Annotated in this window: 56 protein-coding genes and 2 pseudogenes (2 of these 58 cut by a window edge); 31 read left to right on the top strand and 27 right to left on the bottom strand. The window is 66.9% G+C overall.

The features are described from left to right. Positions 1-647, bottom strand: partial view of an esterase/lipase family protein gene (locus tag WKW79_RS13125; protein ID WP_340335585.1) — the beginning only. The gene continues 943 nt to the left of window position 1, outside the view; only the first 647 of its 1,590 coding nucleotides appear in the window; it begins with the start codon at positions 645-647; the stop codon falls past the left edge of the window. A 259-nt stretch (positions 648-906) separates the two neighbouring features. Between WKW79_RS13125 and WKW79_RS13120 the strand changes: the two genes are divergently transcribed. Together WKW79_RS13120 and WKW79_RS13115 are read left to right on the top strand one after the other, a co-directional pair. Beyond that, on the top strand, positions 907-1,668 hold the full coding sequence (locus WKW79_RS13120) for a PIG-L deacetylase family protein (RefSeq protein ID WP_340335584.1): 762 nt from the start codon (positions 907-909) through the stop codon (positions 1,666-1,668). 104 nt (positions 1,669-1,772) lie between these two features. Further along, a complete protein-coding gene (locus WKW79_RS13115; protein WP_340335583.1) occupies positions 1,773-2,849 on the top strand; it encodes an MBL fold metallo-hydrolase in 1,077 nt (358 codons plus the stop codon). Positions 2,850-2,858: 9 nt separating this feature from the next. Here the strand turns inward: WKW79_RS13115 and WKW79_RS13110 are convergent, their stop codons facing one another. From WKW79_RS13110 to WKW79_RS13090, 5 genes are all read right to left on the bottom strand, one after another. Then, a complete protein-coding gene (locus WKW79_RS13110; protein ID WP_340335582.1) occupies positions 2,859-3,038 on the bottom strand; it encodes a hypothetical protein in 180 nt (59 codons plus the stop codon). A 42-nt stretch (positions 3,039-3,080) separates the two neighbouring features. Beyond that, positions 3,081-5,474: a DNA topoisomerase IV subunit A gene (gene parC / locus WKW79_RS13105; RefSeq protein WP_340335581.1), complete on the bottom strand. Its 2,394-nt coding sequence runs from the start codon at positions 5,472-5,474 to the stop codon at positions 3,081-3,083. A gap of 54 nt (positions 5,475-5,528) precedes the next feature. After that, positions 5,529-6,635, bottom strand: a complete 1,107-nt coding sequence (locus tag WKW79_RS13100; RefSeq protein WP_340335580.1) for a Kelch repeat-containing protein — start codon at positions 6,633-6,635, stop codon at positions 5,529-5,531. Positions 6,636-6,669: 34 nt separating this feature from the next. Beyond that, a complete protein-coding gene (locus WKW79_RS13095) occupies positions 6,670-7,512 on the bottom strand; it encodes a lytic transglycosylase domain-containing protein (RefSeq protein ID WP_340335654.1) in 843 nt (280 codons plus the stop codon). Between the two features lie 75 nt (positions 7,513-7,587). Continuing rightward, a complete protein-coding gene (locus WKW79_RS13090; RefSeq protein WP_340335579.1) occupies positions 7,588-9,573 on the bottom strand; it encodes a DNA topoisomerase IV subunit B in 1,986 nt (661 codons plus the stop codon). Between the two features lie 303 nt (positions 9,574-9,876). Between WKW79_RS13090 and WKW79_RS13085 the strand changes: the two genes are divergently transcribed. From WKW79_RS13085 to WKW79_RS13060, 6 genes are all read left to right on the top strand, one after another. Further along, positions 9,877-11,094, top strand: a complete 1,218-nt coding sequence (locus WKW79_RS13085; RefSeq protein WP_340335578.1) for an MFS transporter — start codon at positions 9,877-9,879, stop codon at positions 11,092-11,094. A gap of 4 nt (positions 11,095-11,098) precedes the next feature. After that, positions 11,099-11,239 carry a hypothetical protein gene (locus tag WKW79_RS13080; protein ID WP_340335577.1) on the top strand — a complete coding sequence of 47 codons (141 nt, stop codon included), beginning with the start codon at positions 11,099-11,101 and terminating at the stop codon, positions 11,237-11,239. 14 nt (positions 11,240-11,253) lie between these two features. After that, on the top strand, positions 11,254-11,793 hold the full coding sequence (locus WKW79_RS13075) for a class I SAM-dependent methyltransferase (protein WP_340335653.1): 540 nt from the start codon (positions 11,254-11,256) through the stop codon (positions 11,791-11,793). A gap of 142 nt (positions 11,794-11,935) precedes the next feature. Continuing rightward, the gene (gene dapA / locus WKW79_RS13070; protein WP_340335576.1) at positions 11,936-12,823 is read left to right on the top strand and encodes a 4-hydroxy-tetrahydrodipicolinate synthase; all 888 of its coding nucleotides are present in this window, start codon (positions 11,936-11,938) and stop codon (positions 12,821-12,823) included. Positions 12,824-12,936: 113 nt separating this feature from the next. Then, positions 12,937-14,019: an outer membrane protein assembly factor BamC gene (gene bamC / locus WKW79_RS13065; RefSeq protein ID WP_340335575.1), complete on the top strand. Its 1,083-nt coding sequence runs from the start codon at positions 12,937-12,939 to the stop codon at positions 14,017-14,019. Positions 14,020-14,047: 28 nt separating this feature from the next. Continuing rightward, the gene (locus tag WKW79_RS13060) at positions 14,048-14,824 is read left to right on the top strand and encodes an MBL fold metallo-hydrolase (protein WP_340335574.1); all 777 of its coding nucleotides are present in this window, start codon (positions 14,048-14,050) and stop codon (positions 14,822-14,824) included. Positions 14,825-14,892: 68 nt separating this feature from the next. On the opposite strand, the gene WKW79_RS13055 is transcribed toward WKW79_RS13060, so the two are convergent. From WKW79_RS13055 to WKW79_RS13045, 3 genes are all read right to left on the bottom strand, one after another. After that, on the bottom strand, positions 14,893-15,195 hold the full coding sequence (locus tag WKW79_RS13055) for a hypothetical protein (protein ID WP_340335573.1): 303 nt from the start codon (positions 15,193-15,195) through the stop codon (positions 14,893-14,895). Between the two features lie 133 nt (positions 15,196-15,328). Then, positions 15,329-15,838 (bottom strand): hypothetical protein, encoded by a 510-nt coding sequence (locus tag WKW79_RS13050; protein ID WP_340335572.1) that lies wholly within the window; start codon positions 15,836-15,838, stop codon positions 15,329-15,331. Further along, entirely contained in the window at positions 15,825-16,970 is a 1,146-nt protein-coding gene (locus tag WKW79_RS13045) for a JmjC domain-containing protein (protein ID WP_340335571.1), read from the bottom strand. Before WKW79_RS13045 ends, WKW79_RS13050 begins: the two co-directional genes overlap by 14 nt. Before the next feature lie 15 nt (positions 16,971-16,985). Here WKW79_RS13045 and WKW79_RS13040 point away from each other — a divergent pair, with 15 nt between their 5' ends. Further along, positions 16,986-17,510: an FKBP-type peptidyl-prolyl cis-trans isomerase gene (locus WKW79_RS13040; RefSeq protein ID WP_340335570.1), complete on the top strand. Its 525-nt coding sequence runs from the start codon at positions 16,986-16,988 to the stop codon at positions 17,508-17,510. A gap of 7 nt (positions 17,511-17,517) precedes the next feature. Here WKW79_RS13040 and WKW79_RS13035 read toward each other — a convergent pair whose 3' ends face one another. From WKW79_RS13035 to coaBC, 4 genes are all read right to left on the bottom strand, one after another. Further along, a complete protein-coding gene (locus tag WKW79_RS13035; RefSeq protein ID WP_340335569.1) occupies positions 17,518-18,018 on the bottom strand; it encodes an outer membrane lipoprotein in 501 nt (166 codons plus the stop codon). A 182-nt stretch (positions 18,019-18,200) separates the two neighbouring features. Further along, positions 18,201-18,647: a dUTP diphosphatase gene (gene dut / locus WKW79_RS13030; protein ID WP_340335568.1), complete on the bottom strand. Its 447-nt coding sequence runs from the start codon at positions 18,645-18,647 to the stop codon at positions 18,201-18,203. Then, complete coding sequence (locus tag WKW79_RS13025; RefSeq protein ID WP_340335567.1) at positions 18,644-19,084, bottom strand: hypothetical protein; 441 nt, start codon at positions 19,082-19,084, stop codon at positions 18,644-18,646. The genes dut and WKW79_RS13025 overlap by 4 nt, the downstream gene beginning before the upstream one ends. After that, a complete protein-coding gene (coaBC, locus tag WKW79_RS13020) occupies positions 19,081-20,307 on the bottom strand; it encodes a bifunctional phosphopantothenoylcysteine decarboxylase/phosphopantothenate--cysteine ligase CoaBC (RefSeq protein ID WP_340335566.1) in 1,227 nt (408 codons plus the stop codon). Before coaBC ends, WKW79_RS13025 begins: the two co-directional genes overlap by 4 nt. A gap of 103 nt (positions 20,308-20,410) precedes the next feature. On the opposite strand from coaBC, the gene WKW79_RS13015 reads away from it, so the two are divergent. Genes WKW79_RS13015 through WKW79_RS12995 form a run of 5 tightly spaced genes read left to right on the top strand, consistent with a single transcriptional unit; the run spans position 20,411 to position 24,700 of the window. Next, positions 20,411-22,090: a CTP synthase gene (locus tag WKW79_RS13015; RefSeq protein ID WP_340335565.1), complete on the top strand. Its 1,680-nt coding sequence runs from the start codon at positions 20,411-20,413 to the stop codon at positions 22,088-22,090. 45 nt (positions 22,091-22,135) lie between these two features. Further along, entirely contained in the window at positions 22,136-22,426 is a 291-nt protein-coding gene (locus tag WKW79_RS13010; protein WP_340335564.1) for a DUF1330 domain-containing protein, read from the top strand. Between the two features lie 29 nt (positions 22,427-22,455). Beyond that, positions 22,456-23,739, top strand: a complete 1,284-nt coding sequence (gene eno, locus WKW79_RS13005) for a phosphopyruvate hydratase (protein ID WP_340335563.1) — start codon at positions 22,456-22,458, stop codon at positions 23,737-23,739. A 9-nt stretch (positions 23,740-23,748) separates the two neighbouring features. Then, the gene (gene ftsB / locus WKW79_RS13000; protein WP_340335562.1) at positions 23,749-24,027 is read left to right on the top strand and encodes a cell division protein FtsB; all 279 of its coding nucleotides are present in this window, start codon (positions 23,749-23,751) and stop codon (positions 24,025-24,027) included. 1 nt (position 24,028) lies between these two features. Next, positions 24,029-24,700, top strand: coding sequence for an AAA family ATPase (locus tag WKW79_RS12995; protein ID WP_340335561.1), 672 nt, complete (start codon positions 24,029-24,031; stop codon positions 24,698-24,700). Between the two features lie 115 nt (positions 24,701-24,815). On the opposite strand, the gene hslO is transcribed toward WKW79_RS12995, so the two are convergent. Together hslO and WKW79_RS12985 are read right to left on the bottom strand one after the other, a co-directional pair. Beyond that, the gene (gene hslO, locus WKW79_RS12990; RefSeq protein ID WP_340335560.1) at positions 24,816-25,805 is read right to left on the bottom strand and encodes an Hsp33 family molecular chaperone HslO; all 990 of its coding nucleotides are present in this window, start codon (positions 25,803-25,805) and stop codon (positions 24,816-24,818) included. A 25-nt stretch (positions 25,806-25,830) separates the two neighbouring features. Then, positions 25,831-26,355, bottom strand: a complete 525-nt coding sequence (locus tag WKW79_RS12985) for a gamma carbonic anhydrase family protein (RefSeq protein WP_340335559.1) — start codon at positions 26,353-26,355, stop codon at positions 25,831-25,833. Positions 26,356-26,394: 39 nt separating this feature from the next. Here WKW79_RS12985 and WKW79_RS12980 point away from each other — a divergent pair, with 39 nt between their 5' ends. Beyond that, positions 26,395-27,201, top strand: a complete 807-nt coding sequence (locus tag WKW79_RS12980) for a ferritin-like domain-containing protein (RefSeq protein WP_340335558.1) — start codon at positions 26,395-26,397, stop codon at positions 27,199-27,201. A 26-nt stretch (positions 27,202-27,227) separates the two neighbouring features. Here WKW79_RS12980 and WKW79_RS12975 read toward each other — a convergent pair whose 3' ends face one another. The 4 genes from WKW79_RS12975 to WKW79_RS12960 form a co-directional block, all read right to left on the bottom strand. Continuing rightward, complete coding sequence (locus WKW79_RS12975; protein ID WP_340335557.1) at positions 27,228-27,677, bottom strand: MaoC family dehydratase; 450 nt, start codon at positions 27,675-27,677, stop codon at positions 27,228-27,230. Positions 27,678-27,706: 29 nt separating this feature from the next. Beyond that, entirely contained in the window at positions 27,707-28,690 is a 984-nt protein-coding gene (locus WKW79_RS12970; protein WP_340335556.1) for a Bug family tripartite tricarboxylate transporter substrate binding protein, read from the bottom strand. A gap of 16 nt (positions 28,691-28,706) precedes the next feature. Beyond that, a complete protein-coding gene (gene xerD, locus WKW79_RS12965) occupies positions 28,707-29,615 on the bottom strand; it encodes a site-specific tyrosine recombinase XerD (protein ID WP_340335555.1) in 909 nt (302 codons plus the stop codon). Between the two features lie 65 nt (positions 29,616-29,680). After that, positions 29,681-30,655, bottom strand: a complete 975-nt coding sequence (locus WKW79_RS12960) for a tripartite tricarboxylate transporter substrate binding protein BugE (protein ID WP_340335652.1) — start codon at positions 30,653-30,655, stop codon at positions 29,681-29,683. Positions 30,656-30,807: 152 nt separating this feature from the next. Here WKW79_RS12960 and WKW79_RS12955 point away from each other — a divergent pair, with 152 nt between their 5' ends. Next, positions 30,808-31,713 carry an AEC family transporter gene (locus tag WKW79_RS12955; RefSeq protein ID WP_340335554.1) on the top strand — a complete coding sequence of 302 codons (906 nt, stop codon included), beginning with the start codon at positions 30,808-30,810 and terminating at the stop codon, positions 31,711-31,713. Here WKW79_RS12955 and queG read toward each other — a convergent pair. Beyond that, positions 31,623-32,783, bottom strand: coding sequence for a tRNA epoxyqueuosine(34) reductase QueG (queG, locus tag WKW79_RS12950; protein WP_340335651.1), 1,161 nt, complete (start codon positions 32,781-32,783; stop codon positions 31,623-31,625). The two genes, WKW79_RS12955 and queG, sit on opposite strands and share 91 nt — an antisense overlap. On the opposite strand from queG, the gene tsaE reads away from it, so the two are divergent. The 3 genes from tsaE to WKW79_RS12935 all read left to right on the top strand — a co-directional run bounded on the left by tsaE (position 32,769) and on the right by WKW79_RS12935 (position 35,237). Beyond that, positions 32,769-33,269 carry a tRNA (adenosine(37)-N6)-threonylcarbamoyltransferase complex ATPase subunit type 1 TsaE gene (gene tsaE / locus WKW79_RS12945; protein ID WP_340335553.1) on the top strand — a complete coding sequence of 167 codons (501 nt, stop codon included), beginning with the start codon at positions 32,769-32,771 and terminating at the stop codon, positions 33,267-33,269. The genes queG and tsaE overlap by 15 nt on opposite strands. Next, positions 33,266-34,804 carry an N-acetylmuramoyl-L-alanine amidase gene (locus tag WKW79_RS12940; protein WP_340335552.1) on the top strand — a complete coding sequence of 513 codons (1,539 nt, stop codon included), beginning with the start codon at positions 33,266-33,268 and terminating at the stop codon, positions 34,802-34,804. Before tsaE ends, WKW79_RS12940 begins: the two co-directional genes overlap by 4 nt. A 154-nt stretch (positions 34,805-34,958) precedes the next feature. Continuing rightward, entirely contained in the window at positions 34,959-35,237 is a 279-nt protein-coding gene (locus WKW79_RS12935; protein WP_340335551.1) for a glycine zipper domain-containing protein, read from the top strand. Between the two features lie 92 nt (positions 35,238-35,329). Here WKW79_RS12935 and WKW79_RS12930 read toward each other — a convergent pair whose 3' ends face one another. Both WKW79_RS12930 and WKW79_RS12925 read right to left on the bottom strand, forming a co-directional pair. Next, the gene (locus WKW79_RS12930; protein WP_340335550.1) at positions 35,330-35,512 is read right to left on the bottom strand and encodes a hypothetical protein; all 183 of its coding nucleotides are present in this window, start codon (positions 35,510-35,512) and stop codon (positions 35,330-35,332) included. Between the two features lie 115 nt (positions 35,513-35,627). Further along, positions 35,628-36,296: a DedA family protein gene (locus WKW79_RS12925; RefSeq protein ID WP_340335549.1), complete on the bottom strand. Its 669-nt coding sequence runs from the start codon at positions 36,294-36,296 to the stop codon at positions 35,628-35,630. Between the two features lie 126 nt (positions 36,297-36,422). Here WKW79_RS12925 and mutL point away from each other — a divergent pair, with 126 nt between their 5' ends. From mutL to WKW79_RS12900, 5 genes are all read left to right on the top strand, one after another. Further along, positions 36,423-38,306, top strand: coding sequence for a DNA mismatch repair endonuclease MutL (gene mutL / locus WKW79_RS12920; RefSeq protein WP_340335548.1), 1,884 nt, complete (start codon positions 36,423-36,425; stop codon positions 38,304-38,306). A 115-nt stretch (positions 38,307-38,421) separates the two neighbouring features. Continuing rightward, entirely contained in the window at positions 38,422-39,366 is a 945-nt protein-coding gene (locus tag WKW79_RS12915; protein WP_340335547.1) for an alpha/beta hydrolase, read from the top strand. Between the two features lie 61 nt (positions 39,367-39,427). Then, on the top strand, positions 39,428-40,432 hold the full coding sequence (miaA, locus tag WKW79_RS12910; protein WP_340335546.1) for a tRNA (adenosine(37)-N6)-dimethylallyltransferase MiaA: 1,005 nt from the start codon (positions 39,428-39,430) through the stop codon (positions 40,430-40,432). Between the two features lie 25 nt (positions 40,433-40,457). Then, positions 40,458-41,105 carry an ABC transporter ATP-binding protein gene (locus tag WKW79_RS12905; protein ID WP_340335545.1) on the top strand — a complete coding sequence of 216 codons (648 nt, stop codon included), beginning with the start codon at positions 40,458-40,460 and terminating at the stop codon, positions 41,103-41,105. A gap of 219 nt (positions 41,106-41,324) precedes the next feature. After that, entirely contained in the window at positions 41,325-41,744 is a 420-nt protein-coding gene (locus tag WKW79_RS12900) for a hypothetical protein (RefSeq protein ID WP_340335544.1), read from the top strand. Positions 41,745-41,751: 7 nt separating this feature from the next. Here WKW79_RS12900 and WKW79_RS12895 read toward each other — a convergent pair whose 3' ends face one another. Next, positions 41,752-42,396, bottom strand: coding sequence for a flavin reductase family protein (locus WKW79_RS12895; protein WP_340335543.1), 645 nt, complete (start codon positions 42,394-42,396; stop codon positions 41,752-41,754). 97 nt (positions 42,397-42,493) lie between these two features. On the opposite strand from WKW79_RS12895, the gene WKW79_RS12890 reads away from it, so the two are divergent. Beyond that, on the top strand, positions 42,494-42,850 hold the full coding sequence (locus WKW79_RS12890) for a YciI family protein (RefSeq protein ID WP_340335542.1): 357 nt from the start codon (positions 42,494-42,496) through the stop codon (positions 42,848-42,850). Beyond that, positions 42,775-44,076 (top strand): RNA polymerase sigma factor, encoded by a 1,302-nt coding sequence (locus tag WKW79_RS12885; protein WP_422823884.1) that lies wholly within the window; start codon positions 42,775-42,777, stop codon positions 44,074-44,076. Before WKW79_RS12890 ends, WKW79_RS12885 begins: the two co-directional genes overlap by 76 nt. Here the strand turns inward: WKW79_RS12885 and WKW79_RS12880 are convergent. Then, positions 44,018-44,299, bottom strand: coding sequence for a hypothetical protein (locus WKW79_RS12880; RefSeq protein ID WP_340335541.1), 282 nt, complete (start codon positions 44,297-44,299; stop codon positions 44,018-44,020). The genes WKW79_RS12885 and WKW79_RS12880 overlap by 59 nt on opposite strands. A 116-nt stretch (positions 44,300-44,415) precedes the next feature. On the opposite strand from WKW79_RS12880, the gene WKW79_RS12875 reads away from it, so the two are divergent. The 3 genes and pseudogenes from WKW79_RS12875 to WKW79_RS12870 all read left to right on the top strand — a co-directional run bounded on the left by WKW79_RS12875 (position 44,416) and on the right by WKW79_RS12870 (position 50,350). Continuing rightward, positions 44,416-46,977, top strand: a complete 2,562-nt coding sequence (locus tag WKW79_RS12875; protein WP_340335540.1) for an FtsX-like permease family protein — start codon at positions 44,416-44,418, stop codon at positions 46,975-46,977. Between the two features lie 52 nt (positions 46,978-47,029). Beyond that, a pseudogene (locus WKW79_RS37030) lies at positions 47,030-47,155 on the top strand (double zinc ribbon domain-containing protein); the annotation flags it as partial. 105 nt (positions 47,156-47,260) lie between these two features. Next, a complete protein-coding gene (locus tag WKW79_RS12870; RefSeq protein ID WP_340335539.1) occupies positions 47,261-50,350 on the top strand; it encodes an adenylate/guanylate cyclase domain-containing protein in 3,090 nt (1,029 codons plus the stop codon). A gap of 115 nt (positions 50,351-50,465) precedes the next feature. Here the strand turns inward: WKW79_RS12870 and WKW79_RS12865 are convergent, their stop codons facing one another. The 3 genes and pseudogenes from WKW79_RS12865 to WKW79_RS12855 all read right to left on the bottom strand — a co-directional run bounded on the left by WKW79_RS12865 (position 50,466) and on the right by WKW79_RS12855 (position 52,874). Continuing rightward, positions 50,466-51,680 carry an alkane 1-monooxygenase gene (locus WKW79_RS12865; RefSeq protein WP_340335538.1) on the bottom strand — a complete coding sequence of 405 codons (1,215 nt, stop codon included), beginning with the start codon at positions 51,678-51,680 and terminating at the stop codon, positions 50,466-50,468. 261 nt (positions 51,681-51,941) lie between these two features. Beyond that, positions 51,942-52,289, bottom strand: a pseudogene (locus WKW79_RS12860) (sulfonate ABC transporter substrate-binding protein); the annotation flags it as partial. A 207-nt stretch (positions 52,290-52,496) separates the two neighbouring features. After that, positions 52,497-52,874, bottom strand: coding sequence for a DoxX family protein (locus WKW79_RS12855; RefSeq protein ID WP_340335537.1), 378 nt, complete (start codon positions 52,872-52,874; stop codon positions 52,497-52,499). Between the two features lie 30 nt (positions 52,875-52,904). Here WKW79_RS12855 and WKW79_RS12850 point away from each other — a divergent pair, with 30 nt between their 5' ends. Together WKW79_RS12850 and WKW79_RS12845 are read left to right on the top strand one after the other, a co-directional pair. Continuing rightward, on the top strand, positions 52,905-54,233 hold the full coding sequence (locus tag WKW79_RS12850) for an LLM class flavin-dependent oxidoreductase (RefSeq protein WP_340335536.1): 1,329 nt from the start codon (positions 52,905-52,907) through the stop codon (positions 54,231-54,233). A gap of 189 nt (positions 54,234-54,422) precedes the next feature. Further along, on the top strand, positions 54,423-54,971 hold the 5' portion of the coding sequence (locus WKW79_RS12845) for a PLP-dependent cysteine synthase family protein (protein WP_340335535.1). 516 nt of this gene lie beyond the right edge of the window; 549 of the gene's 1,065 nt are visible here — the first part of the coding sequence; its start codon is at positions 54,423-54,425; its stop codon lies off the right edge, out of view.

The following is a 54,971-nucleotide window of genomic DNA, read 5'->3' as shown; positions in this document are numbered from 1 at the left end:
AAGGTGTTGATCTCGTTGACCGTCAGCCAGCTCGGCACGTTGATGCCGCCGATGTCGATGCCGTTGTGCGGCGTTGCATAGGTGAAGAACTTGTCGACGCACTTGCGTGCCACTTCATCGCCGAGCGCCGGGTTCTGCAGGAAGGCGCGACACACCAGCCCGCCCATCGAATGCGCCACCAGGTAACAGCGGAAGCCATCCGCCGCGGCCGGCCCTTCGCGCTTTGCCACCAGGTCCCGCACGCGCAGGATGAGGTCGTTCAGCCCCTTCGCGTAGGCCGTGATGTCGCGCGCCTTGCCGTCGCCGAGCAGGTCGGAGCCCGTCTCGTAGTAGCGGTAGATGATGACCGAGGCCGACGGAATGCCCTCGACGTCCGCGCCGGTCTGGTCCGGCGGCGGCTTCCAGTCCTCGTCCAGGATGTCGAGCCCGTTCTGGTAGACGCTCATGTACTGGAAGTCGGCCAGCAGCCGCACCACCGGCGACTCGAACACGAACTTCTGCGCCGCCGCCTTCTTGTCCACCGTGGCCCGGTACACCGTCGAGCCCACGTTGAATCCGCAGAACGGATCGGCCGTGGTCTCGTCGCGCTCGTTGGTCGTCATCGCGTAACCGCGCACATAGATGATGGGATAGCGCTTGTCCGTCATGGCAAAGACCTCCTGTTGCGCGCCGTGGCGAGGATTTGCAACGCCGCAGTGGTGCGAGGCGCGCGTGCATGGCGCGCGGGGCCTCGTCCAGCATCGCCCCCGACTGTGACGCCGCCCCTTGGCCGCCGCCATAGCGCGCATGGCGTAGAGCAAGCGGCCAGCTTCCGCGGCTACCGCCAGCGGCGCAACGCGCATACGATGACCGTCCCGCCGGTCGCAGAGCACGACCGCCTGACAGACGAGAGAGGCAAGAACCCCCATGCTGACCGCTGCCCTGCGTGACGACCCTCCGACCGAAGAATCCGTCGTGGCCGACTGGCTGGACTGGCCCGGCCTGACCGACCTTCCCTCGACCACGCTCGACGAACTCTTGCCCTCCGGCGCACGCGCAGTCATCGTCGCGCCGCACGCGGACGACGAGGTTCTCGCCCTGGGAGGCCTGCTCGCGCAACTGGCCGCGCAGGCGCGCGAGACCTGCATCATTGCCGTGACAGACGGCATCGCGCGCCCGGCCGATGCACGGCACTGGCCGCCCGACCCGCGCGCCCGCATGGACTCCATCGAGAGTCGCCGCGCCCTGCACCGCCTGGGCGTCACCGACGACCCGGTGCGCCTCGGCTTCCCGGACGGCAGCCTGCACATCCTGCGCCGCATGCTGGCCGAGCGCCTGCAGCCCTTGCTGCGCGCCGACGACGTGGTGTTCACCACATGGCGCATGGACGGCCCGCCCGACCACGAGGCCACCGGCCATGCCTGCGCCTTCGCCGCCGCCCTGTGCGGCGCCCGACTGGTGGAGACGCCGGTACGCGCCTGGCATTGGGCCAAGCCCGGCGACGTACGCCTGCCCTGGCGCCGCGCGCGCCGGCTCTTGCTCGACACCGACGCGCAGGATCGCAAGCGCAAGGCGCAAGACGCCCTCGAGGCCCGCTTGCGCTGCGTCCCGTCGCTCATCGGCGACCCGGACCTGTGCCACAGCGCCATCACGCGCGCGGGCTGGCCGTTCGAGTTGCTGTTCGCCTGAATCTTGCGAAGGACTTGCGAGAGCGGGCGATCGCCACGGGCGGGCCGCTCGAGCGACGACGCGATGTCATCGAAGGTCGGGGCGCTTCAACTATCCTCTCGCGGATGACCGCCACCCGCCTTTTGCTCGCCGTCGCCCTCGTCTTCGTCGCCGCCTGCAAGAACTCCGGCGCCTGCGAGTCCCCCTATTCCGCGTCACCGCAATTCAAGGACTGCGGCTTTGTGAATGCCCCAAACCCAGATGCCAAGCCCACGGCCAACGCGGCCCGGATCTGGTGGCGTTTCCTGGTCGGCACCAAGGTCGACACCGTGCCGGTCGATACCATCCCGGTGCGGCCGCTGACCACGGCGCAACTCGAAGCGCTCGACCCGCAGGCCAACCACGTCATGCGCCTCGGCCACGCCTCCACGCTGCTCAAGCTGCGCGGCAAGTTCTGGCTCACCGACCCGATGTTCAGCGATCGCGCGTCACCCTTCGGCTTCATGGGCCCGAAGCGCTTTCATGCGCCGCCCATCGCGTTGCAGCAGTTGCCCGCCATCGAAGGCGTGATCATCTCGCACGACCACTACGACCACCTGGACGCGCCCACCATCGAATACCTGGCGCAGCGCGCACAACGCTTCTTCGTGCCGCTGGCCGTGGGCAAGCGCCTGCGATCGATGGGCGTGCCCGCCGACCGCATCACCGAACTCGACTGGTGGCAGTCCGCGAAGCAGGGCGAGGTGCAAGTGACCGCCACGCCCTCGCAGCATTTCTCCGGCCGCACCCTGGCCGACCGCAGCGAGACGTTGTGGGCCTCATGGGTGATCCAGAGCGGGCCGCAACGCATCTTCTACAGCGGCGACTCGGGCTACTCCAACGCCTTCAAGCAGATCGGCGAGCGCATCGGCGGCTTCGACCTGGCGATGATCGAGAACGGCCAGTACGACGAATGGTGGCCCTCGGTGCACATGACGCCGGAGGAAGACATCCAGGCCTTCGAGGACCTGCGCGCGAAGGTGCTGCTCCCCGTGCACAACAGCACCTTCGACCTCGCCTTCCACACCTGGCACACGCCGCTCGATCGCATCACCGACCTGGCGGCAGCGAAGAAGATCGACATCGCTACGCCCGAGATCGGTGAAGTGGTCACCGTGGGTCAGCCGCGGACCAACGTGCGCTGGTGGGTTGGGTTGAAGTAGGCGCCCGGGTCAGCGCTGCTCACGCCGCTCACGGGCTCGTCGCACCTGCCGGCTCTCGTTCGATTTAGCGACCGCCACCTCCTTTTGCACCTTCTTCTCCTTGCGGTTGCGCGAAAGCTTGCGGGCGATGAAAAAGCACGCGGTGCCGCTGACGACGGCGAGTCCGGTGGCGATGGCTCCGACTTCCATGATGAATCTGTCTCCGAATAGGTTTTCTTGTGGGGTGCCCGACTATTGCACGCGCACGATGCTGGCCGGCTTGAAGCCCAGGTCGGCCGCCTTGCCTTTCCGAGCGCGTGTGCCGCGCGCGTTGTTCAAGGTGCGGATTTCCAGCGTCTCGTCGCGTTCCTTGCCGCCGCGCCCGATACCGTCGATCCGCACGCTGCGCGTGTAGGCCGCCGCACCCGCGAGCGTGTCCTTGGCCTCCAGGTCGATCAGCGTGAGCCCGCGGCCGCCCTTGGGCAACACCTTCAGTTCCGCAATGTCGAAGGTCAGGATGCGCCCGCCCGTCGACGCGCAGGCCACATGCGTCGCGGCCGGCATCGGCTCGGCGCCACTCGCCCCGCCCACCAGCGAAGGCCGGCACAGTTGTTCGCCCTCGCCCACGTCGACGAAGGCCTTGCCACCACGCTGGCGCGAGGTCATGTTCTCGACCGTCGCGATGAAGCCGTAGCCCCCCGTGTTCGACAGCAGCAGGCTCGCGCCCAGCGGCCCGGCGAAGTAATGCGCCACGTGCGTGCCGCTCTCAAGGTCGAGCAGGGTCGTCACGGGCTGCCCGTCACCACGCCCACCCGGCAGCGAAGCCACCGGCACGGTATAGACACGCACCGTCTTGTCCTTGGCCGTGCCGAACACCAGCAGCGTATCCACCGAGCGGCATTCGAACGCGCCATACAAGGCATCGCCCGACTTGAAGCTGTACTCGGCCGGCGCACCATTGCCGCCCGCGGCCTTCTCGCTCGCCCATCCCTTCTGCGCGCGCACCCAGCCCTTCTGCGAGACGATCACCGTCACCGGCTCGTCGACCACCTTGACCTCGGCCACGGCACGCTTCTCCGCCTGGATCAGCGTGCGGCGCGGGTCCTCGAAGGTCTTGGCGTCCTGCTCGATTTCCTTCACCAGCAAGCGGCGCAAGGCGGCCGGGCTGCCGAGGATGTCTTCCAGCTTCTTCTGTTCCTCGCGCAGGCCTTTCAACTCCTGCTCGATCTTGATCGCCTCCAGCCGCGCCAACTGGCGCAGGCGGATTTCCAGGATGTCCTCGGCCTGCCGCTCGCTGAGGTTGAAGCGCGCGATCAGCGCCGCCTTCGGATCTTCCGCCGCGCGGATGATCGCGATCACCTCGTCGATGTTGAGCAGCACCAGCTGCCGCCCCTCGAGGATGTGGATGCGGTCCAGCACCTTGTCGAGCCGATGCCGTGAGCGCTTCTCGACCGTGATCTCGCGGAACGCGATCCACTCGTTGAGCATCTGCCGCAGCGACTTCTGCGTCGGCTTGCCGTCAATGCCGACCATCGTCAGGTTGATTGGCGAAGAGGTCTCCAGCGAGGTCTGCGCCAGCAGCGTGGTGATGAACTCCTCCTGGCTGATGCGCGAGGTCTTCGGCTCGAACACCAGGCGCACCGCCGCGTCCTTGCTCGACTCGTCGCGCACCACGTCCAGCACGGACAGCATCGCCGCCTTGAGTTGCGTCTGCTCGGTGCTCAGCGCCTTCTTGCCGGTCTTGATCTTCGGGTTGGTGATCTCCTCGATCTCCTCCAGCACCTTCTGCGTGCTCACGCCCGGCGGCAGTTCGTTGACCACCAGCTGCCACTGTCCGCGCGCCAGTTCCTCGATCTTCCAGCGCGCACGCACCTTGAGCGAGCCGCGCCCCGTGCGGTACGCGTCGGCAATGTCCGTCGGGCTGCTGATGATCTGCGCCCCGCCCGGATAGTCCGGGCCGGGCACGATCGCAAACAGCTCTTCCTCGCTCAGCTTGCCGTTGGTCTTGATCAACGCGACACAGGCATCGGCGATCTCGCGCAGGTTGTGGCTCGGGATTTCCGTCGCCAGGCCCACCGCGATGCCGCTCGCGCCGTTGAGCAGCGTGAACGGCAGGCGCGCCGGCAGCAATCGCGGCTCCTCGGTCGAGCCGTCGTAGTTGGGCACGAAGTCCACCGTGCCTTCGTCGATCTCGTCGAGCAGCAGGCTGGTAATGCGCGCGAGCCGCGCTTCCGTGTAGCGCATCGCCGCGGCACCGTCGCCATCGCGGCTGCCGAAGTTGCCCTGGCCATCGACCAGCGGATAGCGCTGCGAGAAGTCCTGCGCCATGCGCACCAGCGCGTCGTAGGCGGCCTGGTCGCTGTGCGGATGGAAGCGGCCGAGCACGTCGCCGACCACGCGCGCACTCTTCACCGGCTTGGCCCCGACGGTGCCGTTGGCCCCGCCGAAGCCGAGCCCCATGCGCGACATCGAATAGAGGATGCGCCGCTGCACCGGCTTCTGGCCGTCGCACACGTCGGGCAGCGCCCGGCCCTTGACCACGCTCAGCGCGTATTCGAGGTAGGCCTGTTGCGCGTAGTCGGCCAGCGTGATGCCATTGCCGTCATCTTCGGGTGGCAAGAGATCGAGCGTCGGTTCGGAGTCCATGAGCAGAAAGTTTCGAGAGAAAAATGAAATGCAAAAAGGATGCGCCGCGCGGCGTCATCCCAATGTGAAAGCCTCGTGCACGGCCGACTGCACCGATCCGCCGAGCACCGCACCGCCGCCCGCGACGTAAATCCAGTCGCCGATCAGCGCCGCGCCCACCGCATGGCGCGGCGTCGGCATCGGCGCGTGCTGCTGCCAAGTGTCGGACGTGGGATCGTAGCTCTCCATCTGGCCGAACACCTTGGCCTGGCGCGGAATGCCACCGGGCAGCAGCACGCCACCCTCGCCGCCCATCGCGTAGAAGCGACCACGATAGACGACCAGGCCATGGCCCGATCGCGCCGTGGGCAGCGGCGAACGCAACTCCCAGGTGTCGCGCGCCGGCAGGTAGACGTGATGCAGATCCGTGTTGTATTCGAAGGTGTTGAAGCGCCCGCCGATCACATGGATCTGGCTGTTGTGCGCCACGCAGCCGACATGGTCGCGCGCGCCGGGCAGCGCCTTGCGCGTGGTCCACTTGTCGGCCTTGGGGTCGTAGACCTCGTGCCAGCCGACACTCGCCCGCTCTGCCGCAGGCTCCGAGGCACCGCCGATCAGGTGCAGCGATCCATCGAGCACCACGGCCGCCGCGGCGCCGCGTGGGCGCGGCAAGGGCGCGATCGCTGTCCACCGATTGGCCGCGATCTCGTAGACATAGGCATTGGTATCGGAGCGCCGGTTCTGCTCGACGAACCCGCCCAGCGCATAGACCCTGCCACCATCAGCCGCCACGGCGACGTGATTGGCCCCGCGCGGCAACGGCGCACCGTCCAGCCAGCGATCCGCCGCCGGGTCGTAGATGTGGTGGTAGTCGCGATTCACCGCGCCCTCGCCATAGCCGCCCACCACATGCATGCGCCCTTGTGCCGCCGTGGCCCAGGCCATCTCGCTGCGCGGGATCGGCAAGGCCGCGCGCGTCACCCAACGGCCGGCGGGGCCCTTGGGCGCAGGGCTGTCGACGACGCGCTGCGACTCCTGCTCCGGCGTCATGTGGTGCGGTACGCCACCCTGCAACTTTGCGAAAGGCTCCATCGCCGACGGCGCAGCGGGCAACGACTGAGCGCGCGACGCCCCGGTCATCGCACACGTCGTGGCGGCGAGCAGCAGGGATCGACGTTGCATGGCGTTTCCTAGGATGGTGGAAGGGCAGTCGCGCTCAGGACGCAGGCGCTTCGAGCGGCTTGGCAGGCACCGCGGATGGCTCGGGCAAGGCCGGCATCGCAGGCACATTGCGCGGGTCCGGCGGCATGTTGCCACGGCCCAGCGCCCCGCCCTTCGGCACCACCATCTCCATGCGCACGCGTCCCGGCGTCTTGCCGCCGCGCCCGGTACCGGCACCCGGCTTCAGGTAGGCATAGAGCTGCAACACCGTCTGCACATAGTCCTGCGTCTCGCGGTAGTTCGGGATCTTGTTGCCGGCGCGCTGTACCGCGCCCTCGCCGGCGTTGTAGGCCGCCAGTGCCAGCTCGATCTGTCCCGGGAACATCGCGATCAAGTCGCGCAGGTAGCGCGAACCGGTCGCGATGTTGATACGCGGGTCGTACAACTTTTCCTCGATGGTGCGGCGCTTGTCGCCCTGCACGCCATAGCGCTCGGCCGTGGCCGGCATCACCTGCATCAGCCCCATCGCGCCCTTGGGCGACAGCGCCTGCGCATCGAAACCCGACTCGGTCGCGACGAGCGCCTGCAACAACTCATAGTCGATCGCATGTCGCTTCGAAGCGTCCTGCAACGCCGTCTTGGCAACCTTGTAGTTCGGCGATTTCTCGAACATCGCGACCAGCGACTGCGACACCGCCGGCACCTTGCCATCGCCGCGTCGCCCCGGTGCGCCGATGCCATCGGCCGTGTCGAAGCTCTGCCCGCCCTTGAAGAACAACTGGTAGCGCCCATCGAGCTTCTCCGATGCGAAGTGCGCCATGCCCTTCTCGTCGACGTAACCGTAGATGTCGGCCGCGAACGCGCCGTGCTGTGCGATCAGCAACAGCACCGCCGCCATCCATCGACGAACAAGGCCCAATGGATTCACCTCGCGATTCGCAAGCCCGGCGTCCCCGCCCCGCGGGCGAAGACGCTAGACATCGATCTCCACATCATCGCCACGCAACTCCATCAGGTCGCGCCGCGCGGCCGCCTCACCCTTGCCCATGAGCTTGGTGATTTCTCCCTGCGTTTGCGTGAAATCCAGCCGGCCGAGTTGCACTTGCAACAGGCGCCGCGTGTCCGGGTTCAGCGTGGTCTCCCACAACTGTTCCGCGCTCATCTCTCCCAGGCCCTTGAACCGGCTGATGCTCCAGGCACCTTCCTTCACGCCGTCCTTGCGCAGCTTGTCCAGCGTGGCCGTGAGTTCGCCTTCGTCCAGTGCATAGACCTTGGACGCCGGCTTCTTGCCACGCGCAGGTGCATCGACCCGGAACAATGGCGGCTTGGCGACGAACACATTCCCTGCCTCGATCAGCTTCGGAAAGTGCCGGAAGAACAGCGTCAGCAGCAGCACCTGGATGTGCGAGCCGTCCACGTCGGCATCGCTCAGGATGCAGATCTTGCCGTAGCGCAGGCCGCTCATGTCAGGCGTGTCGGCGGGCCCATGCGGGTCCACGCCGATGGCCACCGAGATGTCGTGGATTTCGGTGTTGGCAAAGAGCCGGTCGCGCTCCACCTCCCAGGTGTTCAGCACCTTGCCGCGCAACGGAAGAATGGCCTGCGACTCCTTGTCGCGGCCCATCTTGGCGCTGCCGCCGGCCGAGTCACCCTCGACCAGGAACACTTCGTTGTGCGCCGTGTCCTTGCTCTCGCAGTCGGTCAGCTTGCCGGGCAGCACCGCCACGCCGGAGCCCTTGCGCTTCTCCACCTTCTGGCCGGCCTTCTGCCGCGTCTGCGCGGCCTTGATGGCCAACTCGGCCAGTTTCCTGCCGTAGTCGACGTGCTGGTTCAGCCACAGCTCCAGCGCCGGCCGGACGAAGCTCGACACCAGCCGCACCGCATCGCGCGAATTCAGCCGTTCCTTGATCTGCCCCTGGAACTGCGGGTCCAGCACCTTGGCGCTCAGCACATAGGAGGCCCGCGCGAACACGTCTTCCGGCAACAGCTTCACGCCCTTGGGCAGCAGCGAATGCAGTTCGACGAAACCCTTGACCGCATTGAACAGGCCGTCGCGCAGCCCGCTTTCATGGGTGCCGCCGGCGCTGGTCGGGATCAAGTTGACGTAGCTCTCGCGCACCGGCTGCCCTTCCTCGGTGAAGGCCACGCACCAGTCGGCGCCCTCGCCTTCTGCGAAGTTGTCGGCGTTCTTGTCGGCGTGGCCCGCGCCTTCGAAGAGCGGGATCACCGGCTCGCCGTTGAGCGTCTGCATCAGGTAGTCGCGCAGGCCGCCCTTGTAGAGCCACTGCTGCGTTTCCTTGGTCTTCTCGACCACCAGCGTGACCGTCACGCCCGGCATCAGCACGGCCTTGCTGCGCAACAGGTGCGTCAGTTCATGCACCGGCAATGTGGCCGTCTCGAAATACTTCGCGTCGGGCCAGGCCCGCACCGTGGTGCCCTGCTTGCGATCGCCATTACCACTGACCTGCTCGCGGATCTGCAGCGGCTCGATCACGTCGCCGGCCGAAAACGCCAGTTGCGCCACCGAACCCTCGCGGTACGACACGACTTCCAGCCGCTTCGACAACGCATTGGTCACCGACACGCCCACGCCATGCAGCCCGCCCGAGAAGCTGTACGCCCCGCCCGAACCCTTGTCGAACTTGCCGCCCGCATGCAGCCGCGTGAACACCAGTTCCACGACCGGCGCCTGCTCCTCCGGATGCAGCCCGAACGGAATGCCGCGCCCATCGTCCTCGACGCTCACCGAGCCGTCGAGGTGCATCGTCACCTTGATCTTCTTGCCATAGCCCGCGAGCGCCTCGTCGGCCGCGTTGTCGAGCACTTCCTGGATGATGTGCAGCGGGTTGTCGGTGCGGGTGTACATGCCCGGCCGCTGCTTGACCGGCTCGAGACCCTTGAGAACACGGATCGAACCTTCGGAATACGCCGGGGGAATTGTCTTGCTGGGGGTTGCCATGGGGGCGGATTGTAGTGAGCCCGACCGCCAAAAACTGGATGCCCATACAGGCAACTTTCATGCCCGGGAGCGCGGCGATGGCGGCCGTTTCGCCGCGCCATCCGAAAGAGCCACACTAATTGAGTAACAAGTATTCAAAAATCGGTCGGGGCCTCGACGCGCCCTGGATGTCCGGCGAAGTGGCCTGACCGTCCTGCCGCGCCGCAAAGATGCGCGCGGCGCATCAATGGCCGGTAGATATTTCAAGAATCTGGAATGGCCGGGCACGGGACCGGCCCATGGCTTTTGGGTACATTGACCGGGATGCGCCCCGCCTCCACCCAGCCCCTCAGCCTGAAGCAGGTGCTGCTTTGCGGCGCCATGATCGTCACCCTCTCGATGGGCATCCGCCACGGCTTCGGGCTGTGGCTGCAGCCGATCACGCAGGCGCAGGACTGGTCGCGCCAGACCTTCTCCTTCGCCATCGCCATCCAGAACCTGTCCTGGGGCGTGATGGGCGTCTTCGCGGGCATGCTGGCCGACAAGCTGGGCGCGTTCCGCGTGCTGCTGATCGGCTGCGCCTGCTACACGCTCGGCCTGGTCGGCATGGCGCTCTCGCCGACACCCACCTTGTTCGCCTTGACCGCGGGCGTGCTGATCGGCGCCGCGCAAGCCGGCACCACCTACGCGGTGGTCTACGGCGTGATCGGCCGCCAGATCCCGGCCGAGAAGCGCTCCTGGGCCATGGGCGTGGCGGCCGCGGCCGGCTCCTTCGGTCAATTCCTCATGGTACCGATCGAAGGCCAGCTCATTGCCAGCCTCGGGTGGCAGACGGCCCTGCTCGCGCTGGCGGCCGTGGTATTGCTTGTGGTCCCGCTCGCCTTCGGCCTGCGCGAGCCGGCGTCCACCACGGGCAGCGGCAGGCGAGATCAGACCATCGTGCAAGCCCTGGCCGAGGCCTTCCGCACGCCCAGCTTCAGCCTGCTGATGGCCGGCTATTTCGTCTGTGGCTTCCAGGTGGTGTTCATCGGCGTGCACATGCCGAGCTACCTGCGCGACAAGGGCCTGTCTCCTGAAGTCGCCAGCTATGCCTTGGCGCTGATCGGCCTGTTCAACGTGTTCGGCACCTACGCCTCCGGCTCGCTCGGGCAGAAATTCGCCAAGCGCAAGATCCTCGCGGCGATCTACTTCGGCCGCGCCGTCGCCATCGCCTTGTTCCTGATCGTGCCGATCTCGCCGCTGTCGGTCTATGTCTTCGCCGCCGCCATCGGCTTCCTGTGGCTCTCGACCGTGCCGGCGACCAATGCGCTGGTCGCGCAGATCTTCGGCGTGGCGCACCTGTCGATGCTCAGCGGCTTCATCTTCCTGGGCCACCAGGTCGGCTCATTCCTCGGCGTCTGGCTGGGCGGCGCGCTGTACGACCGCACCGGCAGCTACGACATCGTCTGGTACCTCTCGATCGCGCTGGGCGTGTTCGCCGCGCTGATCAACCTGCCGGTGAAGGAAAGCGCCGTCGTCCGCGCCGTGCCGCAACCCGCCTGAAGCCATGACCAGCCGGACTCGCCACCGCATTGCGCGCGCCGCCACCTGGCTGGCCATCTGCGGGGTGCTGGCGCTGGTGTTCGCGCTCTACACCCGGCCCGGCTTCATGGTGACCCTCATCGACCAACTCTGGGCCTGCTTTTGAGCGCGCTGCATGGCATGGGCGCGCCGTCGCCATGGGTGGCGCGCTGGTCGCACCTGGTGCCCGGGGGCGGCCGCGTGCTCGACGTGGCCTGCGGTGCCGGGCGGCACATGCGCTGGTTTGCAGGGCGCGGCCATGCGGTCACCGGCGTGGACCGCTCGCCCGAAGCCGTCGACGCGGCCTCGCATTTCGGCCGCGTGCTGCAAGCCGACATCGAATCGGGGCCGTGGCCCTTCGACGGCGAGCGATTCGATGCAGTCGTCGTCACGAACTACCTCTGGCGCCCGCTGTTGCCCGCCCTCATTGCCGCGGTCGCCCCCGGCGGCGTACTGCTTTACGAAACTTTTGCAGTCGGTAACGAAACCGTCGGCAAACCCTCGCGCCCCGATTTCCTGCTCCAGCCCGGCGAACTCCTGAACGCCAGCGTGGATTTGCGCGTCATTGCCTATGAAGACGGCTTCCTGGAGGATCCTGCCCGCTTCGTCCAGCGCATCGCCGCCGTTCGCCCAGTGGGGTCGTCGCCGCGCTACTCGCTCGAGAGCCAAGAGGCCAATTGACTGACCCTTCGTGGGCACCCGCGGAACCGGCTTTGCCGGGCCGCGGGGTGCGCCCCCTTGAGGGGGGCGCCGAAGGCGCTGCGGGGGTGGGGCAGCACATTAGTAGAATGGCTGCTTTTCGGCCCGAACAAAGAGAACCCCCTTGGATCCACTGACTGGCAGCATCGTCGCGCTCGTCACGCCGATGCACGACGACGGCAGCGTCGACTACCCTGCATTGCGCCGCTTGATTGACTGGCACATCGCCGAAGGCACGGACTGCCTCGGCGTCGTTGGCACCACCGGCGAATCGCCGACGGTCGACGTCGAAGAGCACTGTGAAATCATCCGTGTTTCCGTCGAGCAAGCCAAGGGCCGCGTGCCCGTGATGGCCGGCTGTGGCGCGAATTCCACGAAGGAAGCGATCGAGCTTGCCAAGTTCGCCAAGGGCGTGGGTGCAGATTCGCAACTCCAGGTCGTGCCCTACTACAACAAGCCAACGCAGGAAGGCCAGTACCAGCACTTCAAGGCCATCGCAGAGGCCGTGGGCGACCTGCCCACCGTGCTTTACAACGTGCCCGGCCGCAGCGTTGCCGACATGGCGCACGAGACCGTGCTGCGCCTGGCACAGGTGCCCGGCATCATCGGCATCAAGGAAGCCACCGGCAACATCGAACGGGCCCAGTGGCTCATCCGCGAAGTGCCAAAGGGCTTCGCCGTCTACTCGGGCGACGACCCGACCGCCGTCGCGCTCATGCTGTGCGGCGGCCAGGGCAACATCAGCGTGACCGCCAACGTGGCGCCGCGCAAGATGCACGAGCTGTGCGTGGCCGCGCTGGCCGGCGACGTGGCCACCGCCATGCGCATCCAGTTCGAACTGATGCCGCTGCACCGCAACCTCTTCATCGAGCCCAACCCGATTCCCGTGAAGTGGGCCATGGCGCGCATGGGCCTTTGCGGCGACGCGTTGCGCCTGCCACTGACCGGACTCAGCGAAGCATCCCAGCCCGCCGTGCTGGCCGCCTTGAAAGCCACCGGCCTGCTGCACTGACGCCTGATTCAATGCGCGCGCATTCGCGCATGCAACCATTTGCCGACTTGCCACTCACAACCTGCGGCGCCGCATGCGTCCATTGAATTGCGATATCCAGAAGGAAGACGACGTTGAACACCATTTCGCGACTTGCATTGCTCGGACTCGTCACGAGCCTTGCGGCCTGCTCGGCTTTCGAGCCTGACAAGATCGACTACAAGAGCGCCGGCAAGGCCCCGACCCTCGAAGTCCCGCCCGACCTGACCCAACTCTCGCGCGACAACCGCTACGCCCTCCCCGGCGCGCCGGTCTCGGCCAACTCGTACCAGGCCGGCATCGCCAACGCGCCGGCCTTGCCGACCGCGGTGTCGAGCATCGGCGACGTGCGCATGGAACGCGCCGGCAACGAACGCTGGATCGTCGTCAACCGCCCCGCCGACCAGTTGTGGGAGCCGGTGCGCGACTTCTGGCAGGAGAGCGGCTTCCTGCTGACCACCGACCAGCGCAATCTCGGCATCATGGAAACCGACTGGGCCGAGAACCGCGGCAAGCTGCCGCAGGACATCATCCGCGGCACCGTCGGCAAGCTGATGGACTCGGTCTACTCCACCGGCGAACTCGACCGCTTCCGCACGCGCATGGAACGCACGCCCAACGGCACCGAGATCTACATCACCCATCGCGGCATGGAAGAGGTCTACAGCACCGCGCGCAAGGACCAGACCATCTGGCAACCGCGCAAGCCCGACCCGGACCTGGAAGCCGAATTCCTGCGCCGCCTGATGGTCAAGCTCGGCGTGTCGCAAGAACAGTCGAAGGCCCTGGTGGCAGCCGGCCCGGTGGTGCAGACCTCCAAGGTCGCCACGGTGGACGGCCAGCCCGTGGTGCAGATCAACGAAGGCTTCGAACGCGCATGGCGCCGCGTCGGCCTCGCACTGGACCGCACCGGCTTCACCGTGGAAGACCGCGACCGCGCCGCAGGCACCTACTTCGTGCGCTACGTGCCGCCGAATGCCAACAAGGACCCGGGCTTCATCGCCCGCATGCTCACGCTGGGCCAGGCCGGCAAGTCGGACCCACCGATCAAGTACCGCATCCAGGTCAAGAGCCAGGGCGAAGCCACGACCGTGGCGGTGCTCAACGACAAGGGCGCGCCCGAGACCTCGGCGAATGCACAGCGCATCGTCAAGGTCATCGCCGACGACCTGAAGTAAGGCGACGCCCGGCCGCCTGCTGCCATCCATGCTCCGTTTTCGAAGCCTCGGTAGCGGCAGCACCGGCAACGCCACGCTGGTAGAAGCGACCAGCGCAGGCCGCACCACCCGCCTGCTGGTGGATTGCGGCTTCGGGCTCAAGCAACTGACGACACGCCTGGCCACCGCCGGGCTGGGCATTGACCAGATCGATGCCGTCTTCGTCACGCACGAGCATGGCGACCACATCGGCTGCGCGCACATGCTGGCACGTCGCCACCGCATCCCGGTGTGGATGAGCGAGGGCACCTGGCTCGCCACCGGAGGACGCGACTTCGAAGGCCTGCTGAACCTGGCCCGCGATGGCAGTGCCATCAGCATCGGCGAACTTTCGCTGCATCCCTTCACCGTCCCGCACGACGCACGCGAGCCGCTCCAACTGGTCTGCACCGATGGCGCCCGTCGTCTCGGCGTGCTGACCGACCTGGGCCATGCCACGCCGTATGTGCTCGCGCAACTGGCCGGGCTCGACGCACTGCTGCTCGAATGCAACCATGACAGCGAGATGCTTGCGCAGTCGAGCTATCCCGACTTCCTCAAGCATCGGGTCGGCGGCAACTATGGGCACCTGTCGAATACCGCGGCCGCTGACATCGCACGTACCGTGCTGCATGCCGGTTTGCGGCATGTGGTGGCGGCGCACCTCAGCGAGCAGAACAACCGGCCGGGCATCGTGCGACAGGTGCTTGCCGAAGCGTTGGGCGCGGCGGAGGAGGACATGCTCACCGCCGATGCAGCATCCGGCTTTCCCTGGCTCGACGCATAACCTCAACCTTCGCCCCGCCCACAAAAAAGCCACCTTCACAGGTGGCTTTTGCATGAGGGCAGGCGCACTTACTTCGGTGCGTCCTTGGGCTTGTTCGGATCCTCGGCGGCCGCAGCGGGTGCTGGCGCAGCGGCATCCGCGGCAGGTGCTGCGGCTGGAGGCGCAGCGGCAGGTGCTTCGGCAGCAGGCGCGGCGGGCGCAGGAGCCGGCGCTTCCGCAGCGGGCGCGGGCGCGGGTGCAGGCGGGGGTGCCGGCGGCGTCACGACCACAGGCGGCGGCGTCACGACAGCCGGCGCCGCTTCCTCCTTCTTGCCGCACGCACTGAGTGCTGTCACAGCGGCCAACGAGGCGAGCAAGACGGTCTTTTTCATGAAGTCTCCTTTGAATTGGATGGAGCAAAAAATTCTAGCCCTCCATCCTGACCGGATGCTGCGGCGCCGGGCAACTCGCGGCATTGGCTGACAAGGCTCCGAAACAAAATGAAAACCAAAGGACTCATTCGATTCAGAGCCCCAGCGTGAAGGCCGGGAATGCCGGCCGCCCGTGGCGCAGGCATTCATCGATGGCTTCGCGCAATGCTCGCCGGCGTTCCGGTTGCACCGAGCACATGCCTCGCGCATGTTCGACATCGATGCGTTGCAGGCACCAGGACGGCGTCCAGATCGCGCTCGGCACCGTTGGCAGCCCGGGGCCCCTGCAGGCCCGGCAATCGATGATGTGGCTCCAGGTCTGGCGCCAGCGAACGAAGCGTGCATGCTCGCGTTCGAAGACCTTGAAGTGCTCGGCCAGCAGCACCAGGCTGCGACCGGCCGCGGCCCAGGCCTGCAGCGATTCGATGTCCGCACGCTCACCGAGCGGCCAGTCCTCGAAGTCGATGTCGCTGAAGACGATCTCACGCCAGTTCTGCCGCGCAGCCTCCGCCATCGCCAGCTTGAGATACGAGCGAAAGGCCTCGCGGCCTTCGAAGGGACCGTCGGGCAACGCGCCGGTCATTTCGCCCTCAGCCGGCGGCATGCAGCCATCCGGCTTCGCGCCAGTCGTCCAGCAACGCGAGGGCATCGTCGCTTGCCCGCGCCAGGTCGCCGGGTTCGAGTGCACGACGATCAGCCAGTCGACGCATCAAGGTCGCGTCGCGGCCTCCGGCCCTGAAGCTCTCCCCGTTGATGTAGACATGGCGCGCGTCGTAGAGCATGCGGCTGCGGCGATCGAGCGCAACACCACGCGTCACGTCCTCCGCTTCGCTGGCTTCGAACCAGACCTTGGCCTTCGGCTCCGTCATCGATTCGCCGAGCGCGCGATCGATCGCATCCGGGTCACGCTGCAGGCCGGCCAGCACGGCCTCTCTGGCGAATGCCTGCAGCGCCGAAGGCATTTCCGCGGGCTGCTCGACCGGGGGCTGCTGAGGATCACGGTAGCGCAGCGGCGGCTTGCAATCGGGGTCTTCGAGTTCATCGGCCTGCGCCTCGGCAATGCGCACCAGCAGGTCGGCAGCCAGTTCGTCCGCGGCAGGCGTGCGCAGGCCGATCGAGCAGGTCATGCAGTCGCCACCCACCGCCACGCCATCGTGCGCGTAGCGCGGCGGCAGGTAGAGCATGTCGCCGGGATCGAGCACAAAGGTCTGCTCCGGCTCGAAATGCTCGAGGATCTTGAGCGGCACGTTCTTCTGCAAGCTCAGGTCGCGCTGGCGGCCGATCGACCACCGCCGCTGCCCAGCGGCCTGCAACAGGAACACGTCGTAGCTGTCAAAATGCGGACCCACGCCGCCCTGGTCGCTGGCGTAGCTGATCATGAGGTCGTCGACCCGCGCATCGGGCAGGAAGCTGAACTGCCGCAGCAATGCATGAACGCTGTCATCGTGCGTATCGACACCCTGCACCAGCAGCGTCCAAGCGGCTTGCGTCGCCGCCGGAATGGCCCGGCGCGTAAAGGGTCCGTGCCGCAAGGTCCACCCCTTGTCGGCATGGCGGATGAGGCGCGATTCGACATCCTCCCGCGCAGCGAGTTCGAACAGGCCGGCACGGGAGATCGGCGGTTTCATGCCCGGCACGGCCTGCCGCACCAGCAGCGGCTTCTTCTGCCAATGCCGTCGCATGAACTGCGCGGCGCTCAGTCCGCCCAGCAGGGCGAGGGGTTTGTTGATCTCCATGGGAGAATTATCGCGATGGAAATCTCTGAACAATGCGTGGTCGGCCTGACCTGGACGCTGAAGGACACGCTCGGCGAGGTGTTGGACGTGCTCGACGAACCGGTGGAATTTCTCGTCGGCGGCGATGATCTCTTCGCCGCGATCGAGGCCGCACTGCAAGGCCACGAGCCCGGTGCAAGAGTTCAACTGCAACTCGAACCGGAACAGGGCTTCGGCGACTTCAACGACCAGTTGCTGTTCCTGGAACCGCGTACGCTGTTCCCTGAGGGCACCGAGGAAGGCATGACCTTCGACGGCGCCGCGCTACCCGCAGGCGCCAACCCCGACATGCCGCGCGACGTGCTCTACACCGTGAGCGAGGTCTACCCGGAGCATCTGGTGCTGGATGGCAATCATCCGTTGGCCGGCATCGCGATCCGCCTCGACATCACGGTGCGCTCCGTGCGCGAAGCGACTGAAGAAGAGATTGGTCGCGGCACCGCGGGCACCGGCTTCTTCAAGGTGCCATCGATGGCACCAGGAAACGACCTCCTCCACTGAAGGCGGGTCAGAACCGCGAGATCTGTCCGTTGTCGATGCGGACACGGTCGCCGATGCGCAGGTCACCCGGGTTCGGCACATCGAAGGCGCGATAGCCGCCGTTCTCGGTCTGGATCGACACCCGATAGCTCTCGTACACGCGCGGCCCGTTGTTCTGGGCTTCGATGCTGTTGCCCAGCAGCGCGCCACCGATAACGCCAAGGGCGGTTGCCGCGGTCCGTCCGTTGCCGCTGCCGATCTGGTGGCCCAGGACACCGCCGACCACGCCACCTGCCACGGCGCCAGCACCACCTGTGCCGGTGCCCGGGCGCTCGGTGCGCAGCACCTCGATGTTGGCGATGCGGCCGTATTCGGTATAGGCGTAGGGCGCGGGCTGCGCCGGATAGACCGCCTGCGGTTGATAGGGGTAGCGGCTCGTGGTGTAGGGCGCGGGCGCGACGCATGCCGTCAACGTGGCAACTGCCAGGACCGATGCGGTAACGGAAAGGATTCGTGGAAGCTTTTTCATGATGGACTGTTCCATGGAGAGGCTGGGTCTGGCCTGACACTGCAGTAACAGTCATCCAACGCGCGGCTGCGCGATCAGATGACCGGCCCTTGTAGGAGCGCGCCGCCAATGCACGGTTCCGTCCTTTACTCGCCAGTTGCAATCCGCCGCGATGCGGATCAGCTTGTCGAGCCCCGCAAGGTTCAGTGCTTCCCGGTCGACCCGTAGCCGCCCTCGCCTCGTTCCGATCTTTCGAACTCGCTCACCACATTGAACTGCGCCTGCACCACCGGCACGATCATGAGTTGCGCCAGCCGCTCCATCGGTTGCAACACGAAAGCGGTATTGCTGCGGTTCCAGGCGCTCACCTTGAGCTCACCCTGGTAGTCGCTGTCGATCAAACCGACCAGGTTGCCGAGCACGATGCCGTGCTTGTGGCCCAGGCCCGAGCGCGGCAGGATCAGCGCCGCATAACCCGGGTCTGCCAGGTGGATCGAGATGCCGGTGCCGATCAGCTGCCAGCCGTTGGGCTCCAGCGTCACCGGTGCATCGAGGCATGCGCGCAGGTCCAGCCCGGCGCTGCCGGGGGTTGCGTAGGCGGGGAGTTGATCCGCCATGCGCGCATCGAGAATTCGTACGTCCACTTTCACTTGCTGCGTCTTTCCGTTTGTTGTCTTGCAATTTGTTCGAGCCATTCGCGCCAGCTGCCCGCGCCCGGCGGCAGGAAGCGCCGACGCAGGCTGTGCGCCGCCCAGAGGCCACCGACGAACACCAGCGTCAGCACCGGCACGGGCGCGCCCACGGCCATCAGCGCGAGCAGCAACACCAGCCACGCCACGGCGAAGCCCTTGGCCACCTTCAGCTTGATCTCATCGACCGTGGGCGGCGGTACCGCGCCCGGCGAGGGAATGGTGGACGGCAGCCGATGGGACACACCGGCCTGCGGCGCATCCGACGGCGCCATGCCGACGTCAAGCACATGCTCGTTCTCGGCCACGGGCCGCTTGGGCAGGGCCGCCTCCGCCGCCAGCCGTTCGACCAGGCGCGCGAAATCACCATTGGGCGGCGTGTTCCATTGCGGGTTCATGGCGGTCTCCGTGCGGGCAGTCGCGCGGCGATTTCGGCCACGAGCTGACGCGCCAGCGCCAGCTTGGTGGCCCGCGGCAGCTCGCGCACGCCGTCTGAATCGACCAGCAACAGGCTGTTGTGGTCCTGCCCGAAGGTCAGCGGGCCGATGTTGCCGACCAGCAGCGGAATGCCCTTGCGTTCACGCTTGGCGCTGGCATGGGCCACCAGGTTCTCGCTCTCGGCCGCGAAGCCGACGCAGAACAGCGCGCCACTCTGCGCGCGCGGGGTCTTGGCCACGGTGGCCAGGATGTCGGGGTTCTCGACGAAATGCAGCACCGGCGGCTGCCCGCTGCCGTCCTTCTTGATCTTCTGCTCGCTGTGCGAGGCCGGACGCCAGTCGGCAACGGCCGCGGTGGCGACGAAGACCGTCGCGTCCTGCGCATTGCCCAGCGTGCTTTCGAGCATGCCCTGCGCCGACAGCACGTCGACGCGGCGCACGCCGCGCGGCGTCGTTTGATGGACCGGCCCGGCGATCAGCGTCACCTCGGCGCCCGCCTCGCGTGCCGCGCGTGCAATCGCGAACCCCATCTTGCCGGACGAATGATTGGTGATGCCGCGGATCGGGTCCAGCGCCTCGAAGGTCGGCCCTGCCGTCACCAGCACGCGCTGCCCGGCCAGCACCTTGGGCTGGAAGAAGGCGACGATGTCCTCGAGCAACTGGATCGGCTCCAGCATGCGCCCGTCGCCGGTCTCGCCGCAGGCCTGGTCGCCCGTCCCGACGCCGAGTGCAATCGCGCCATCGGCCTGCACCTGCGCGAGGTTACGCTGCATGGCCGGATGCGACCACATCTCGCGGTTCATTGCCGGCGCCAGCAGCAGCGGCACGGTTTCACGTGGCCGCGCCAGGCAAAGCAGGCTCAGCAACTCGTCGGCCCGCCCCTGCACCAGGCGCGCGATGAAATCGGCGCTGCAGGGCGCCAGCACGATCGCGTCGGCCTCGCGGCTCAGGTTGATGTGCGGCATGTTGTTCGGCTCGCGCGTGTCCCATTGCGAGCCATAGACCGGGCGCCCGGACAGTGCCTGCATGGTCACCGGCGTGATGAACTGTTCCGCCGCCTCGGTCATGACGACCTGTACGGTTGCGCCTGACTTGATGAGCAATCGGCATAGCTCCGCCGACTTGTAGCAGGCGATGCCGCCAGTGAGGCCCAGGACGATGTGTTTGCCAGCGAGATCTTGCATATGCGCGGAAGTGTAATGACCCGCACCAGGCCCCGGAGCGGCCAAATCCGGGCATCTATAATTTGCATTTCCCACTGCCCGGACTTTTGCGTCCGGTAATGGCATGACCAAATTTGTCTTCGTCACCGGCGGTGTGGTGTCTTCCCTCGGCAAGGGAATCGCCTCCGCCTCGCTCGCCGCGCTCCTCGAATCGCGCGGCCTCCAAGTCACCCTCATCAAGCTCGATCCGTACATCAATGTCGACCCCGGCACGATGTCGCCCTTCCAGCATGGCGAGGTGTTCGTCACCGATGACGGCGCCGAGACCGACCTCGACCTCGGCCACTACGAGCGCTTCATCAACACGCGCATGCGGCGCGCCAACAACTTCACCACCGGCCAGATCTACAAGACCGTGCTCGAGAAGGAGCGCCGCGGCGACTACCTCGGCAAGACGGTGCAGGTGATCCCGCACATCACCAACGAGATCCAGGAATACGTCAAGCGCGGCGCCGGCATCGGCACCTCGCACGAGGTGGACGTGGCCATCGTCGAAATCGGCGGCACGGTCGGCGACATCGAGTCGCTGCCTTTTCTCGAGGCCGTGCGCCAGATGAGCCTGCGCATGGGCCCGAACAACTCGGCCTTTGTGCATCTTTCGTATGTGCCGTGGATCGCCGCGGCCGGCGAACTCAAGACCAAGCCGACCCAGCACACCGCCAAGGAACTGCGCGCCATCGGCATCCAAGCCGACGCCCTGCTCTGCCGCGCCGACCGCCCGATCCCCGACGACGAGCGCAGCAAGATCTCGCTGTTCTCGAATGTGCCCGAATGGGGCGTGATCTCGATGTGGGACGTGGACACGATCTACAAGGTGCCGCGCATGCTGCACGAGCAGGGCCTGGACGGCCTCATCTGCGACAAGCTGCGCATCAACACGCCGCCGGCCAAGCTCAAGCGCTGGGACGACCTGGTGTACGAGGTAGAGCATCCGCAGAACGAAGTCACCATCGCGATGGTCGGCAAGTACGTAGAACTGTCGGACAGCTACAAGTCGCTGAACGAAGCGTTGCGCCATGCCGGCATGAAGAACCATGCCAAGGTGAAGATCGAGTACATCGACTCCGAGACCATCACGCCGCAGGACGTGTCGCGCCTGGGCAAGTACGACGCGGTGCTGGTGCCGGGCGGCTTTGGCCAGCGCGGCGTGGAGGGCAAGATCTCGGCGGCGAAGTTCGCGCGCGAATCCGGCGTGCCTTACCTCGGCATCTGCCTGGGCATGCAGGTTGCGACCATCGAGTACGCCCGCAACGTGGCCGGCCTCAAGAACGCCAACAGCACCGAGTTCGAGCCCAACACCCCCGTCCCCGTGATCGCGCTGATCACCGAATGGAAGGACAACGACGGCACGGTCAAGACCCGTACCGAGAAGTCCGACCTCGGCGGCACCATGCGCCTCGGTGCGCAAAGCTCCGACGTGACGCCCGGCACGCTGGCCCACAGCATCTACGGCGACGTGGTCACCGAGCGCCATCGCCATCGCTACGAAGCCAACGTCAACTACCTCGACCAGCTGCGCGACGCCGGCCTGGTGATCTCGGCGCTGACGCAGCGCGAGCACCTGACCGAAATCGTCGAGCTGCCGAAGGAAGTGCATCCCTGGTACATGGGCGTGCAGTTCCACCCCGAGTTCAAGTCCACGCCGTGGGGCGGCCACCCGCTGTTCAATGCCTTCATCAAGGCCGCGCTGGCGCACCAGGCGCAGGGCGAAGGCAGCAAGCCGCTGATGAAGGTGGTGGCATGAAGCCCTGCGGCTTCGACCGGTTCCAGGCGTGAGGCCGGAGACAACATGAGTTCAGGCTACGTCATCGCCTACGTCGAGGTCACCAACCCGACGCAGTACGAGGAATACAAGAAGTGGTCGACCATCGCCATGCAAGCGCATGGCGCCGAGGTGTGTGTGCGCGGCGGCGAGGTCCAGGTGCTCGAAGGCGACTGGGCGCCCACCCGCGTGGTCGTGCTGAAGTTTCCGAGCTTCGAGCAGGCCAAGGCCTTCCACGACACGCCTGAATACCGGAAGGCGCGCGATGCACGCGCCGGCGCGGCGATCATGCGCATGATCGCCGTCGAAGGTCTGTAAGAATGAAGTTCTCTAACAAAGGGTAAACAATGAGTGCAATCGTTGACATCGTTGGCCGCGAGATTCTCGACAGCCGAGGCAACCCCACCGTCGAATGCGACGTCCTGCTGGAAAGCGGCACCATGGGCCGTGCGGCCGTGCCGTCGGGCGCATCGACCGGCTCGCGCGAGGCGATCGAGTTGCGCGACGGCGACAAGAGCCGCTACCTCGGCAAGGGCGTGCTGAAGGCCGTCGAGAACATCAACACCGAAATCTCCGAAGCCGTGCTCGGCCTCGACGCCAGCGAACAGGCCTTCCTGGACCGCACGCTGAACGACCTGGACGGCACCGACAACAAGGCCCGCCTGGGCGCCAATGCCACGCTGGCCGTGTCGATGGCCGTGGCGCGTGCCGCGGCCGAGGAATCGGGCCTGCCGCTGTACCGCTACTTCGGCGGCATGGGCGGCATGGAATTGCCCGTGCCGATGATGAACGTCATCAACGGCGGCGCGCATGCCAACAACAGCCTGGACCTGCAGGAGTTCATGATCATCCCCGTGGGCGCCAAGAGCTTCCGCGAGGCCGTGCGCTATGGCGCCGAGACATTTCATGCGCTGAAGAAGATCCTGCACGATCGCGGCATCAGCACGGCGGTGGGCGACGAAGGCGGCTTCGCGCCCAGCGTCGAAAGCCATGAAGCCGCGATCCAGCTGATCCTGGAAGCGATCGACAAGGCCGGCTACGTGGCCGGCGAACAGATCGCGCTGGGCCTGGACTGCGCCGCGAGCGAGTTCTACAAGGACGGCAAGTACGTGCTGTCGGGCGAGAACCTCACGCTGACCGCCGAAGGCTGGACCGACATGCTCGCGACCTGGGTCGACAAGTACCCGATCATCAGCATCGAGGACGGCATGCACGAAGGCGACTGGGACGGCTGGAAGCACCTGACCGAACGCCTGAGCAAGCGCGTGCAACTGGTGGGCGACGACCTGTTCGTCACCAATACCAAGATCCTGCGCGAAGGCATCGACAAGGGCATCGCCAACTCGATCCTGATCAAGATCAACCAGATCGGCACGCTGACCGAGACCTTCGCCGCCATCGAGATGGCCAAGCGCGCCGGCTACACCGCCGTGATCTCGCATCGCTCGGGCGAGACCGAAGACTCGACCATCGCCGACATCGCCGTGGGCACCAACGCCGGCCAGATCAAGACCGGCTCGCTGTCGCGCTCGGACCGCATCGCCAAGTACAACCAGTTGCTGCGCATCGAGGAAGACCTCGGCGACGTGGCCAGCTACCCTGGCCGCTCGGCGTTCTACAACCTTCGCTGAGCCTAACCCATGCGCTCCCGCGTCGTCGTTCCCATCGTGCTCGTGCTGCTGCTGGTGCTCTTGCAATGGCAGTTGTGGAACGGCCGCGGCAGCATCCGCAGCGTGGCCCAGCTCGAAGACAAGCTCGCGACCCAGAAGGCGGCCAACGCCAAGGCGACCGTCGTCAACGACCGGCTCACGGCCGAGGTGCGCGATCTGCGCGAAGGCCTGGAGATGGTCGAGGAACGCGCGCGGCAGGAGCTCGGCATGGTGAAGCCGAACGAAGTGTTCGTTCAGATCACGCGGTGACATGACTCCTTCGCTTCCGGCCGGCAGCGTGATCGCGCTGCTGGGCGCCGAGAGCACCGGCAAGACGGAACTCGCGCGGGCGTTGGCCACGCGGCTTCAGCAGCGCGGCATCACGAGCACATGGGTTCCGGAATACCTGCGCGAGTGGTGCGTGCGGGAAGGCCGCGCACCTCAGCGCGAGGAGCAGCGGGCCATCGCCGACGAACAGACGCGGCGCATCGCCGAGGCTGCGCGCAATGGCGTCGTGGTGGCCGATACCACGGCGCTGTCGATTGCCGTCTACAGCGACACGCTGTTCGCGGACGCCTCGCTCTACCCGGGCGCAGTGGACGCCCAATGCCGTTACACGATCACGCTGCTGATGGCGCTCGATCTGCCTTGGGTCGACGATGGTCTGCAACGCGAGGGACCGCAGGTGCGCGAGCCTTTCGATGGACGGTTGCGGAAGGCACTGAACGGTGCCGGCATCGGTTATGCCGTGGTCCACGGCACGGGCGTTGAGCGACTGGCCAGTTCCTGGAACGCGATCAATTCGCTCATTTCCCGCGAGCGCCCTGCGGGAACATCTGTGCGGCGTGGCGCCGCTTCAGGGTGGCAATGGCCCTGCGACAAGTGCTCCGATCCTTCCTGCGAGCATCGGCTGTTCAGCGACCTTGTCGCGGGACGCCAATAGTACGACTCCGCCTTCAACCGCATAACTGCGTTGGATCGCCTTGCCGTGCTACAGCACTGGCGCTCCGCCTTGTTCTGCCATTGAATGCAAAGCCGTAGAAGTCGATCCAGGCACCCTACTGAACCACCGCCGTCCCCGGCGGCTGGTCACCCTTCGACTTGAAGATCTGCGCCGCATCGACCGCATCGAAGCGGTACTGCTTGCCGCAGAAGTCGCAGCCCACCTCGATGTCACCACGCTCGGCCAGGATCTCCTCCGCCTCCTTGACGCCGAGGCCGCGGATCATCCCGGCCACGCGATCGCGGCTGCAAGTGCACGCGAAGTGCGGCCCGAGCAGGCCGGCCTGCGGCTCGAATCGCAGCACCTTCTCTTCCCAGAACAGGCGATGCAGGATGGTGTCGACGTCGAGCGTCAGCAGCTCTTCGCGCGTCAGGCTGGATGCCAGGATCGAGATGCGGTTGTAGTCCTCGTTGAGGCCGATCTGGTCCTGGTGGGCTTCAGCGATGCCGCTGCGCAGCAGATTGGCCTCGCCCTTCACCGGCAGGCGCTGGATCAGCAGGCCCGCCGCCACGTTCTCGTCGGCCGCCAGCACCAGCGTGGTGTCGAGTTGTTCGCTCTTGAGCATGTAGTGCTGAAGCACGTCGCTGAGCTTGTCGAACTTGCGGTTGTGGTCGTCCACCAGCGGCACCACGCCCTGATAAGGCTGCTGGCCCGGCACCTTGTCCTTGGGGTCGAGCGTGATCGCGCAACGGCCCTTGCCGTGCACGTTGACCATCTCCGACAGGTGCGCGTTGTCCGGAATGTCGCCCATCACCTTGGCCGTCGAGCGCAAGCTCAGGTCGGCTTGCACTTCGGAGACTGCGATCTTTACCGGGCCATCGCCGAAGACTTGCAGGATCAGCGCGCCGTTGAACTTGATGTTGGCCTGCATCAGCGTGGCCGCCGCCGTCATCTCGCCGAGCAGCTCCACGACAGGCGGCGGATAGGCGCCGGTGGTGGAGTTCGATGCGCGCCGCGCCAGGATTTCGGTCCAGGGCTGCGTCAGGCGCACGATCATCCCGCGCACGGGCATTCCGTCAAACAAGAACTTGTGGAGCTCGCTCAAAAACATTCCTTCGATCGCCTGGCGCTCAGGCGATTTTCTTGAGGCCCTTCGCGAAGCGATGGCCATTGTGTACATAGTGCTCGGCGCTTTGCCGGAGCTTGGCGGCGGTCGCGTCGTCGAGCGTGCGAACCGCCTTGGCGGGCGAGCCGATGATCAGCGAGTTGTCGGGGAATTCCTTCCCCTCGGTCACCACGCTGCCGGCGCCGACGATGCAGTTGCGGCCGATCTTCGCGTTATTCAAGATCACCGACTGGATGCCGATCAGCGAGTTGTCGCCGATGGTGCAGCCATGCAGCATCACTTGGTGGCCGACGGTGACGTTCTCGCCGATGTTGAGCGGGCTGCCCATGTCGGCATGCAGCACTGACAGGTCCTGCACATTCGAATTGCGGCCGATGGTCAGCGTCTCCGTGTCACCGCGAACCACAGCGCCGAACCAGACGCTGGCGTTGTCCGCGAGCTTCACGTTGCCGATCACTTGCGCGCTATCGGCGATCCAGGCGCCTTCGCCAATCTGCGGCGCCACGCCATCGAGTTCATAAATCGCCATCGTCGGGGTCTCCAGGGGGCAAAAACTAGAATTGTAGGGATGCACCATCGCCTGAGCGCCCTTGCCGCGCTGCGCATCACAGATCCCGAAGAAAAAGTGGCCACGACACGCGCGGCAGCGGCGTTGGCGGCCCTGCATCCCATTGCATCGGATGAACTGCGCGGCACGGTCGACGAGACCGGCGTGCCGGGCCGGCCGGCGCGACCGGTCCGTGTTGCAGCCACCGCGGTGCCGCAGCGCTCCCCCTTCACGGACGAGGGCCGTGCGGCGCTGATCCACGCCATCTGCCACATCGAATTCAACGCCATCAATCTCGCGCTCGATGCGGTCTGGCGCTTCGGCGGCATGCCCGAGGCCTACTACCGCGACTGGTGGCGCGTGGCCGACGAGGAGGCACAGCACTTCACGCTGCTGCATGCGCATTTGCAGGGCATGGGCTTTCGCTATGGCGACTTTCCCGGGCACGACGGCCTGTGGACCATGTGCGAGAAGACGAAGGACGACGTGACGGCGCGCATGGCGCTGGTGCCTCGCACGCTGGAGGCGCGCGGGCTCGATGCCACGCCGCTGATCCAGGCCAAGCTGGCCCGCATCGGCACGCCGGATGCGCTGGCGGCGAGCGCCATCCTCGACATCATCCTGCGCGACGAGGTCGGCCACGTGGCCATCGGCAATCGCTGGTATCGCTGGCTGTGCGAGCGCGAGGGGCTGGACCCGATCGGGCACTACCGCCTGCTTTATCGCCGCCACGAGGCGCCGCGGCTGCGTCCACCCTTCAACCTCGACGCCCGCTCGCGCGCGGGGTTCACGGACGAGGAGTTGGGCGCGCTCTCGCAAGCCGACTGATCCCCGCCTTCGATCAACCCGAGCGTCTACCGCCGGCGCATCACGACCAGTTTCGGCAGCAAGTGCTGCAGCACCTCGCCACGCTGGTTGCGCGTCTCGCAACGGAACTGCACGATGGCGCGATCGGGCTTCGAGCGCGATGGCACGATCTCCATCACTTCCGATTCGACACGCAGCACATCGCCCGGCCGCGTGGGATTCGGCCAGCTGATCTGCCCGCCCGCGCCGATGATGCCATCGGCCAGCGGCAGGCCGCTGGTCACGAGCAGGCGCATCGTGATCGCGGCGGTGTGCCATCCGCTGGCCGCCAGGCCGCCGAAGAAGCTGTTCTTCGCGGCCTCCTCGTCGGTGTGGAAGGGCTGGGGGTCGAACAGCCGGGCAAAGGCCTTGATCTGCTCCGCATCGATCTCGTGCCCTTCGCTCTCGAAACGATCGCCGACCTTGAGATCGTCGAGGTACAGCGTCTTGTCCGTCATGGCTTGCTCCTGTTTGAATACCTTTGCGCTCACTCTGCCTTGATGTTCGCGGCCTTGATGATGCGCCCGTTGTTCTCGTACTCCGACGCGATCGCCTTCGCGAAGTCGCCCGCGCTGCGCGTCGTCGGCACGTTGTCCGTCAACAGCAACTTGCCGCGCAGTTCGGGGCTTTCGAGCGCCTTGTTGATCTCGGCGTTGTAGCGCTCGACCAGCGCGCCTGGCGTTCGGGCCGGCGCGAACACGCCGAACAACGACGACAGGTTTGCGGTCTCGAAGCCCAGTTCGCCAAGCGTCGGCACGGCCGGCAGGCTCTCCAGCCGCGCAGGCGCGCCCACGGCGAGCGGCCGCAGCTTGCCGCTCTGGATGTGCGCCGTGAGCGTCGGACCGGCATTCGTCGAGAGGATCTCGAACTGCCCGCCCAGTGCGTCGGTCAGTTGCTGGCCGCCTCCCTTGTACGGAACATGCGTGACGTCGATACCGGCACTCGCGCGCAACTGCGCCAACACGATGTGGCCGAGCGAACCCAGGCCAGATGTGGCCCAGCGGATGGCGCCGGGCCTGGCCTTTGCCTGGGCGATCAGCGCCCTGAAGTCCTTCGCCGATTCGGCCGGCGTGGCCAGCAGCAGCACCGGCGAATACATCACGCTCGCCACCGGCACGATGTCCTTCAATGGATCGAATGGCGACTTCGCCAGATGCGGATTCAGCACCAGCGGGCTCACCGCCGAGAAGCACAGCGTGGCGCCGTCGGGCGCGGACTTGGCCACCGCGTCCATGCCGATGCTTCCACTGGCGCCGGCCTTGTTCTCGATGACCACCGTCGTGCCAAGTTGCGCCGCGAGCTTCTCGCCCAGGGCGCGCGCCACGTTGTCGCTGACGCCACCCGCCGGGTAGGCCACGACGATGCGAAGCACCTTGGGAAGGGCCTGGGCGCGGACGCCGGCGCTCCAGAGCGCAGACGCGGCAAGTGCGGTGACCGCAAAGTCGCGGCGGGACAAGTTCGGATTCAACATCAAGGCTCCCTCCTTCTCAGCCGCGCGGATGATGCTGCGCGTGCAACTGCTTCAAGCGCTCGCGCGCGACGTGGGTATAGATCGTCGTCGTGGAGATGTCGGCATGGCCCAGCAACAGTTGCACCGCGCGCAGGTCGGCACCATGGTTGAGCAGGTGCGTGGCGAATGCATGCCGCAGGGTGTGCGGCGACAGCGGCACATCGATGCCGGCCCGCAGCGCATGCTTCTTCACGATGATCCAGAACATCACGCGCGTCATGCCGGAGCCGCGCGCGGTGACGAAGAGGTCATCAGTTTGCTGGCCATCGAGGATGTCAGGGCGCGCCTCCTTGATGTAGCGCTCGATCCATCGACGCGCCTCGCCGCCAAACGGCACCAGCCGCTCCTTGCTGCCCTTGCCGACAACGCGCAGCACGCCATCGTTGAGGCTCATGTTCAGCACCTTGAGCGTGACCAGTTCGCTCACGCGGAGCCCGCTCGCGTACATGAGTTCGAGCATCGCGCGATCGCGCAGGCCGAGCGGCGTGTCGATTTCCGGCGCGGCGAGCAGGTCTTCCACATGCTGCTCGGTCAGCGTCTTGGGCACGCGCAGGGACTGCCGCGCGGGGCTGAGTCGCAGGGTCGGATCGGCGGTGATGCGGCGCTCGCGCAAGGCCCAGCGGAAGTAGCGCTTGAACACGGTGAGCCGCCGGTTGGCCGAAGTGGCCTTGCCCTTGTCGGCGAGCTTGGCGCCCATGTAGGCCTGGATGTGATGTTCCTGCGTGGCGTCGAGCGCGACATCGCGTCCCGCGAGCCAGCGCTCGAACAGTTCAAGGTCGCGCCGGTAGGCCTCCAGCGTGTTGTTCGCCAGGCCGTGCTCCAGCCACAGCGCATCGACGAAGTCCGTGATGGCGGAGCTTTGGGAAGGGGGCTCGACGACGGTCATGGACGCAACCATACCCAAAACGAAGAAGCCGCCCGCAGGCGGCTTCTGGTGAACCTCGACCGTGGTCAATCCAGCGTGAGCTTTTGTTTCTTGACCACGTCCTTGTAGACCGCGAATTCAGCCTTGATCTGCGCCGCGAACTGCTCGGGCGTGTTGGCCACGATGAGCGAGCCGGTGTCCTCGATGCGCTTCTTCACGGCTGGGTCTTCCACCGACTTCTTCACGCCGTCGGCGATCTTGTCGACCACTTCCTTGGGCAGGTTCTTCGGTCCGAGGATGCCGTAGTAGGCCATGCGGTTGACCGGCTCCAATCCGACTTCCTTGAAGGTCGGCACGTTGGGCAATTCCTTCAGCCGCTGCGGCGCGGACACCACGATGGGCACGAGCCGACCTGCCTTGATGAAGGGCATGGCCGAGGGAATGTTGTCGAACATGACCATCACCTGGCCGGCCACCACGTCGTTCAGCGCAGGGCCCGCGCCGCGGTAGGGAATGTGCGTGACGAAGGTTCCGGTCAGGCTCTTGTACAACTCCATCAGCAGGTGGCCGATGCCGCCGGTGCCCGACGAGGCATACGAATACTTGCCCGGGTTCTTCTTCAGGACCTCGACGAACTCCGCGTAGTTCTTCGCCGGGAAGCTCGGGTTCACCGCGATGATGTTCGGCGTGGCGGCGATGTTGGTGATCGGGGTGAAATCGGCGATCGGGTCGTAGGGCGTCTTCGGATTGATGGCCGGATTGGCCGCCGTGCTCGACACGGTGGCCACGCCGAGCTTGTAGCCATCCGGCGCGGCCCGCGCGGTTTCGGCCGCACCGACGATGCCGCCACCGCCCGGGCGATTGATCACGATCACAGGCTGCCCCAGCACCTTGGCCAGTGGCTCGGATATGACGCGGGCAACGATGTCGGTGGTGCCACCGGGCGCGAAGGGCACGCTCAATTCGATCGGCTTGTTGGGATAGCCCTGTGCCCAGGCCTGCCCTGCGAATGAAACCAGGGCAGCGGCTCCCGCGACGACCCCCCATTGACGACGATTCAACATATGACAACTCTCCAGTACAAATTTGCGAGCATGCGCCGCATGCTAGCGGCATGCCTGTCAGGCAGCGCCCTGATATACCCCGAGGAAGCGCCGCGTATGCTCGGCGGTGCGCCATTTAATGCGCAGCCATCCTGCAAGACAGCCCTCTCGTGAACTATGCGCAACTGCTCTTCCCCGATTTCTCGCTGATCGCCTGCGGCTGGCTCTTGTGCCGCTTCACCGCGCTCGACCGCCGCGTGTGGGATCAGGTCGAAAGCCTCGTCTACTACTTTCTCTTTCCCGTGCTGCTGTTCCATTCGATCGTGCGCAGCCCGTTCGATTTCGCAGCGACCTCCGAAATGCTGGGCGCCGGCGTGGCCATGAGCCTGTGCGGCGTCGGGCTGTCGTATGCCTTGCCCTACCTTCCCTGGCTGGGCCGCCGCATCGATCGCGCCGACCACGCGGCCAGCGCGCAGGTTTCGTTCCGCTTCAATTCCTTCATCTGTCTCGCACTGGCCGATCGCCTGGCGGGGCCGCAAGGGCTGTTGCTGATCGCGGTGCTGATCGGCGTCTGCGTGCCATTGCTCAACGTGGCCGCCGTCTGGCCGATGGCCCGACACGCGCAGACGGGCTTCCTGCGGCAGTTGATACGCAACCCACTGATCATTGCGACCGCGACCGGCCTGCTGGCCAACGTGCTCGGCTTCAGGGTGCCGCCGTGGCTGGAACCGACCCTCTCGCGCATCGGCGCCGCCTCGCTGGCGTTGGGCCTGATGGCCGCGGGCGCAGGCATGCAGTTCGCCACGCTCGCACGCGGCAAGTTGCTGGCAACGTGTGTGCTGTCGATCCGGCACCTGATCCTGCCGCTGGTTGCCTTCGGCCTGTCGCGCCTGCTGCACCTGGAGCCGACGCAGGCCAGCGTGCTCATGGCCTTCTCCGCCGTGCCGACCGCTTCCAGTGCCTACGTGCTCGCGGCACGCATGGGCTACAACGGCCCGTTCGTCGCGGGGCTGGTGACGCTGTCGACGATGCTCGGCGTGCTGAGCCTGCCCTTCGCACTGGGCGTGCTGAGGTAGCCGGCCTGCCCGAGCGCCCATTCGACATGCTCGCGCACCAGCGCGGACGGGTGCGCAAGCCGGGCTCGCAGCGCGTCAACCAATCCCGTATCCGAAGGCGTTATGCGTAGAGCGTTGCCAAGGCCCACGGCCAGGTTGCGCAACCACCGCTCGTGCCCGATGCGACGAATTGGGCTGCCCTCGGTCAGTCGAAGGAACTCATCCTCGGTCCACGCTATCAACTCCGCCAGATGCCGCCCCGTCAAACCCTCCCTCGGATCGAAGTCCGGCAACGCGCTGCGCTGCGCGAACTTGTTCCAGGGGCAGATCAACTGGCAGTCATCGCAACCGTAGATGCGGTTTCCGATCAAGGGTCGCAACTCGAGTGGAATCGGCCCCGCATGCTCGATGGTGAGATAGGAGATGCAGCGCCGCGCATCGAGCCGATGGGCACTCAGGATCGCCTGCGTCGGGCAGATGTCGATGCAGGCGGTGCAGCTTCCGCAATGCGCGGTCACCGGCTCGCTCGCGGGCAGCGCCATGTCGACATAGATCTCGCCGAGGAAGAACATCGAGCCCGCCTCGCGGTCCAGCACCAGCGTGTGCTTGCCACGCCAGCCCTGCCCACTGCGCGACGCCAACTCAGCCTCCAGAACCGGTGCCGAATCGGTGAAGACACGATGGCCGAAGGGTCCCACTTCCGCCGCGATCCGGTCGGCCAACTTTTGCAGGCGCGAACGCAGCACCTTGTGGTAGTCGCGCCCTCGTGCATAGAGCGACACGATGGCCTCGCCCGGCCGCTTGAGTCGATCGAACTCGATGCTTTGCCAATCGGCGGGCGTGTCGCGCGGCAGGTAGTTCATGCGCGCGGTGATCACGCTCACCGTGCCCGGCACCAACTCCGCCGGTCGCGCACGACGCGCACCATGGGCCGCCATGTAATGCATGTCGCCATGGAAGCCCTCGGCCAGCCAGGCCATCAGACCCGGCTCGGCACTGGACAAGTCGATGCCTGTCACGCCGATTTGGGAGAATCCGAGTTCCCGGGCCAGCGCCTGAATACGAATCACGAGTGGATGGCTGCCGATCACCTGCCGATTGTAGAAACGCAAGACGCCGTGCGCGTCTGGCACTCCGAAGAGGACACCGCGGCCTTTGCGCAGACGCTGGCGCACAAGCCGGCATTGCGCGATGCCTTCGTCGAACTGCATGGCGACCTCGGCGCCGGCAAGACCACCTTCGTGCGGCACCTGCTGCGCGCGCTCGGCATCAGCGGCCGCATCAAGAGCCCGACCTATGCGGTCGTCGAGCCGCACGAAGCGCCCGATGGACTCGCGATCTACCATTTCGACTTCTATCGCTTCAGCGACCCGCAGGAATGGGAGGACGCCGGCTTCCGTGACATTTTCGCGGGCCCGGGCCTCAAGCTCGCGGAATGGCCAGGCAATGCCGCAGGCCGCATTCCGCTTGCGGACCTTGCTATTAAAATCGAAGCAATGACCGACCAGTCCCGCACCGTTCACCTGCACGCGAACACCGCCCGCGGCCGGCAGTTGCTGATGGGCTTCATTGAATGAGCGCAGTGCCGGGCCGCCCCACGAATGTCTCGATGAAGGCCGAGCATCCGAGCCGCCGCAACCTGTTGAAGGCAGGCAGCCTGGTGCTGCTGCTCGGCGTGCAGGAAATCGCGCACGGCGCGACCATCATGGCCGTGCGCGTCTGGCCGGCGGCCGACTACACCCGCGTGACCATCGAATCCGACGGGCGCCTGCAGACGCAGCAACTCGTGGTCGGCAACCCGCCGCGGCTGGCCATCGACATCGAAGGCATCGAACTGAACCCGGCGCTGCGCGAACTGGTCGGCAAGATCAAGCCGGGTGACCCGTACATCAACGGCCTTCGCGTCGGACAGAACTCGCCGAACGTGGTGCGCATCGTGTTCGACCTGAAGCAGGCCGTGGTGCCGCAGGTGTTCTCGCTCGCACCGGTGGCCGCTTACCAGCATCGGCTGGTGCTCGACCTGTATCCGCAACAGGCGGTCGATCCGATGGAGGCGCTCATTGCCGAGCGCCTGCGCGACGCGCCCGCCTCCACCGCCAAGGGCAATGCAGACACCACGGTGGCCGGCATCGCCCCGCGCGAACTGTCGCGCCCCGGCGAGGCGCAAGACGCCACGCGCGCCGCACCTTCGACCGGCGACGCGCTCGGCGACCTGATGGCGCAGCAGTCGATGCGGCCCGCCCCGCCCCTGCCGCAGGGCGCGGGCCGCAACAGCCCACCACCGCTGTCTGCGCCGCCGACCTTGCCGGCGGTCGTCGGCGTCAACCCGGTCAAGCCACCGCCTGCCGCAGCGCCGGCTGCCCCCAGCGTCGCCACGGCCAGCCGCACCGATCGCCTCATCATCGTCGCGCTCGATCCCGGCCATGGCGGCGAAGACCCCGGTGCCACCGGGCCGGCCGGCACGCGCGAGAAGGACATCGTGCTGCAGGTCGCCTTCAAGCTGCGCGACCGCATCAACGCGGCCAGTGTGAACGGCAATCCGATGCGCGCCTTCCTGACCCGAGACGCCGACTTCTTCGTGCCGCTGGGCGTGCGCGTGCAGAAGGCCCGCCGCGTGCAGGCCGACCTGTTCGTGAGCATCCACGCCGATGCCTTCACCACGCCCGCCGCACGCGGTGCCAGCGTGTTCGCGTTGAGCCAGGGCGGCGCATCGAGCAGCGCGGCGCGCTGGCTGGCCAACAAGGAAAACGAGGCGGACAAGGTCGGCGGCATCAACGTCGGCGGGCACGAGGTGCAGGTGCAGCGCGCGTTGCTCGACATGAGCACGACGGCCCAGATCAATGACAGCCTGAAGCTCGGCGGCGCAATGCTGGGCGAGATCCGCAACGTCGGCCGCCTGCACAAGGGCGAGGTCGAGCAGGCCAGCTTCGCGGTGCTGAAGGCGCCCGACATTCCGAGCGTGCTGGTGGAGACCGCATTTATCAGCAACCCGGAAGAAGAGGCCAACCTGCGCCGCGCGAGCTACCAGGACAACCTGGCCGATGCACTGATGCGCGGCATCCAGCGCTACTTCGCGCAGAACCCGCCGCTGGCTCGCAGCCGGCAGTTGTAGGCCTCGCCGGGCCGGTTGAATGCCGGCTGTTGGCCGGGCCTTGCGCGCGCACAAGGCCCGCGCCGTGTCGCGCAAATAACCGGGGCCGACTCCTACACCCCCGCTGAAGCGCATTCACACAATGATTTCATCTTTAAAACGAAAGGTGGACATCATGAACACACGTCTCTGGATCGCAGCCGCAGCAGCATCTTCGGTGATGACCTTGGTGGGTTGTGCCGGTACGGGCCCCAACCAGCAGCTCGGCCTGGGCGTCGGCGCGGTCGGCGGTGCCTTGGCAGGCCAAGCCATTGGTGGCAACACCGCAGCGACGGTTGGGGGCGCAGCGATTGGTGGCCTGATCGGCAATGAAGTGGGCCGCAATGCGGACCAGCGCAATTACAACAACAACTACCGCAACAACTACTACCCCTACAACGGCCCCAGCAACTGAGCGCATTGATCGGATCGGAGCCGGCGCACAGAAGGCCGGACAGCAAAAAGGCGTGTCATCGACACGCCTTTCGCTTGGGTGAACGGAAGCGCTCAGGCGGTCGGTCGCGCGGATGCCATCGCCAGGAATGCCTGGGTCATCGCCAGCGCGCGAAACGCCCAGGGATGACGAGTCGTGTCGTCCTCCTCGCGCACCGAGGCAGGCAACCGGACCGCGGAGCCAATGCTTTCAAGAAGCGCGGCGTATTCGGAGGAGTCGGTGGGAGGGGCTTGCATGAAGTGCATGCTACGCGGCGACCACGCATTCGCAATTTGTCGCACGGCGTAGGAAATGACAATAACAGAACAAAGTCACAAATTGTTTCAGGATTGCAAGGCTCTGGTTTCCAGCCTATTTCTGCAACGCCGCCGCCGCGCGCGCACGCTCCGCGCGTCCGGCGCGCCAGGCGCCAAAGATCGCCATCACCCCGGGAATGAAGATCAGCGCCCAGATGATCTTGTCGAGGTGCTCGCGCACGAACGGCAGGTTGCCGAAAAAGTAGCCGGCGGTCGCAATCCCGAGCACCCAGATCAACGCCCCAACGACGTTGAACATCGTGAACTTGGCCCGATTCATGTCCGCCACGCCGGCCACAAAGGGCGCGAAGGTGCGGATGAACGGCATGAAGCGCGCCAGGATCACGGTCACGCCACCGTAGCGTTCATAGAACGCATGCGCCTGGTCGAAGGCCTTTTTGTTGAAGAAGCGGGAGTTCTCCCACTGGAAGACCTTCGGCCCGAAGAAGCGCCCGATCGCGAAGTTGGATTGGTCCCCCAGGATGGCCGCGGCAATCAGCACCACACAGGCCAGGCCAAAGTCCATGTGGCCGACGCCGCACAAGGCGCCGACGATGAAGAGCAGCGAATCACCCGGCAGGAAGGGCATCACCACGACGCCCGTCTCGACAAAGACGATCAGGAAAAGCAGCGCGTAGACCCAGGGGCCGTAAGCGATGACGAATGCTTCGAGGTGTTTGTCGACGTGAAGGATGAAGTCGACGAGAAAGCTGATGATGTCCATGGCGGGAGATTATCGAGGGGGCGTGGATGGCTGCCTTTAGGGCCGCTGGACAGTCTGGGCATCCACCACGGAATCCATGCCCGCGCGCGCCCCCGCCCCCCACCCGGCGACTCCTAGAATCACCCCGTGAACGCCCCCCTCCCCACCGCCTCCACCCGCCGCCCCATCCGCGAACTGCCGGACGAGCTGATCAGCCAGATCGCCGCTGGCGAAGTGGTGGAGCGGCCTGCCTCGGTGGTCCGCGAGCTGGTCGACAACGCGCTGGACGCCGGCGCACGTGAAATCACGGTGCGCCTGTCAGCCGGCGGCGTGCGGCTGATTTCGGTCGAGGACGACGGCGGAGGCATCCCGCGCGATGAACTCACCGTGGCCCTGCGTCGCCATGCCACCAGCAAGATTGCCAGCCTGAATGAGCTCGAGACGGTGGGCACGATGGGCTTCCGCGGCGAGGCACTGGCGGCGATCAACGCCATCGCCGACCTGTCGCTGCTCTCGCGCGCAGCCGGCGCCGAGCACGCGTGGGCGCTCGATGGCCGCACCGGCGAGTTGCGTCCGGTGGCGCGCGCCGTCGGCACCACGCTCGAAGTGCGCGAGCTGTTCTACGCCACGCCCGCGCGCCGCAAGTTCCTGAAGACGGATGCCACCGAACTCGCGCACTGCGTCGAGGCGGTGCGCCGGCACGCGTTGGCCCGTCCGGATGTCGGTTTCTCGATCTGGCACGAAGGCAAGCTGGTCGAGCAATGGCGCGCCGCCTCGGGCGCCGAACTCCAGTTGCAGCGCCTGGGCGATGTGCTGGGCGACGAATTCGTGGCGCAGAGCGTGGCGGTGGATCGGCCGGGCGGCGCCGTGCGCGTGGTCGGCCGGGCGGGCATCCCGGACGCCGCCCGGTCGCGCGCGGACCAGCAGTTCTTCTACGTCAATGGCCGCTTCGTCCGCGACAAGGTGCTGGCCCATGCGGTGCGCAGCGCCTATGAAGACGTGCTGCATGGCCAGCGCCAGCCGGTGTACGTGCTGTACCTGGAAATCGACCCGGCGCGCGTGGACGTGAACGTGCATCCGACCAAGATCGAAGTGCGCTTCCGCGATGGCCGCGAGGTGCACCAGGCGGTTCGGCATGCGATCGAGGATGCGCTCGCCGCACCGCGCGCGGGCGACGCGGTCAACGTGCCCGCTGCGCCATTTTTCAAACAGTCTGTGCCGGTCGAAACGCCACGATGGGCACAGCCGGCCATCCACTTCGCATCAGAGCGCGGCCTCGGCGATGCGGCTGCGATGTGGCCTACGCAGCGCTTCGACCGGCCCACCGCCCCGCCGGCGACGGATGCGTGGCCGACGCAAGCGCCCGCATTCCAGCCCGCCAGCCCCCTCCCCGCCACCTTCCAGCCCGCCGCGCCCCTGCCCAGCACGGGCGACGCCAACGCCGATGCATGGCCGCTGGGCCGCGCCATCGCCCAGCTCCAGGGCATCTACGTGCTGGCCGAGAACAGCCAGGGCCTGGTCATCGTCGACATGCATGCGGCCCATGAGCGCATCGTCTACGAGCGGCTCAAGACCCAACTCGAAGGTGCCGCCATCACCAGCCAGCCGCTGCTGATTCCCGCCACCTTCGCCGCGACGCCGCAGGAGGTGGCCACGGCCGAGGCCTGCGCCGCCGTGCTGGCGACGCTGGGCCTGGAGATCACGCCCTTCTCGCCGCGCACCCTGGCGGTGCGCGCGGTGCCGGGCACGCTGGCCGATGGCGACCCAGTCGAACTCGCCCGCAGCGTGCTCGCCGAACTGGGCCAGCACGACGCCAGCACGGTGGTGCAGCGCGCCCAGAACGAACTGTTGTCGACCATGGCCTGCCACGGCGCGGTGCGGGCCAACCGGCGCCTGACGCTGGACGAAATGAACGCCCTGCTGCGCCAGATGGAGGCCACCGAACGCTCCGACCAGTGCAACCATGGCCGGCCGACGTGGCGGCAACTGTCGCTGCGCGAACTGGATGCGCTTTTTCTGCGCGGCCGGTAACATTTAAGACACGTTGTCGTCCGTTTGACGGGCACGCGCGTTGCATGAGCTTGTCGCGGCCATTGCTGGCAGGCCGCCGGAACTTTCGCGCCAGCCAAGTCTCCCTTTGCGACACATGAAACGTTGGTCCTTCCTCGCTTCGGCCATTGCCTTGACTGCGCTTTTCGCGGGTGGTTGCTCCACGCTCGACGAGCGCCAGCGCGAATGGATCTTCCAGCCCAGTGACCGAAGCTGGGGCAATACGGCCGAGCAGACGGCCGGCATGGAGCAGGTCTGGATCGACTTCCGCTCCTCGCTCACCGGCGAGCCGGCTCGCCTGCATGGACTTTGGCTGGGCGCCAAGCCTGAGTCCGCCGACACGCCCGTGCTGCTGTACCTGCACGGCGCCCGCTACAACGTCAGCGGTTCGGCGCCCCGCATCCGGCGGATGAATGAACTGGGCTTCTCGGTGCTGGCCATCGACTACCGCGGCTTCGGCAAGAGCACCAAGGGCTTGCCCTCGGAAGACACCGCACGCGAGGATGCGCGGGCCGCCTGGACCTGGCTCGCGGCGCGCCATCCGCAACAGCGCCGCTACATCTTCGGGCACTCGCTGGGCGGCGCCATCGGCATCGACCTGGCGGCCAGTGTGAAGGACGAGAGCGGCGTCATTGTCGAAGGCACCTTCACCTCGATCTCCGACGTGGTCAGCAGCTTCAAGTGGGGCTGGCTGCCGTTCCAGCCGTTCATCACGCAGCCCTTCGACGCCGTTGCCAAGGTCAAGGACATCGGCGCGCCGCTGCTGGTGGTGCATGGGGCGCTCGACAACCTGATCCGGCCCGAACTTGGTCGCAAGCTCTACGACGCGGCGACGGGCCCCAAGAAGTTCGTGCTGGTGCAGAACGGTTCGCATCACAACACCAACACGGTGGGCGGGTCGGAATACCGGGAGGCGGTGGAGGAATTGTTCAGCGTGAAGGCGTCGGACCCTTCTGCTGTGCAGCAACAGGCCGAGTCGGTCCCGGCACTGCCACCGCGCGCCGCGGCCATGCGGCCGTACGACGGCGGCCGGCAGCTCTGAGCCTCGGCCCCCCGCGGCGGCAGCGGCTTTTCCGACCCGTCCGTTTGTTAACCTCGGGCGCATGCCCTCTTCCACCGCCGACATGGCCGCTTCCCCTTCGGCCCCCGCGGCGACGTGGGTCGGCATCGCCGGCCCCACGGCCTGCGGCAAGACGGCCGCCGCGCTGGCACTGGCGCGCGAACGCCCGGTCGAGATCGTCAGCGTCGATTCGGCGCTGGTCTATCGCAGCATGGACATCGGCACCGCGAAGCCCAGTGCCGCCGAACTCGCCGCCGTGCCGCATCACCTCATCGACATCCGCGACCCGAGCGAAAGCTACAACGCCGCTGCCTTCGTCGCCGACGCCACGCGGCTGATCGCGGAAATCCGCGCGCGCGGCCGCCTGCCGCTGCTCGTCGGCGGCACGATGCTGTACTTCAAGGCGCTGATCGATGGAATCGACGCGATGCCCGCCGCCGAACCCGAGGTGCGCGCGCGCCTCGATTCGGAAGGCGCCGCGCTGGGCTGGCCCGCGATGCACGCGAAGCTGGCCGAGGTGGATCCCGTCACCGCCGCTCGCCTCTCGCCGAACGACAGCCAACGGATCCAGCGCGCGCTGGAGGTGTGGCATGCGAGCGGGCAGCCGCTGTCGAGCTTTCATACGGCACGGAATGCGGAGCGTGCCGATGCGGCCGGGTCGCCTGCGGGCATCCTCTTTTCACTCGAACCGACGGACCGGGCCTGGCTGCACGAACGCATCGCGCGCCGCTTCGATGCGATGCTGGACGATGGTTTCCTCGACGAGGTGCGTGCGCTGCGGGCCCGTGGCGACCTGCGGCCCGACATGCCGTCGATGCGCTGCGTCGGGTATCGGCAGGCGTGGGAGTTCCTCGACGAGCAGGCGCGAGGCGCTTCGTATCACACCCGGTTGGCCGTCGAGTTCCGCGAGCGCGGCATCGCCGCCACCCGGCAGCTTGCCAAGCGGCAGATCACCTGGCTGCGCAGCATGCCGGGCCGTCGCATCGTGCCCGCCGAGGCGCCGGGCGCCGTCGCGCGATTGGTATGCGCCGCCCAAGGTATCGAATGAAGCTTGATCCTTGGCGGAGGCCGCGATGACCCTCCAGGTCGAGGATCTGGCCAAGCACTACGGCGATGCGATCGTGTTCGAGCATGTGTCGCTTGAAGTCGCGGCCGGCGAATTCGTTGCCATCGTCGGCGAATCGGGCGTGGGCAAGTCCACGCTGCTCAATTGCATGGCCGGGCTGGACAGTTGGGACGCGGGCAGCGTCCGGCACGACGGCATTGCGCTGGGCACGCTCGACGACGAGGCGCGTGCGCTCTGGCGTCGGCGGCATGTGGGCTTCGTTTTCCAGGCATTCCATGTGCTGCCGCATCTGGATGTGGCGCAGAACGTCGCCCTGCCTCTGATGCTGCTCGGCAACATCGATGCAGCTCGGGTGCAACAGATGTTGTCAGTCGTAGGCCTGGATGGCCTCGGCGGACGCTTGCCGCAGCAGCTTTCCGGCGGGCAATTGCAGCGCGTGGCCATTGCACGGGCGCTGGTTCATCGCCCCAGCCTGCTGCTGGCCGATGAACCGACCGGCAATCTCGACCCCACCACTGCCGCGCGCGTGATGGATGTGTTGGTGCGGCAAACACGGGAACACGGCGCTTCGCTGGTGCTGGTCACGCATTCGGAAGCGGCGGCGGCGCGTGCCGATCGGGTGCTGCATTTGCGTGCCGATGGCGTCGCTTCCTGACTGAATTTCCGACGTATTTCAAACCGTATTCCGGGCGGCTCCGTTGCGTTTTCGGGACCGAAAAAAGTACACAGCTGCGTACCATTCGGCCAAAAGTAATTCTTAGGGTTTACGTCCTTTTCAAATGTCAAGAAATATTTCTTGAGATCCGACAAACGGGTGATTTGAAACGCTTTGACACACTCATACTGGAGGCCCTTCAGCAGGAAAACACCCGTTATGCCCAGCTTGCGTGAGGAATATCGCCAAGTCACCGACGCCCTTGAAGCCGCGTATCTTGCAGACAAGAACGCCTATGAAGCGCTGCCGCGCCGCAGCAAGGACTTCTGGGCCCTGCAACCGCCGCAGTCATGGCCGACAGCCGAAGAATTCAGGCCCTGGTTCGAGGCCCGCCTGGCCTTGCTTGAGGCCGAGCAGCGCGTCATCCAGATGCTGCGCACGCGTTGCGAAATGGTCCGCCAGAAGCTGGGTCGCGCCGGCATCGAATTGCTTCTGCGCACCGCCAATTACCCGGCCTACATGGAACAGATCGTCGATACCGTGCCGGACGACTTGCACTTGGCCGAATTCATGCGCATGCCGCCATCGGGCGATGAGCCGGCCGCAGTGCGACCCATCCCTCAACCGCAAGCGCACTGAACCCGATTCAGCCCGGGCGCCGCATCCTGAAGCGCAATTCAGGCGATATCTCGAAATAGTCGGCCGGTCCTCCGCCCCGCAGGATCGGGCGCGCAGCGGCGGTGTCGTACACACCGTCCTTGATGAGCGAGCGGTCGATGTGCACCGCGACCACCTCGCCCAACGTCATCCAGGTTTCGATCGCAGCACCATCAGCGGACTGCAACTGGAAAGACTGCGTCATGCGGCATTCGAATGCCACCGGGCTCTCTCCCACGCGCGGCGGCGAGACAAGGCGAGATGGCACCTGCGTGAGGCCGGCCAGTTCGAACTCGTTGACTTCCGGCGGGACCATGGCGCAGCTTGCGTTCATCTGCTCGGCGAGCGGGCGTGTGGCCAGGTTCCAGACGAACTCGCGCGTCTCGCGGATGTTTCGCACCGTGTCCTTGTAGCCGATGCTGGCGAAGCCGACGATGGGCGGCGTGTAGTTGAAGCCGTTGAAGAAGCTGTAGGGTGCGAGGTTCACGCCGCCGTTGGCGCCGCGCGAGGAGATCCAGCCGATGGGGCGTGGGCCCACGATCGAATTGAAGGGGTCATGCGGGAGGCCTGTGCCGTTGCGCGGCTCGTAGAAATGCATGTCGGTCGGCTGGAGCATGTATCGAAGATATCGCATCGCGCTTTTTTCAGCCGCGCTGTCGAAACGCAGCGCGCCCGCGCGTCATGGAGGCGAGCCATACTGCTCATCAACCCCTTCTCCAAGGAGCCAGACCATGCAATACATGCTGATGTTCTACGTCACCCCCGATGATCTCGCCAAGTACGGCGACGAGCGTGCCGAAGCGCACAAGGCCAGCTGGATGGCCTATGTGGGGGCCGTCTACGGCTCCGGCACCGTGGTGAGCGGCGACGGCCTGCTGCCGCCCTCCACCGCCACCACGCTGCGCGTGCGGGGCGACAAGCGCCAGGTACAGGACGGTCCCTTTGCCGACACCAAGGAGCAACTCGGCGGCTACTTCGTGCTCGACGTGCCGCACGTCGACGCCGCGCTGGAATGGGCGGCTCGCGCGCCCTGCGCCTCGACCGGCGGCGTGGAAGTGCGCCCGGTGATGCCGCGCGACGCGATGTGAGCGCGGAGGCGGCACGCGATGCCGCCCAGCGCGCGGCGCGCGACTCCTACGGCCGGCTGCTGTCGATCCTGTCGGCGCGCACCCGCGATATCGCGCTGGCCGAGGACGCGCTTGCCGATGCCTTCGAAAGCGCCCTGGAAACCTGGCCGCGCACCGGCGTACCCGACAACCCCGCCGCATGGCTGGTGACGGCGGCGCGGCGCAACACGCTCGACGCATGGCGCCACGACCAGGTGCGCGAAGCCGCCGCGCAGACGCTGCACCTGCTGGCCGACGAATTCACCGAAAGCGAGGCAGCCGGCGCCGTGCCCGACGAGCGGCTGCGCCTGCTCTTTGTCTGCGCGCACCCGGCCATCGATGCGGTGGCGCGCACGCCGCTGATGCTGCAGACCGTGCTCGGCCTCGACGTGCAACGCATGGCCGGCGCCTTCCTCACCGCGCCGGCCACCCTGGGACAGCGGCTGACACGTGCCAAGTCACGCATCCGGCAAGCCGGCATTCCCTTCGAGTTCCCCGAGGCGCGCGACCTGCCGGATCGCCTGCTCGACGTGCTCGACGGCATCTATGCCGCCTACGGCACGGGTTGGGACGACATCGACGGCACCGACAGCACGCGCCGCCTCAGCAACGAGGCGATCGAACTTTGCGCCCTGCTCTGCCGCCTGATGCCCGCCGAGCCGGAGCCGTTGGGGCTGCTGGCGCTGATGCTCTTCTGCGAATCGCGCGCGTCAGCGCGACGGGACGGCGCCGGGGCCTACGTGCCGCTGGATGCGCAGGACACCGCGCAATGGAACCGGCCGATGATCGGCGAGGCCGAACACGCGCTGCGGCATGCGGCGAGCCTCGCGGCCCCGGGGCCCTATCAGCTCGAGGCCGCGATCCAGTCGGCGCACACGCAACGGCGGCTCGGTGCCGACGTGCCCGCGGCTGCGCTGGTGTCGCTCTACGATGGGCTGTTGGCGCTGCGGCCGAGCGTCGGCGCGCAAGTCAGCCGTTGCTGCGCGGTGGCGCGTGCCGAGGGGCCGCTTGCAGGACTTGCGGCGCTTGATCTGCTCGATGCTGAGGTGGTGGTGAACTACCAGCCATGGTGGGCAGCGCGCGCCCATCTGCTGGCGGAGGCTGGACGGACGACTGAGGCCCAAGCTGCGTATCAACGCGCGATCGGTCTCAGCGCACACCCTGCCGTGCGGGCCCATCTGGCGCGCGTCGCGTCGGGAGCAGGTTGACGGCGGGCCCGAGCCAGCGCGGACCGTCGCGCCCTCCAAGTGCCCGCAGCCTGGAGAAGCCGGCGACCAATGCGTCGGAATAGCTGGGGTGGGTGAACTCGGAGGTTTCGAACTCCGAATAGTTGGTGAACGTGCCCTGTTCGCCGGTGCCCTGGAGGATCACCCATGAATAGGTGCCGGGACTCATTTCACGCACGCTCAAGGCGAGGTCTTGCAAGGCCATGACGGGTCTCCCTGATTTGTTTTCGATGTCTGGGGCGCATTCTTGAGGCGGCGGGCGTTGCGGCCAAGGGCGCGCTTCACGATTCCGGGACTTTTCCCACACGCCACAATCGCGGCATGCGCGCCCTGCTCTCCACCTTCTCCTGGCAGGAACTGCGCCACCATCCGTGGCGCAACGCGGCGGCCGTGGTGGCGGTGATGCTGGGGGTGGCGCTGGCCTTTTCGGTGCAGCTCATCAATGCCTCGGCGCTGGATGAGTTTTCGAGTGCGGTGCGGTCGGTCAACGGGCAGCCTGACCTGGAGTTGCGTGCCTCGCAGGGCAGCTTCGAGGAGTCGCTGTTCGCGCGTGTCGTTGCCGATCCACGCGTGGCGCTGGCGAGTCCGGTGCTGGAGACACACACGGTCGCGCTGGTGCCGAGCCTGTCGGCGCCAGTGGCGATTCGCGTGATCGGCGTGGATGCGCTGGCGCTGCCTTCGATCGCGCCGGAGCTGGTTCCGAAGCCTGCGGACGGCGCGCAACGCCTCGCGCTGCTGGCACCGGGCGCGATCTTCCTGAACGCGGGTGCACGCGCGGCCTTGGGCGACGTGGCCTCCATCGAGTTGCGCACTGGGTCCGGCATGCGTCGCGTGGAGGTCTCGGGCAGCGTGGCGGCGGGAGGCAAGCCGCTGGCGGTGATGGACATCGGCGCGGCGCAGGACTTCTTCGGGCGTGGCGGGCAACTCACGCGCATCGACCTGCGCCTGGCGCCGGGTGTTGATCGGGCTGCGTTCACGCGGTCGCTGCAGCAGTCGGCCGGCTGGCCGGCGGCGGTGCAGATCGCGGAGCCCGGCGACGCGGCGCAGCGCGTGAGCAACCTGTCGCGGGCCTATCGCGTGAACCTCACGGTGCTGGCGCTGGTGGCGCTGTTCACCGGTGCGTTCCTGGTGTTCTCGGTGCTGGCGCTCAGCGTGGCCAAGCGGGCGCAGCAGTTCGCGCTGCTGGGTGTGCTCGGGCTGACACCGAAGCAGCGGCTTCGGCTGGTGCTGGTCGAATCGCTGGTGCTGGGCGTCGCGGGCAGCCTGGCGGGCATCGGGCTCGGCACGGCGCTGGCGGCCTTCGCGTTGCAGGTGCTGGGCGGGGACCTGGGCGGCGGCTACTTTGCCGGGGTGGCGCCGGCTCTGCAGTGGAGCACGGCGGCGGCACTGTCGTACGGCGCGCTGGGCGTGCTGGCCGCGATGGTGGGGGGCTGGCATCCGGCGCGGGCGGCGCAAGCGCTGCCGGAGGCGCAGACGCTGAAGGGACTGGGCTCCGCGCCGGCAGGGTCCGGGCGGCAATGGATCGCGGTCGTGCTGGTCGTCGGCGGCGCGTTGCTGGCCTTCGCGCCGGCCGTGTACGGCGTGCCCATCGCCGCCTACTTGTCGGTGGGCCTGTTGCTGGTCGGCGGCATCACCGGACTGCCGGGACTGATCGCGTTGATCTACGACCGGCTGGCGCCCGTGATGGCCAGGCGCCTGCTGCCGCTCCTGGCGGTGGAGCGCGCGCGGCGCATGCGTGGCACCGCGGCGGTGGCCGTCAGTGGCGTGGTCGCGAGCCTGAGCCTGGCAGTGGCGCTCACGGTGATGGTCGCGAGCTTTCGGGATTCGGTGACGCGCTGGCTGGACGTGGTGCTGCCGGCCGATCTTTATCTTCGCGCGGCCAATGTGGGCGGGTCGGGAAGTGCCAGCGACACGGGTGCGTTCGGGCCCGACCTGGTGAAGGACATCGCGCACGTCGAGGGCGTGACCCGCGTCAGCACGGTGCGCGCGCGGCAGGTTTCGCTGGCGGCCACGCAGCCGCCTGTGACGCTGCTCGCACGCACCTTCGCCGGCGATGCGACACAAGCCCTGCCGCTGGTGGGCGAGGCGGTCAAGGCGCCTGCGGGGAGTGTCGCGATCTACGTGAGCGAGGCGGTCGCGGATCTTTACGGCGCGCGGCCTGGGACCTCGTTCGCACCGCTGGCCAGGACCTTCGAGCGCGACGGCAAGCCGCCCGTCGACTTCTTCGTGGCGGGCGTGTGGCGCGACTATGTGCGGCAGTTCGGCTCCATCGTGCTGGATGCGCGGGACTTCGAACGGCTGACCTCTGACCGCAGCGTCAACGACGTCTCGTTGTGGCTCGCGCCGGGTACCGATGTATCACGCGTGCAGCAAGGCATTCGCACGCTTGCAGCGCAAAGGCAGCTCGCGGGCGATGCGCTGGAGTTCGCGTCGGTGGGCGAGTTGCGCGCGACCTCGTTGCGCATCTTCGACCGCAGCTTCGCGGTCACCTACTGGCTGCAGGCGGTGGCGATCGCGATCGGCCTGTTCGGCGTGGCCGCGAGTTTCAGCGCGCAGGTGCTGGCGCGGCGCAAGGAGTTCGGGCTGCTCGCGCACCTTGGGTTCACGCGGCGACAAGTGCTGGCCGTGGTCGCAGGTGAAGGCGCGGCCTGGACGGTGATCGGCGCATTCGCAGGCATCGCGCTGGGGCTGGCGGTGTCGGTGGTGCTGGTGAAGGTGGTGAACCCGCAGAGCTTCCACTGGACCATGGACATGCTGGTGCCCTGGAATCGCCTGATTGCGCTGTGCGCCGCGGTCATTGCGGCCGGCACGGTGACGGCGTGGCTGGCGGGCCGTGCGGCGGCCGGAAGTGATGCGGTGCTCGCGGTGAAGGAAGACTGGTAGGGCGGCCCTTGGAGCCCTCGACACTGCGGCCGCCAGCGATGAAACTCGCCGGATGCAGTGCCCACAGTGTCGCCATCCGAATTCGCAGGGGGCCAGGTTCTGCGAGGAATGCGGAACCGCGCTGGCGCGGCAATGCGTGAACTGCGGCCGTGAGCTTTCGGCGCAGGCCAGGTTCTGCAGCCAATGCGGAACGCCTGCGCAGATCACGGCACTAGCGCCCCCCGCGCAAGAGGCACCCCCTGCGCCCGCGCCCGTTGCGTCGCCGGCAGCGGTCGACGCGACGATGGCGGACCGCCGCCAGGCCGCGGTCCTGTTCGCCGACATCACCGGCTACACCGCACTGTGCGCCAGCAGCGACCCGGAGCAGATCCAGGAAATGCTCGGACGGTTCTTCGATGCCATGGACGGGGTGGTCGAATCCCACGGTGGTCGCGTGATCGACCGGGCTGGCGACGCCATCATGGCGGTGTTCGGCGCACCGGTGGCACATGGCAACGATGCCCAGCGCGCGCTGCATGCCGCGCTGGCGATGCACGGCGCGGCGGGCGCCCTTCCGGACAGCCACGGCGCGCCGCTGCGGCTTCACATCGGCATTGCCAAGGGCGAGGTGGTGGCCGCGGTGATCAGCGGCGGCGGCAAGGCCAAGTACTCGATCACCGGCGACGCGGTCAACCTCGCCGCCCGGCTCGACGCGCTGGCCCAGGCGGGCGAAACGCTGATCTCCGATGCGCTGTACCGCGAAGTCGCCGCCAGCGTCGAGGTGCAGTCGGCAGGCCACCAACCTGTGAAGGGCTTCGCCGCGCCGATGGAACTCTGGCGCGTGCTCGGCCTGCGCCAGGCGCGCGGCGAGCGCATGCCCTTTGTCGGGCGGCAAGCCGAGATGGGGCAGCTGGTGGGTGCGCTCGATGCCGTGCGCGAGACGGGCGGCGGCGCCACGGTGCTGCTGCGTGGCGATGCGGGCATCGGCAAATCCAGGCTGGTGGAGGAGTTCCAGGCGCGCGCGCGTGAACTGGGTTTCGACACGCCTTCGGGCCAAGTGCTGGACTTCGGCGTTGGCAAGGGGCAGGACGCCATCCCGACGCTGCTGAAGGCGCTGTTGCAGGTGGACGCGCGGGACGACGAGGGACAGCGCCGCGCAGCGGTACAGGCCGCCGCCGCGCGTGGGCTGGTGACGGACGACGACATGCTGTTCGTCAACGAGTGGCTGGACCTGCCGCAACCGAAGCCGCTGGAGGCCATCTTCGAGGCGATGGACAACGCCACCCGGCTGCGGCGCGCCAGCGAGGCGCTGTGTTCGCTCTTGCAGCGAGCCGCCGCGGTGCGTCCGCAACTGGTGCTGATCGAGGACATCCACTGGGCCTCGCCGGAACTGCTGCGGCAGGCGGCGGCGCTCACGCGTGCGGCCGCGCAGGCGCCGATGATCCTGCTGCTGACCTCGCGCGTGGAGGGCGATCCGATCGACAAGGCATGGCGGGCATCGATCCATGGCAGCGCCTTCATGACCATCGACCTTGCACCGTTGCGGCCGCAGGAGGCGCGGCTGCTGGCCGCGGGGCTGGTGGAGGCGTCGAGCCGTTTCGCGCTGATGTGCATCGAACGGGCGGAGGGCAACCCGCTGTTCCTCGAGCAATTGTTGCGAACCGCACGCGCTGGCGAGACACCGGGACTCGCGCCAGCGGTGCCGCCGACGATCCAGAGCCTGGTACTGGAGCGCATGGATCGCCTCACCCCGCCGGATCGCTCCGCCTTGCAGGCTGCCGCGGTGATCGGCAAGCGCTTCTCTCTCGCCAACCTGCGCGGCGTCGCCAACGCGCCGAATGCCAGTTGCGATGTGCTGGTGGCCGCCGACATCGTGCGGCCCGACGGCGCGGACTACCTGTTCTCCCACGCGCTGATCCAGGAGGCCGTCTACGCGTCGACCCTCAAGAGCCGGCGGCGCGACTTGCATCTGGCCGCCGCGCGCTGGTTCGGCGACGACGACCTGGTGCTGCAGGCCGAGCATCTCGACCGGGCCGAAGACACGGCGGCCGCGGCGACCTATCTGCGCGCAGCGACACAGGAAGCGGGCCGGTTGCGCTTCGAAGGCGCGCTGCGGCTGGCCGAACGCGGCGGCACCCTGGCGAGCGACCCGGCGCGGGGCAATGCCGCGGTCGGCTGCGAGCTGGCATTGCTGTGCGGTGAGATGTTGCGCGAGCTCGGACGCTCGAGCGAATCGATCGCCGCCTTCCAGCGTGCGCTCGAACTGGCCGGCGACGAGCTCCTGCGCTGCCGTGCCTCGATGGGCATCGCGGCGGGCTATCGCGTGACCGGTGACTTCGCGGCGGCGATGCAGGCTCTCGGCGAGGCCCAGCCGATCGCCGAACGGCTGGCTCTCACCGTCGAACGCTCGCGCATCCACCACACGCGGGGCAACCTCTATTTCGCCCAGGGCCGAATCGTCGAGTGCGACGCGCAGCATCAGCTTGCACTGCAGCTTGCGGAGCAATGCGGCGACCCGGAGAGCCAGGCACTGGCCTTGAGCGGACTCGGCGACGGGCGTTACGCGCAGGGTCTCATGGGCAGTGCGCTCGACTTCTTCAGGCGCTGCGTCGCGCTCTGCGCCAAGGAGCAGGTCCGCATCACCGGTCCCAACCGCTGCATGATCGGCCACTGCCTGTGGTACGCCAACGACCTGCATGCGGCGGTGGCCGAGGCCCGGTCGGCCTGCGAGGACGCGCAGCGCGTTGGCGTCGTGCCCGTGCAGGTCTTCGCGCAGGCCACGCTCACCCAGTTGCTCACCGAGGCGGGACGTTTCGACGAGGCCAGCGAGTCGGCCGAAAAGTCGCTCGTGCTCGCACGACTGGCCGGCTCCCGGCGCTACGAGGCGACCGTGCTGTCCTTCTCCGCCGAGCACAAGCTGCGGCGGGGCGACCGCGCCGAGGCGCGCAAGGACCTGGAGCAGGCGCTCGCGCTGGCCCATCAGACCGGCATCGGATTCATCGGCGCGGCGCTTGAAGGCGGGTTGGCGCGCGTGGCGGACTCCGCCGAGGAACGGGCCGCGCACCTGGCCTCAGGCGAAGCCATGCTGGAGGCCACGGGACTCGCCCACAACCACCTCTGGTTCTATCGTGCCGCCGCGGAAGCTTGCCTCGACGCGCGCGACTGGCAGCGCGCGCTGCACTATGCGGGCTTGCTGGAGCAGAGGTTCCAGGTCGAGCCCTTGCCCTGGGTCGCATTGATGGTCGAGCGGGCACGCGCCATCTCCGCGGCGGCGCAGACCGGGCTCGACGCTGCGGCCGTGGCGCGACTGCAGGCCGTTCGTGCGACAGCCGTTGCCGCCGGCAATGGCTGGATCCTGGCGGGGATCGACCAGGCGCTGGCTACGCGCGATTGATCCCGGACTGAAAGCGACGGGCACGCTTGCAAACCCTGGCCTGTCCCGCGACCAAGGGGAGGTCCGGCGGATCGTCGTCGTGCCCCCCATGGCACGCGGAATCGATCAGCCGCGGTCAGGCATGCGACGGATTCAGGGGCGTGCCGGTCTTGGCGTATCTCGCGTAGAGCGCGGCGCGGCGGGCTGGCCGCTGGTCGATGTTGACGCGCGACAAGTCGCCATTCACATGCGGCAGCGCAAGCAGCCGCGGGTCCATGACCCGGAACCACAGCGCGGGCACGTACGACAGCGGGAACATGCCGAAGTAGCCGCTCGGCAGTTGCGGAAGATCCTCGAAATGCCGCAGCGACTGGTACCGGCGCAGCGGATAGGCATGGTGGTCCGAGTGCCGTTGCAGGTGGAACAGCGCAAGGTTGGTGACCAGGTGGTTGGTGTTCCAGGAGTGATGGGGCTTGGGCGTTTCGTACTTGCCGTTGGGCAGCCGGTCGCGCAACAGGCCGTAGTGCTCGACGTAGTTGGCCGACGTGAGCTGCCACCACGCCACGACGTTGTGGACCGCGAGGAACGGAACCATGACCCATCCGAAGGCGAGGATCAGGCCGAGCTGCAACACCGCCGTCACCGCATAGCTCTGGAGCATCGTGTTGTGCACGCTCCAGACCGGTTTCTTCTCGAGCGCCAGCCGTTCGGACTCCAGTCGCCACGCGCGGCGGATGCCGCCCGGCAACTCCCGGCAGGCGAAGCGGTAGATGCTCTCCCCCATGCGGGAACTGGCATGGTCCTCGGGCGTCGACACCGAGCGGTGATGGCCGCGCCCATGTTCGACCGTGAAGTGTCCGTAGGCCGGCACCGCCAGAACCAGGCGCGCCAGCCACTGTTCGATCTTGGTGTTCTTGTGGCCCAGTTCATGCCCGGTGTTGATGCCCAGGCCAGAGTCGGTGCCCGCCACGTAGGCGAACATCAGGATCGCCCACCACGACAGCGAATGCGTTCCCACCCACCAGGCGCAACCGACCAGGGCGACGAAATGCAGGGGCACGGTCGCCCAGGTCAGCCACCGGTAGTAGCGCTCCTGTTCGAGCTGCGGCACGACGGCTTCAGGCGGATTGTTCTGGTCTTCTCCGATCAACGCATCCAGCAGCGGCATCAAGCCATAGCTGATCAGCAGGGGAAAGCCCAGGGCGATCTCATGGCCGGTGGCGGCGTGCAACGCCATGCCTGTGAACGGCAGCAGCGGGAATACCACGGACAGCAACCACCACCAGCGCTTCCTGTCGCGGTACTCGACGCGCTGGTCATCGGAATCGGCGGAAAGATAGAGCTTCGTCATGGCGCGAAACCGGTTTGCGGACTTCGGCATTGTTGGCCGAAAGCGCCGCAAGGGCAACCTCACGCCGGGCCATGCTGCCCCGATGCACATGCCGCCGTTGGCCTGGGCAGGGCATGAAGTGCGGTCATGAATCGGCGGCTCGGCAAGCGCGGCCTGAAGCCGCAGACGCGGGGCGGCTCAGGGCTGCGCCAAGACGACGGCATCGCTGACCTTGATCGCCTTCGGAATCAGCTTGAGCTGGAAGAAGGTGTCGGCGATCTTCAGCACGAGGATCGCTTCGGCCTGCGGTGCGGCCGGGTCGTTGCCGAAATAGACGAACTTGGCGCCGGCGGCCTGAGCGAAGATCGGCGGCGCTTCGCCGACATAGCCCACATCGACCGCGCCGACGTTCAAGCCTTCCAGCAACTGGGGCCCGGCCGGGAACTCCACCCACTTCACGCCGAAGCCCAGCGGTGCGAGCTTCTTCTCCAGCGTGCCCTGTGCCTTCTGCAGCACGAACAGGCTGGCGGACTTCTGGTAGCCGATGCGCAACTCGCCCTTGGCTTGCGCGTGGGCGGAAGTGATGGTCAGGAAGCTCGCGATCAGCGCGATGGCGCAAGCGACCAGCATGCCGAGCGCGAGGTTGCGCAACGCCTTCCATGTGAGGCCGCGTGGTGGGCTGAATTCGATGTCTTTGGAGATGACGGGATACATGAAAGGAAGTCCTTGGATCGACAAATAAAGGCGGGCGCGATTGTCGGAATTGCAGGCCGCAACAGGAACAACCGTTAAGTCAGTTGCATATAGCGAACTCAACCGTCGCGCCGACCTTCGGGCTCAGGCAGCCTCGGGAATGCCTGTCGGCTCGGCGGATTTCGAGCGAAGCGCGTCGACGCTCCAAGGCCCCGCACCGGCCGCAGCGATGTAGAGGAACACGAACGAGAACAGCAAGGCCGCCTCGCCCTGGTTCAAGAAGGGCGTCAGCACGAACCCCTTGGTCGCATGACCGATGAAGTAGGCGAAGGCCAGCAGGCCTGACACCCACAGATTGCGGGATCGATGCGACCGATTCTGCGGAGCGACCTCGTGCATGCCAAAGAACGATTGCGAGTGAGCAGATGCGCTTTGCGTTGATGCGAGGCGCACCTGGCGCACCTTCGCGCAGCCCATAAGCTCGGCACGATTTCGTCTTTGCAACGCCGCGCGGGATGGCATACAAGGGCTGGCTTTTCACCTTCTCCCCCTATGCCCTCCCACCGACAACTCAAGCTCGGCGCGTTCATGCGCCCGGTCAGCATCCACACCGGCGCCTGGCGCTACCCCGGCGCCTTTGCCGATGCCAATTTCAACTTCGCGCACCTCAAGCGCTTCGCGCAGACGCTGGAGCGCGCGAAGTTCGATGCCTTCTTCATGGCCGACCACCTCGCGGTGCTGAACATGCCGATCGAGGCATTGAAGCGCAGCCACACCGTGACCTCCTTCGAGCCCTTCACGCTGCTGTCGGCGCTGAGCCAGGCGACGGAGCACATCGGCCTGGTCGCCACAGCATCGACCACCTTCGACGAGCCCTTCCACATCGCGCGCCGCTTCGCCTCGCTCGACCACCTGAGCAACGGCCGTGCGGGCTGGAACGTGGTCACCACCTCCAACCCCGACGCGGCGCTCAACTTCGGCCTCGACGACCACATGGAGCACGACGAGCGCTATGCGCGAGCGCGCGAGTTCCACGATGTCGTGACCGGCCTTTGGGACAGCTGGGCCGACGATGCCTTCATCCGCGATGGGCAGAGCGGCCTCTACTTCGATCCGGACCGACTGCACGCGCTGAACCACAAGGGCCAATACCTGTCGGTGCGCGGCCCGCTGCACATCGCGCGGCCGGTGCAGGGTTGGCCGGTGATCGCGCAGGCCGGCGCGTCGGAGCCGGGCAGGCAACTCGCGGCCGAGACGGCCGAACTGATCTTTGCTGCGCATGGGACGCTGGCCGAGGGCCGCAGCTTCTATGCCGACGTCAAGGGCCGCCTCGCCGCATTGGGCCGCGAGCGCGACCATGTGAAGATCCTGCCGGCAGCCTTCGTCGTGGTGGGCGACACGGTCGAGGAAGCGCGGGCCATCCGCGCGAAGCTCGACAGCCTGGTGCACTACGAGAGCGCCATCGCATCGCTGTCGGTCTGGCTCGGTGTCGATGCGTCGAAGTTCGATCCCGACAAGCCCCTGCCGCCGGTGCCGGAGACCAATGCGAGCAAGAGCAGCCAGCAGCGCGTCCTTGCGCTGGCCGAGCGCGAAGGCTTCACCGTGCGACAGCTTGCGCAGCGCCTGGGCGGCTACGGCGGGCTGGCCTTCGTCGGTACTGCGCAGACCATCGCCGACGAGATGCAGGCGTGGCTCGAATCCGAAGGCTCGGACGGCTTCATGATCATGTTCCCATGGCTGCCGGGCGGGCTTGATGCCTTCGTCGACAAGGTCGTGCCCGAGTTGCAGCGGCGTGGCATCTTCCGGCGCGAATACGAAGGAAGGACCTTGCGCGAAAACCTCGGCTTGCCGCGGCCCGCGAACCGCTTCTTTCCGGCTTGAGCACAAAAAAACGGGTCCCTGCGGACCCGTGAACGTCGTTTCCGGAACGACGAGGAGACAACCCCACCTACAACGATCAGCAAGCCAACTTGCAATGGGCTGACGGTAGCCGCGTTCGGCACCGGCGCCAACGACGCTTGTCGCATATCCAAATTCGATGTTTGCCTGTCGGTGGATCACAATTCCCCGATGACGCGCCCACCCCACTCCACAGGCTGGCAGACCGAAGCGATCCGCCGCATCGAGGCCGATTACCAGCGCAGCGCCGACACGCACCTCATCCCCTTGCCGCTGCCCGGCCTCGCCGCTGCCGGCATCGACCTGTACCTGAAGGACGAGTCGACCCATCCCACCGGCAGCCTCAAGCACCGGCTTGCGCGCTCGCTGTTTCTCTACGCCCTCTGCAACGGCTGGCTGCGCGAAGGCACCACCGTCGTCGAGGCGTCGAGCGGCTCGACGGCCGTGAGCGAGGCCTACTTCGCGCGGCTGCTGGGCCTGCCCTTCGTGGCGGTGATGCCGCGCAGCACCTCGCCCGAGAAGATTGCGCAGATCGGCTTCTACGGAGGCCGGTGCCATTTCGTCGAACGCGCAGCTGAGGTCTACGACGAGGCGCGCGCGCTGGCAGAGCGCAGCGGCGGTCACTACATGGACCAGTTCACCTATGCCGAGCGCGCCACCGACTGGCGCGGCAACAACAACATCGCGCAGAGCATGTTCGAGCAGATGACGCATGAGCGG

This window comes from Variovorax robiniae (assembly GCF_037889955.1).
In the GTDB taxonomy this organism is placed as follows: domain Bacteria; phylum Pseudomonadota; class Gammaproteobacteria; order Burkholderiales; family Burkholderiaceae_C; genus Variovorax; species Variovorax robiniae.
Note: the sequence above shows the minus strand (reverse complement) of the source record. Positions and strands in the feature narration are given on the sequence as shown.

Excerpts from the sequence above, each read along its gene's own strand:
- WKW79_RS13120 (WP_340335584.1), top strand. The coding sequence starts at position 907 with ATGCTGACCGCTGCCCTGCGTGACGACCCTCCGACCGAAGAATCCGTC.
- WKW79_RS13115 (WP_340335583.1), top strand. The coding sequence starts at position 1,773 with ATGACCGCCACCCGCCTTTTGCTCGCCGTCGCCCTCGTCTTCGTCGCC.
- WKW79_RS13110 (WP_340335582.1), bottom strand. The coding sequence starts at position 3,038 with ATGGAAGTCGGAGCCATCGCCACCGGACTCGCCGTCGTCAGCGGCACC.
- parC (WP_340335581.1), bottom strand. The coding sequence starts at position 5,474 with ATGGACTCCGAACCGACGCTCGATCTCTTGCCACCCGAAGATGACGGC.
- WKW79_RS13100 (WP_340335580.1), bottom strand. The coding sequence starts at position 6,635 with ATGCAACGTCGATCCCTGCTGCTCGCCGCCACGACGTGTGCGATGACC.
- WKW79_RS13095 (WP_340335654.1), bottom strand. The coding sequence starts at position 7,512 with ATGGCGGCGGTGCTGTTGCTGATCGCACAGCACGGCGCGTTCGCGGCC.
- WKW79_RS13090 (WP_340335579.1), bottom strand. The coding sequence starts at position 9,573 with ATGGCAACCCCCAGCAAGACAATTCCCCCGGCGTATTCCGAAGGTTCG.
- WKW79_RS13085 (WP_340335578.1), top strand. The coding sequence starts at position 9,877 with ATGCGCCCCGCCTCCACCCAGCCCCTCAGCCTGAAGCAGGTGCTGCTT.
- WKW79_RS13080 (WP_340335577.1), top strand. The coding sequence starts at position 11,099 with ATGACCAGCCGGACTCGCCACCGCATTGCGCGCGCCGCCACCTGGCTG.
- WKW79_RS13075 (WP_340335653.1), top strand. The coding sequence starts at position 11,254 with ATGGGCGCGCCGTCGCCATGGGTGGCGCGCTGGTCGCACCTGGTGCCC.
- WKW79_RS13060 (WP_340335574.1), top strand. The coding sequence starts at position 14,048 with ATGCTCCGTTTTCGAAGCCTCGGTAGCGGCAGCACCGGCAACGCCACG.
- WKW79_RS13055 (WP_340335573.1), bottom strand. The coding sequence starts at position 15,195 with ATGAAAAAGACCGTCTTGCTCGCCTCGTTGGCCGCTGTGACAGCACTC.
- WKW79_RS13050 (WP_340335572.1), bottom strand. The coding sequence starts at position 15,838 with ATGCCGCCGGCTGAGGGCGAAATGACCGGCGCGTTGCCCGACGGTCCC.
- WKW79_RS13045 (WP_340335571.1), bottom strand. The coding sequence starts at position 16,970 with ATGGAGATCAACAAACCCCTCGCCCTGCTGGGCGGACTGAGCGCCGCG.
- WKW79_RS13040 (WP_340335570.1), top strand. The coding sequence starts at position 16,986 with ATGGAAATCTCTGAACAATGCGTGGTCGGCCTGACCTGGACGCTGAAG.
- WKW79_RS13035 (WP_340335569.1), bottom strand. The coding sequence starts at position 18,018 with ATGAAAAAGCTTCCACGAATCCTTTCCGTTACCGCATCGGTCCTGGCA.
- WKW79_RS13025 (WP_340335567.1), bottom strand. The coding sequence starts at position 19,084 with ATGAACCCGCAATGGAACACGCCGCCCAATGGTGATTTCGCGCGCCTG.
- coaBC (WP_340335566.1), bottom strand. The coding sequence starts at position 20,307 with ATGCAAGATCTCGCTGGCAAACACATCGTCCTGGGCCTCACTGGCGGC.
- WKW79_RS13015 (WP_340335565.1), top strand. The coding sequence starts at position 20,411 with ATGACCAAATTTGTCTTCGTCACCGGCGGTGTGGTGTCTTCCCTCGGC.
- WKW79_RS13010 (WP_340335564.1), top strand. The coding sequence starts at position 22,136 with ATGAGTTCAGGCTACGTCATCGCCTACGTCGAGGTCACCAACCCGACG.
- eno (WP_340335563.1), top strand. The coding sequence starts at position 22,456 with ATGAGTGCAATCGTTGACATCGTTGGCCGCGAGATTCTCGACAGCCGA.
- ftsB (WP_340335562.1), top strand. The coding sequence starts at position 23,749 with ATGCGCTCCCGCGTCGTCGTTCCCATCGTGCTCGTGCTGCTGCTGGTG.
- WKW79_RS12995 (WP_340335561.1), top strand. The coding sequence starts at position 24,029 with ATGACTCCTTCGCTTCCGGCCGGCAGCGTGATCGCGCTGCTGGGCGCC.
- WKW79_RS12985 (WP_340335559.1), bottom strand. The coding sequence starts at position 26,355 with ATGGCGATTTATGAACTCGATGGCGTGGCGCCGCAGATTGGCGAAGGC.
- WKW79_RS12980 (WP_340335558.1), top strand. The coding sequence starts at position 26,395 with ATGCACCATCGCCTGAGCGCCCTTGCCGCGCTGCGCATCACAGATCCC.
- WKW79_RS12975 (WP_340335557.1), bottom strand. The coding sequence starts at position 27,677 with ATGACGGACAAGACGCTGTACCTCGACGATCTCAAGGTCGGCGATCGT.
- WKW79_RS12970 (WP_340335556.1), bottom strand. The coding sequence starts at position 28,690 with ATGTTGAATCCGAACTTGTCCCGCCGCGACTTTGCGGTCACCGCACTT.
- xerD (WP_340335555.1), bottom strand. The coding sequence starts at position 29,615 with ATGACCGTCGTCGAGCCCCCTTCCCAAAGCTCCGCCATCACGGACTTC.
- tsaE (WP_340335553.1), top strand. The coding sequence starts at position 32,769 with ATGGCTGCCGATCACCTGCCGATTGTAGAAACGCAAGACGCCGTGCGC.
- WKW79_RS12940 (WP_340335552.1), top strand. The coding sequence starts at position 33,266 with ATGAGCGCAGTGCCGGGCCGCCCCACGAATGTCTCGATGAAGGCCGAG.
- WKW79_RS12935 (WP_340335551.1), top strand. The coding sequence starts at position 34,959 with ATGAACACACGTCTCTGGATCGCAGCCGCAGCAGCATCTTCGGTGATG.
- WKW79_RS12930 (WP_340335550.1), bottom strand. The coding sequence starts at position 35,512 with ATGCAAGCCCCTCCCACCGACTCCTCCGAATACGCCGCGCTTCTTGAA.
- WKW79_RS12925 (WP_340335549.1), bottom strand. The coding sequence starts at position 36,296 with ATGGACATCATCAGCTTTCTCGTCGACTTCATCCTTCACGTCGACAAA.
- WKW79_RS12915 (WP_340335547.1), top strand. The coding sequence starts at position 38,422 with ATGAAACGTTGGTCCTTCCTCGCTTCGGCCATTGCCTTGACTGCGCTT.
- miaA (WP_340335546.1), top strand. The coding sequence starts at position 39,428 with ATGCCCTCTTCCACCGCCGACATGGCCGCTTCCCCTTCGGCCCCCGCG.
- WKW79_RS12905 (WP_340335545.1), top strand. The coding sequence starts at position 40,458 with ATGACCCTCCAGGTCGAGGATCTGGCCAAGCACTACGGCGATGCGATC.
- WKW79_RS12900 (WP_340335544.1), top strand. The coding sequence starts at position 41,325 with ATGCCCAGCTTGCGTGAGGAATATCGCCAAGTCACCGACGCCCTTGAA.
- WKW79_RS12895 (WP_340335543.1), bottom strand. The coding sequence starts at position 42,396 with ATGCGATATCTTCGATACATGCTCCAGCCGACCGACATGCATTTCTAC.
- WKW79_RS12890 (WP_340335542.1), top strand. The coding sequence starts at position 42,494 with ATGCAATACATGCTGATGTTCTACGTCACCCCCGATGATCTCGCCAAG.
- WKW79_RS12885 (WP_422823884.1), top strand. The coding sequence starts at position 42,775 with ATGGGCGGCTCGCGCGCCCTGCGCCTCGACCGGCGGCGTGGAAGTGCG.
- WKW79_RS12880 (WP_340335541.1), bottom strand. The coding sequence starts at position 44,299 with ATGGCCTTGCAAGACCTCGCCTTGAGCGTGCGTGAAATGAGTCCCGGC.
- WKW79_RS12875 (WP_340335540.1), top strand. The coding sequence starts at position 44,416 with ATGCGCGCCCTGCTCTCCACCTTCTCCTGGCAGGAACTGCGCCACCAT.
- WKW79_RS12870 (WP_340335539.1), top strand. The coding sequence starts at position 47,261 with ATGGCGGACCGCCGCCAGGCCGCGGTCCTGTTCGCCGACATCACCGGC.
- WKW79_RS12865 (WP_340335538.1), bottom strand. The coding sequence starts at position 51,680 with ATGACGAAGCTCTATCTTTCCGCCGATTCCGATGACCAGCGCGTCGAG.
- WKW79_RS12855 (WP_340335537.1), bottom strand. The coding sequence starts at position 52,874 with ATGCCATCCCGCGCGGCGTTGCAAAGACGAAATCGTGCCGAGCTTATG.
- WKW79_RS12850 (WP_340335536.1), top strand. The coding sequence starts at position 52,905 with ATGCCCTCCCACCGACAACTCAAGCTCGGCGCGTTCATGCGCCCGGTC.